51 protein-coding genes and 2 pseudogenes (1 of these 53 cut by a window edge) are annotated in these 56359 nt (G+C 69.5%); 28 read left to right on the top strand and 25 right to left on the bottom strand.

The features are described 5' to 3' along the window. From ACFT9I_RS16600 to ACFT9I_RS16580, 5 genes are all read left to right on the top strand, one after another. On the top strand, positions 1-31 hold the end of the coding sequence (locus tag ACFT9I_RS16600; RefSeq protein WP_382564816.1) for a hypothetical protein. Its footprint begins 572 nt before the window's first position; the window shows 31 of its 603 coding nt (coding positions 573-603); the start codon falls outside the window, past its left edge; the stop codon is at positions 29-31. Continuing rightward, positions 28-2268, top strand: coding sequence for an MFS transporter (locus ACFT9I_RS16595; protein ID WP_382564814.1), 2241 nt, complete (start codon positions 28-30; stop codon positions 2266-2268). The genes ACFT9I_RS16600 and ACFT9I_RS16595 overlap by 4 nt, the downstream gene beginning before the upstream one ends. A gap of 20 nt (positions 2269-2288) precedes the next feature. Beyond that, positions 2289-5207 (top strand): ATP-binding cassette domain-containing protein, encoded by a 2919-nt coding sequence (locus ACFT9I_RS16590; RefSeq protein WP_382564812.1) that lies wholly within the window; start codon positions 2289-2291, stop codon positions 5205-5207. Between the two features lie 85 nt (positions 5208-5292). Then, the gene (locus ACFT9I_RS16585; protein ID WP_382564810.1) at positions 5293-5670 is read left to right on the top strand and encodes a hypothetical protein; all 378 of its coding nucleotides are present in this window, start codon (positions 5293-5295) and stop codon (positions 5668-5670) included. A 744-nt stretch (positions 5671-6414) separates the two neighbouring features. After that, on the top strand, positions 6415-6951 hold the full coding sequence (locus ACFT9I_RS16580; protein ID WP_382564808.1) for a hypothetical protein: 537 nt from the start codon (positions 6415-6417) through the stop codon (positions 6949-6951). Between the two features lie 648 nt (positions 6952-7599). Here ACFT9I_RS16580 and ACFT9I_RS16575 read toward each other — a convergent pair. After that, a complete protein-coding gene (locus ACFT9I_RS16575) occupies positions 7600-8487 on the bottom strand; it encodes a septum formation family protein (RefSeq protein WP_382564807.1) in 888 nt (295 codons plus the stop codon). A gap of 811 nt (positions 8488-9298) precedes the next feature. Here ACFT9I_RS16575 and ACFT9I_RS16570 point away from each other — a divergent pair. Next, positions 9299-9478, top strand: coding sequence for a hypothetical protein (locus ACFT9I_RS16570; RefSeq protein ID WP_382564806.1), 180 nt, complete (start codon positions 9299-9301; stop codon positions 9476-9478). A gap of 189 nt (positions 9479-9667) precedes the next feature. After that, positions 9668-10054: a hypothetical protein gene (locus tag ACFT9I_RS16565; protein ID WP_382564957.1), complete on the top strand. Its 387-nt coding sequence runs from the start codon at positions 9668-9670 to the stop codon at positions 10052-10054. Here the strand turns inward: ACFT9I_RS16565 and ssuE are convergent. From ssuE to ACFT9I_RS16510, 11 genes are all read right to left on the bottom strand, one after another. Continuing rightward, positions 9996-10604, bottom strand: coding sequence for an NADPH-dependent FMN reductase (ssuE, locus tag ACFT9I_RS16560; RefSeq protein WP_382564804.1), 609 nt, complete (start codon positions 10602-10604; stop codon positions 9996-9998). The two genes, ACFT9I_RS16565 and ssuE, sit on opposite strands and share 59 nt — an antisense overlap. Before the next feature lie 117 nt (positions 10605-10721). Next, the gene (locus ACFT9I_RS16555; RefSeq protein ID WP_382564802.1) at positions 10722-11582 is read right to left on the bottom strand and encodes an alpha/beta hydrolase; all 861 of its coding nucleotides are present in this window, start codon (positions 11580-11582) and stop codon (positions 10722-10724) included. Between the two features lies 1 nt (position 11583). Further along, positions 11584-12627: an LLM class flavin-dependent oxidoreductase gene (locus ACFT9I_RS16550; protein ID WP_382564801.1), complete on the bottom strand. Its 1044-nt coding sequence runs from the start codon at positions 12625-12627 to the stop codon at positions 11584-11586. A gap of 89 nt (positions 12628-12716) precedes the next feature. Next, positions 12717-14057 carry an NtaA/DmoA family FMN-dependent monooxygenase gene (locus ACFT9I_RS16545; protein WP_382564799.1) on the bottom strand — a complete coding sequence of 447 codons (1341 nt, stop codon included), beginning with the start codon at positions 14055-14057 and terminating at the stop codon, positions 12717-12719. A gap of 38 nt (positions 14058-14095) precedes the next feature. Next, entirely contained in the window at positions 14096-14992 is an 897-nt protein-coding gene (locus ACFT9I_RS16540) for an ABC transporter ATP-binding protein (protein ID WP_382564797.1), read from the bottom strand. After that, a complete protein-coding gene (locus ACFT9I_RS16535; protein ID WP_382564796.1) occupies positions 14989-16005 on the bottom strand; it encodes an ABC transporter ATP-binding protein in 1017 nt (338 codons plus the stop codon). Before ACFT9I_RS16535 ends, ACFT9I_RS16540 begins: the two co-directional genes overlap by 4 nt. Then, complete coding sequence (locus ACFT9I_RS16530; protein ID WP_382564794.1) at positions 16002-16892, bottom strand: ABC transporter permease; 891 nt, start codon at positions 16890-16892, stop codon at positions 16002-16004. The genes ACFT9I_RS16535 and ACFT9I_RS16530 overlap by 4 nt, the downstream gene beginning before the upstream one ends. A gap of 3 nt (positions 16893-16895) precedes the next feature. Next, the gene (locus ACFT9I_RS16525; protein WP_382564792.1) at positions 16896-17924 is read right to left on the bottom strand and encodes an ABC transporter permease; all 1029 of its coding nucleotides are present in this window, start codon (positions 17922-17924) and stop codon (positions 16896-16898) included. 53 nt (positions 17925-17977) lie between these two features. Beyond that, a complete protein-coding gene (locus ACFT9I_RS16520) occupies positions 17978-19555 on the bottom strand; it encodes an ABC transporter substrate-binding protein (RefSeq protein ID WP_382564790.1) in 1578 nt (525 codons plus the stop codon). A gap of 572 nt (positions 19556-20127) precedes the next feature. Further along, positions 20128-21012: a DsbA family protein gene (locus ACFT9I_RS16515; protein ID WP_382564788.1), complete on the bottom strand. Its 885-nt coding sequence runs from the start codon at positions 21010-21012 to the stop codon at positions 20128-20130. A 77-nt stretch (positions 21013-21089) separates the two neighbouring features. Next, positions 21090-21524, bottom strand: coding sequence for an RrF2 family transcriptional regulator (locus ACFT9I_RS16510; protein ID WP_382564786.1), 435 nt, complete (start codon positions 21522-21524; stop codon positions 21090-21092). Positions 21525-21662: 138 nt separating this feature from the next. Between ACFT9I_RS16510 and ACFT9I_RS16505 the strand changes: the two genes are divergently transcribed. From ACFT9I_RS16505 to ACFT9I_RS16475, 7 genes are all read left to right on the top strand, one after another. After that, a complete protein-coding gene (locus ACFT9I_RS16505) occupies positions 21663-22166 on the top strand; it encodes a cupin domain-containing protein (protein WP_382564784.1) in 504 nt (167 codons plus the stop codon). 162 nt (positions 22167-22328) lie between these two features. Continuing rightward, the gene (locus tag ACFT9I_RS16500) at positions 22329-22988 is read left to right on the top strand and encodes an MSMEG_1061 family FMN-dependent PPOX-type flavoprotein (protein WP_382564782.1); all 660 of its coding nucleotides are present in this window, start codon (positions 22329-22331) and stop codon (positions 22986-22988) included. 260 nt (positions 22989-23248) lie between these two features. Then, complete coding sequence (locus ACFT9I_RS16495; RefSeq protein WP_382564780.1) at positions 23249-23572, top strand: putative quinol monooxygenase; 324 nt, start codon at positions 23249-23251, stop codon at positions 23570-23572. A gap of 615 nt (positions 23573-24187) precedes the next feature. Continuing rightward, a complete protein-coding gene (locus ACFT9I_RS16490) occupies positions 24188-24922 on the top strand; it encodes a thaumatin family protein (RefSeq protein WP_382564778.1) in 735 nt (244 codons plus the stop codon). A 53-nt stretch (positions 24923-24975) separates the two neighbouring features. Beyond that, positions 24976-25833, top strand: coding sequence for a glycoside hydrolase family protein (locus ACFT9I_RS16485; RefSeq protein WP_382564776.1), 858 nt, complete (start codon positions 24976-24978; stop codon positions 25831-25833). 238 nt (positions 25834-26071) lie between these two features. After that, the gene (locus tag ACFT9I_RS16480; RefSeq protein ID WP_382564774.1) at positions 26072-27328 is read left to right on the top strand and encodes an MFS transporter; all 1257 of its coding nucleotides are present in this window, start codon (positions 26072-26074) and stop codon (positions 27326-27328) included. A gap of 247 nt (positions 27329-27575) precedes the next feature. Beyond that, complete coding sequence (locus ACFT9I_RS16475; RefSeq protein WP_382564772.1) at positions 27576-29864, top strand: glycoside hydrolase family 3 N-terminal domain-containing protein; 2289 nt, start codon at positions 27576-27578, stop codon at positions 29862-29864. A 248-nt stretch (positions 29865-30112) separates the two neighbouring features. Here ACFT9I_RS16475 and ACFT9I_RS16470 read toward each other — a convergent pair whose 3' ends face one another. The 4 genes from ACFT9I_RS16470 to ACFT9I_RS16455 form a co-directional block, all read right to left on the bottom strand. Continuing rightward, entirely contained in the window at positions 30113-31117 is a 1005-nt protein-coding gene (locus ACFT9I_RS16470; RefSeq protein WP_382564770.1) for a glycoside hydrolase family 3 N-terminal domain-containing protein, read from the bottom strand. A 330-nt stretch (positions 31118-31447) separates the two neighbouring features. Beyond that, positions 31448-32488 (bottom strand): vWA domain-containing protein, encoded by a 1041-nt coding sequence (locus ACFT9I_RS16465; protein WP_382564768.1) that lies wholly within the window; start codon positions 32486-32488, stop codon positions 31448-31450. Between the two features lie 339 nt (positions 32489-32827). Beyond that, positions 32828-33469 (bottom strand): FMN-dependent NADH-azoreductase, encoded by a 642-nt coding sequence (locus ACFT9I_RS16460; protein WP_382564766.1) that lies wholly within the window; start codon positions 33467-33469, stop codon positions 32828-32830. 90 nt (positions 33470-33559) lie between these two features. Beyond that, positions 33560-34042, bottom strand: a complete 483-nt coding sequence (locus tag ACFT9I_RS16455; RefSeq protein ID WP_382564764.1) for a DsbA family protein — start codon at positions 34040-34042, stop codon at positions 33560-33562. Between the two features lie 105 nt (positions 34043-34147). Here ACFT9I_RS16455 and ACFT9I_RS16450 point away from each other — a divergent pair, with 105 nt between their 5' ends. The 3 genes from ACFT9I_RS16450 to ACFT9I_RS16440 all read left to right on the top strand — a co-directional run bounded on the left by ACFT9I_RS16450 (position 34148) and on the right by ACFT9I_RS16440 (position 35790). Continuing rightward, a complete protein-coding gene (locus ACFT9I_RS16450) occupies positions 34148-34558 on the top strand; it encodes a winged helix-turn-helix transcriptional regulator (protein ID WP_382564762.1) in 411 nt (136 codons plus the stop codon). Between the two features lie 211 nt (positions 34559-34769). Next, positions 34770-35120 (top strand): hypothetical protein, encoded by a 351-nt coding sequence (locus tag ACFT9I_RS16445; RefSeq protein ID WP_382564760.1) that lies wholly within the window; start codon positions 34770-34772, stop codon positions 35118-35120. A gap of 157 nt (positions 35121-35277) precedes the next feature. Further along, entirely contained in the window at positions 35278-35790 is a 513-nt protein-coding gene (locus ACFT9I_RS16440; protein ID WP_382564758.1) for a DinB family protein, read from the top strand. A gap of 104 nt (positions 35791-35894) precedes the next feature. Here ACFT9I_RS16440 and ACFT9I_RS16435 read toward each other — a convergent pair. Beyond that, positions 35895-36278: pseudogene (locus tag ACFT9I_RS16435) on the bottom strand (ATP-binding protein); the annotation flags it as partial. On the opposite strand from ACFT9I_RS16435, the pseudogene ACFT9I_RS16430 reads away from it, so the two are divergent. Next, a pseudogene (locus tag ACFT9I_RS16430) lies at positions 36279-36809 on the top strand (UvrD-helicase domain-containing protein); the annotation flags it as partial. A gap of 46 nt (positions 36810-36855) precedes the next feature. Here ACFT9I_RS16430 and ACFT9I_RS16425 read toward each other — a convergent pair. Next, complete coding sequence (locus tag ACFT9I_RS16425) at positions 36856-37497, bottom strand: TetR/AcrR family transcriptional regulator (protein WP_382564756.1); 642 nt, start codon at positions 37495-37497, stop codon at positions 36856-36858. A gap of 193 nt (positions 37498-37690) precedes the next feature. Here ACFT9I_RS16425 and ACFT9I_RS16420 point away from each other — a divergent pair, with 193 nt between their 5' ends. From ACFT9I_RS16420 to ACFT9I_RS16410, 3 genes are read left to right on the top strand one after another with little or no spacing between them, the layout of a single operon-like run. Then, complete coding sequence (locus ACFT9I_RS16420; protein ID WP_382564754.1) at positions 37691-38062, top strand: DoxX family protein; 372 nt, start codon at positions 37691-37693, stop codon at positions 38060-38062. Positions 38063-38122: 60 nt separating this feature from the next. Next, positions 38123-38716: an NADPH-dependent F420 reductase gene (locus ACFT9I_RS16415; RefSeq protein WP_382564752.1), complete on the top strand. Its 594-nt coding sequence runs from the start codon at positions 38123-38125 to the stop codon at positions 38714-38716. A gap of 5 nt (positions 38717-38721) precedes the next feature. Beyond that, entirely contained in the window at positions 38722-38934 is a 213-nt protein-coding gene (locus ACFT9I_RS16410; RefSeq protein WP_382564750.1) for a hypothetical protein, read from the top strand. Between the two features lie 330 nt (positions 38935-39264). On the opposite strand, the gene ACFT9I_RS16405 is transcribed toward ACFT9I_RS16410, so the two are convergent. Continuing rightward, on the bottom strand, positions 39265-40035 hold the full coding sequence (locus ACFT9I_RS16405) for a FadR/GntR family transcriptional regulator (protein WP_382564956.1): 771 nt from the start codon (positions 40033-40035) through the stop codon (positions 39265-39267). A gap of 194 nt (positions 40036-40229) precedes the next feature. Beyond that, on the bottom strand, positions 40230-41582 hold the full coding sequence (locus ACFT9I_RS16400) for a cytochrome P450 (RefSeq protein ID WP_382564748.1): 1353 nt from the start codon (positions 41580-41582) through the stop codon (positions 40230-40232). A gap of 37 nt (positions 41583-41619) precedes the next feature. Between ACFT9I_RS16400 and ACFT9I_RS16395 the strand changes: the two genes are divergently transcribed. Further along, entirely contained in the window at positions 41620-42627 is a 1008-nt protein-coding gene (locus tag ACFT9I_RS16395) for a PDR/VanB family oxidoreductase (protein WP_382564746.1), read from the top strand. Between the two features lie 637 nt (positions 42628-43264). On the opposite strand, the gene ACFT9I_RS16390 is transcribed toward ACFT9I_RS16395, so the two are convergent. The 5 genes from ACFT9I_RS16390 to ACFT9I_RS16370 form a co-directional block, all read right to left on the bottom strand. Beyond that, positions 43265-44128: a 3-hydroxybutyryl-CoA dehydrogenase gene (locus tag ACFT9I_RS16390; protein ID WP_382564744.1), complete on the bottom strand. Its 864-nt coding sequence runs from the start codon at positions 44126-44128 to the stop codon at positions 43265-43267. A 71-nt stretch (positions 44129-44199) separates the two neighbouring features. Beyond that, on the bottom strand, positions 44200-47475 hold the full coding sequence (gene icmF / locus ACFT9I_RS16385) for a fused isobutyryl-CoA mutase/GTPase IcmF (RefSeq protein WP_382564742.1): 3276 nt from the start codon (positions 47473-47475) through the stop codon (positions 44200-44202). A 33-nt stretch (positions 47476-47508) separates the two neighbouring features. Next, positions 47509-48684, bottom strand: a complete 1176-nt coding sequence (locus ACFT9I_RS16380) for an acetyl-CoA C-acyltransferase (RefSeq protein ID WP_382564740.1) — start codon at positions 48682-48684, stop codon at positions 47509-47511. Between the two features lie 162 nt (positions 48685-48846). After that, positions 48847-49800 carry an NAD(P)-dependent oxidoreductase gene (locus tag ACFT9I_RS16375; protein WP_382564738.1) on the bottom strand — a complete coding sequence of 318 codons (954 nt, stop codon included), beginning with the start codon at positions 49798-49800 and terminating at the stop codon, positions 48847-48849. A 61-nt stretch (positions 49801-49861) separates the two neighbouring features. Then, positions 49862-51328 carry an aldehyde dehydrogenase family protein gene (locus ACFT9I_RS16370; RefSeq protein WP_382564736.1) on the bottom strand — a complete coding sequence of 489 codons (1467 nt, stop codon included), beginning with the start codon at positions 51326-51328 and terminating at the stop codon, positions 49862-49864. 269 nt (positions 51329-51597) lie between these two features. On the opposite strand from ACFT9I_RS16370, the gene ACFT9I_RS16365 reads away from it, so the two are divergent. The 6 genes from ACFT9I_RS16365 to ACFT9I_RS16340 are packed head-to-tail and all read left to right on the top strand — an operon-like array spanning position 51598 to position 56324. After that, positions 51598-52548, top strand: coding sequence for an ABC transporter substrate-binding protein (locus ACFT9I_RS16365; RefSeq protein ID WP_382564734.1), 951 nt, complete (start codon positions 51598-51600; stop codon positions 52546-52548). Positions 52549-52608: 60 nt separating this feature from the next. Next, the gene (locus tag ACFT9I_RS16360) at positions 52609-53427 is read left to right on the top strand and encodes a 2-keto-4-pentenoate hydratase (RefSeq protein WP_382564732.1); all 819 of its coding nucleotides are present in this window, start codon (positions 52609-52611) and stop codon (positions 53425-53427) included. Beyond that, complete coding sequence (locus ACFT9I_RS16355; protein WP_382564730.1) at positions 53424-54386, top strand: acetaldehyde dehydrogenase (acetylating); 963 nt, start codon at positions 53424-53426, stop codon at positions 54384-54386. Before ACFT9I_RS16360 ends, ACFT9I_RS16355 begins: the two co-directional genes overlap by 4 nt. Further along, on the top strand, positions 54383-55411 hold the full coding sequence (dmpG, locus tag ACFT9I_RS16350; protein ID WP_382564728.1) for a 4-hydroxy-2-oxovalerate aldolase: 1029 nt from the start codon (positions 54383-54385) through the stop codon (positions 55409-55411). Before ACFT9I_RS16355 ends, dmpG begins: the two co-directional genes overlap by 4 nt. After that, positions 55408-55884 carry a VOC family protein gene (locus ACFT9I_RS16345; RefSeq protein ID WP_382564726.1) on the top strand — a complete coding sequence of 159 codons (477 nt, stop codon included), beginning with the start codon at positions 55408-55410 and terminating at the stop codon, positions 55882-55884. The genes dmpG and ACFT9I_RS16345 overlap by 4 nt, the downstream gene beginning before the upstream one ends. Then, on the top strand, positions 55881-56324 hold the full coding sequence (locus tag ACFT9I_RS16340; RefSeq protein WP_382564724.1) for a VOC family protein: 444 nt from the start codon (positions 55881-55883) through the stop codon (positions 56322-56324). The genes ACFT9I_RS16345 and ACFT9I_RS16340 overlap by 4 nt, the downstream gene beginning before the upstream one ends. Positions 56325-56359: the final 35 nt, after the last annotated feature.

Below are 56359 nucleotides of genomic sequence, written 5' to 3'. Positions count from 1 at the left end.
CTCCGTAAGCGCCTCGGGGAGCGGGAGTTGACGACCCGGGCGGACGACCGCGAACCGCTCACGGATACCCCCGCCACCTACCTGGAGGACGTCGAGCGGCGTACCGTAGCGCTGCGTCAGCGCGGCCGTGAGATCAGCGGCACCGGGGGAGTGGCCGACAAGAGGCCCTTCCTGCGGCTGCTCCGCGAGCAAGGTCTCTCGCTCTACCCCATGCTCGCTGTCTTCGCACTGAGCGTGAGTCAGGTCATGCACGCCCAGGCGTGGACCGTCATGACCCCCGACCTCGCCCGCGCCTTCGGCCTGTCGCCCCTGTTCTTCAACGTCATCGCCCTGCTCAGCCAGGTGCTCAGCTTCGTGGTGCCGCTGGCGGTGGCGCGCTTCGTCCAGCACAAGCCCCGCCGCGCGATGGTCATGCTGCTGGCGGCGCTCGTGTTCAGCCTCGCCACCCCGGTCACCGGGCTTGTGGTGGCCTCGTGGATGCTGGTGATCCTGCAGATCACCGACGACGCCACGACCATGGCGAGCGGTACGGTCAGCGGGGCGCTCATCATCGATCTCTATCCACCGCAGGTACGGGTACGGGTCGTCGCCGTCCTCACCTCGGCCGGAATCGTGGCCGGGATCGTGGCCCAGGGTGTCGTCACCTTGCTGACCGGCCCGCTCGAACTCAACTGGCGCGGCGTGTTCCTCGCCCTCGGCGTGGTGTCGATCATGTGCTGCGCGCTCTCCCTCGGACTCCGCGATCCGGGATACGGCCGGTACGACACGGAAGAACTCCGCAACGTCGTCCGCCGGGAGACGAGCGTCGGCGCACCGACGGACGCCGCCCCGTCCGACCGCGCCTCCGTGGAGCCCCCGAAGCTCACCATGCCGGAAGCGGTCCGGCGTATCTGGATGATCAAGTCGATGCGCGTCATGCTCGTCGGGGGAGTGGTGGGCTCGCTCAGTGGTCCGGTCGCCACCTACCTGGCCTTCTACTATGCCGACCGGTTCAACCTGAACGCCTCGCAGCGCTCCTCGATGTACCTGGTGTCCGGACTCGTGGCGGTGGCCTCCTACTTCGTCCTGGCGCCGGTCGCCGACCGGATCTACCAGAAGAGCCCGGCCCGGATGTTCTACCTCGCGGGCGCGGTCGGCATCATCGGAATCCCGCTCCAGGCCGCCCAGGTGTACGCCACGACCGTGCCGATGCTGCTCGCTCTCCAGATCGCGGGCGCCGCGACCGCGGGCCTGTTCGGCCCGGCCATGGCGGTCGGCACCATGTCGATCGTGCCCGCGCCGCTGCGCCCCCATGTCGGCGCCGTGACCGGGCTGTTCGCCCTGGGCGGCGCCGCCATGGCGACGGCGGTGCTCGGCACTGCGGCCGCGGGGCTCGGTATCGCGGGCGCGGTGGTGATCACCTCGCTGTTCTCCCTCGCCGCCACCGTGATCGGCATGATCGCCGGCCGGACGGTACGCCAGGACCTGGACTCGATGATCGACGAGGTGGTCGAGGAAGAGGTCATCACGCAGTTGCACGCCGCGGGCCGCGCGATACCCATGATCGCGCTGCGGGGCGTGGAGTTCTCGTACGGCCACACGCAGGTCCTCTTCGGCGCGGACTTCTCCGTGGAACACGGTGAGATGGTCGCGCTGCTGGGGGTGAACGGCGCGGGAAAGTCGACACTCCTGCGTGTGCTGTCCGGGCTGAGCATCCCCCAGCGCGGCTCGGTCCGCTTCGAGGGCCGCGACATCACCTACCTGGACGCGAACCGGCGAGTGGCCCTGGGGATCACCCAAGTGCCCGGTGGGCGAGCCGTGTTCGGTGACCTCACGGTGCTGGAGAACCTCCGTTGCTACGGCTACCAGGTCAGGAACCGAAGCGAGCTGGAGAGCCGGATGGACGAAGCGCTGGACGCGTTCCCCCGGCTCGCCGAGCGGCGCCATCTTCCGGCCGGGCTGCTCTCCGGCGGGGAGCAGCAGATGCTCGGTCTGGCCAAGTCGTTCATCATGCGGCCCAAACTGCTGGTCATCGACGAACTCAGCCTCGGCCTCGCACCTGCTGTAGTCGGGCAGTTGCTGGACATGGTCCGGCTGGTCAACGCGACCGGCACCTCGGTCGTACTCGTCGAACAGTCGGTCAACGTCGCGCTGTCGGTGACCGAGCACGCGTACTTCATGGAACAGGGGCAGATCATGTTCGACGGGCCCAGCGCCGAACTACTGGCACAGAAAGACCTGCTCCGGTCGGTGTTCCTGTCCGGTGCGGCCACCCGGGAGCGCGAATGAGCCCGCGAATGAGCCCCCGGATGAGCCCGGGGGTACGGCGGGTCCGCCCGCCCCAGTGGGTGACGGCCGTCGCCGGCGGGACGCTCGCTGTCGTAGCCGGTACACAGGTCGCTCACGCACTGGGGCTGGCCACTCCTTCGTACGTACTGGTGCTCGGCGCTCTGATCGGACTCTCCTACGGCCTGCTCGCGATGTGCCTGGTGCTGGTCTTCCGCACCAGCCGCGTCGTCAACTTCGCCCAGCCGGCGATCGGGACCCTCGCGGCGTCGGTCCTGCCGATCCTGACGGGAGTCGCCCTGCTGCCCTACTGGGTCGCGTTCGTCCTCACCCTGGGGCTCGGATTCGCTCTGGGGGCACTGGTCGACCTGACGGTCGTCCGCCGGTTCCAGGCGACGCCCCGGGTCGTGGTGACCCTCGCGACACTCGGCGTGGCCGTCGCCCTCCTGTCTCTCCGGGGGAGGCTCCAGTTCCTGGGAACCGGATCAGGCGTACCCGGACCGCCAGGGCTGTTCGAGTTCTCCATCGGCCCGTTGCTGGTCACCAGGAGCTATACGGGACTCATCCTGGCGACCCCCCTGCTGCTCATCTGCCTGACTCTGTTCATGACCCGCACCCGGTACGGGCTGGCGATCCGAGCCAGCGCGAGCAACCCCGATTCGGCGCTGCTCGCCGGGATCTCCCCGCGTGCCATGACCGCGACGGCCTGGGGCATAGCCGGACTGTGCGTGACCGTCCTGTCGGTGTTCTACCCCAGCGGGTCCCCCGAGAGCGGTGCGGAGGGGGCCTTCACGGAGTTCGGCATCATCCCGGCCCTGACCGCCGCCGCCATCGCCGGAATGACGAATCTCGCCCGCGCCGTCGTGGCAGGGGTGGTCCTCGGCATGCTCGAACAGGTCCTGATGTGGTCCGACAGTGTCGCGCCCTACACAAGCACCGTCCTGTTCGCCGTCACCCTGGTCGCCCTGCTCGTACAGCGCGGGATACGGGGGCGGGGTGAGGCGGCGGGCAGCTGGGCCGCCCTGTCCGTCGCACGGCCGCTGCCCGAGCAACTGGCCCGCCTGTGGACCGTCCGCTGCGTGCCCCTGCTCGCGACAGGCGCCGGGCTGGCGCTGCTGACCGCGACGGCGCTGCGCTCGGACAGCGACGGAATGCTCATGACGACCGTCGTCGTCTTCGCCGTCGTCGCGCTCTCCTCCGGCCTGGTGACGAGTCTGGGAGGTGACCTGTCCCTGGGGCAGTTCGCGCTCGCGGGGGTCGGCGGCGCCGCCTCCTTCCTGACCGTCACACGCACCGGCAACGCTCTTCTCGGTCTGGTGGCCGCCGTCCTGGTCGCCGGAGCGGTCTCCGCCGCACTCGCCTATCCGGGGCTGCGGATGGGTGGTCTGACCCTGACGGTGGCGTCGGCCGGGTTCGCGGTCGTACTGCCCGCCCTCCTCGAACTGCCCGCCCTCTTCGGCGAGGAGGGCAAACCGGTCGGCCAGCCGGTCCTGGGCGGGTACGCGCTGACGCCGGGCGTCAGATACTTCTGGTGGACGTTGGGCACGGGTGTACTGTGCCTGATCATCGCGTGGAACGTATGGCGCGGCGGGTTCGGCCGGATGGCCGTCGCGACCCGTGACAACCGGCAGGCCGCCCGATCCTTCGGCATCCGGCCGATGCGCGTACGCCTGCGACTCTTCTTCGTCGCCGGGAGCCTCGCCGGCGCCGCCGGTGCCCTGCTCGTCCACTCCGGAACGACGGCGACGGCGGACTCCTTCTCCTCCGGGAACAACGCCCTGGTCGTGCTGGCGGTCGTGCTCGGCGGCGCCTCCGCCCTGGCCGGCGGCCCGCTGGGGACCCTGTGGGTGGTGGCCATCCCGATCTACTTCGCCACAGGCGCGGGCACCGCGGCTTCGAACATCTACGCCGCCACCTACACCGGCGTCCTGGCGATCACACTGGCGGTACCGGCCGGCGCGGCACAGCTTCTCCTGCCGCTGCGCGATCTGATCGCGTTGGGTCTCGGCCGACTGCACGGTGTACGGATGACCCGTGCCGCCCTGCGGAGCGAGCCGGAACCGGCGACGGGGAAACCCGCTCCCCTCAGAGCTGCGGACAGGAGCCCGGAGGAGATCCCGGCGCTCAGGGAGTCGGCCAATCCGCCGGTACGCCCCGACACCGTCGTCCTGGAAGCCCGTCATCTGGCACTGAGCTTCGGCAATGTGCACGCCGTTCGCGACGTGAGTTTCACGCTCCGAGAGGGCGAGACTGTGGGACTCATCGGACCCAACGGGGCGGGAAAGACCACGACGTTCGAGATTCTCAGCGGATTCGCCCGGCCTCGGAGCGGACAAGTGCTCTGCTACGGGAACGACATCACCCGCCTGCCACCGGAGGAACGGACTGATCTCGGACTCGTCCGCTCCTTCCAGGACTCGGTGCTGTTCCCGACGATGTGCGTCCTCGATGTGATCATGCTGGCGCTGGAGCGGCAGCGTCCTACGCGCACCACGCTGAGTGTTCTCGGCCTGGACCCCACGGCCCGTCAACGCCGGTCGGTGGCACACGACCTGATGGGCTACTTCGGCCTGGGCCAGTACCGTGCCAAGCCGATCAGGGAACTGTCGACAGGGACCCGGCGGATTGTCGAACTCGTATGTCTGATCGCCCTCCAGCCGCGGGTCCTGCTCCTCGACGAGCCGTCATCGGGCATCGCCCAGCGGGAGACGGAGGCGCTCGGGGCGCTGCTCGCCCGGGTCCGGGCGGACTTCCATCTCTCCCTGGTCCTGATCGAGCACGACATCCCGTTGGTCATGTCGTTGTCCGACCGGGTGGTGGCGATGGCCGAGGGGGAGGTCCTCACCATCGGCACGCCGTCCGAGGTGCGAGCGCACGAGCGGGTCATCGACTCCTACCTGGGCGGCAGTATCGAGGCCATCCAGCGGTCCGACGTTGCCTGATGTCAGCAAGTCTGATTGTTGCTATGTCCAGTTGGCAGATCTAGCATGTCAATTCGATATCAGGGTTACGAAGGAAGGCGCAGTGATGTCTCAGCCGCTTGGTCCGACCTCAACTTGTCTCACCGGTACGGCGAGAGCCAACTGGGTCGACGCGGCCGCCGAGGCCTGCCCGCGAGAAGACGGCACGTACGCGGTGGTCCTGGCACTGACCGTGCAGGCACCCTGGCACCTGTACGCCCCTGGCTCCACGGTCGGCCTGCCGGTCTCCGTCTCGGCCGAATCGCCGGCGGAACTGGTCCACCTGACGATCCCTCAGACGCCCAACGGCGAACTCACCGGCACGGTGGAGATCACAGGGACGCTCTCGAACGCGGCAGCCGGATCAAGGCTGCGCATCCGGACCCAGGTCTGTGACGGCCCGCGGTGTGAACGCCCGCACACCACCGAATTGCTGCTCGCCTGAACCGCTGAGTCGATGATCACGTGAGCGGCAGAGAGGGGGAGACACTTCGCTGGCCGAAACTCGCCGAGACGCTGTGCCGCGTCCCGGCCGAGGTAACAGGCGATTCGTACGGTGGAGCCGGAGGCGTGTCGCTCGTCGAGGCGCAGAACCTCGCCGACGTGCGGGTCTCACGATGCGGAAGCGAAGGCTGTGACGACCTCGCCCGGGGAGCCCGACCTGCGACCCGGCCCGGGGTGCCTCAGGATGGTCAGCGTGAGACCTCGGGGGGGGGGCTTCCGTAGCCGCCGTCGGCGCGTCTCATGATTGACACCGGCAACTACTACGCCCGACCGAGACGGTGTGATCGACGACCTGGAGTCCGGGTGGGCCCGACGCCGACCGGTGAACCTCGCGCTTTGCTGGAAGTTCCTGAGAACCGGATGTGTTCAGCGAAATCACAGGTCAACCAAAGGGTCCTCATATGAATGACCACCAGGCTCTGCCTCGTTGCCGAGCGAGAGGAACGCCATCATGAACGACTACGACCCGACAACTCACTCACCGGCCGGGCAGGCGCCTCGGCCAGGCGGTCGGCGGTTGCTGTCGACGAAGAAGAGCAAATGGATCGTGGCCGCCGGGCTGGTCTGCGCGGTGGCCGGAGTCACCGGTGTCGGCCCGTCCGCAGCAGGCTCCCCACCGTCCCCGTCGGCCGCGGTCACGTCCTCACCGACTGCGACGCCCACCAAGCCTCCAGGCGGTGGGCCCGTGGCTGAGCCGTCCGCCGGGGGTGCCACCGGCATCGTCGACACCACGTCCACATCGGGCTTCACCATCTCGACAGCGACGGGTGTGAAGGTGACCGTCGCCGAGGCGTCCTCCACGACCTACAAGAAGGGGACCCATCGCGCCTCGGAGAGCGCCGTGAAGAAGGGCGTGAGCGTCCTCGTGCTGGGGACGGTCGACAGCGCGAACGTCGCGGCTACGCAGGTCGTCGTGCAGCCCGGGGGCGACGGCGGGGCCGCGGCCGCCAAGGCGGCCGGGGTGGTCCCCTTCGAGCAGGGGACACCGTCGCCGGCCAAGAGCGTCGGTGAGATCCCGGACTACACCGAGGGAGAGGGGACCATTCTCGCCGGGACGACGGCGTACAAGGCGACGAAGGCCGCGCAGGCCATCGTCCCCGGAGGTGTCGCCAACCGTGTGGTGAAGCTGAGCGGCGGCGAGTACGAGGTCCACAACGTCGGCGTCAACTGGCCCCACCACATCTTCGTCAGCAAGGACTTCAAGGTCCTCGGCTACGAGTAGCCGCCCCGGCGAGACAGCCCTGCTCATGGTCCAGGCCGCTGTGCGCGATGGCTGCGCGAAGCGTGGCCTCGGCGCCCTCGCACACCTGCTACAAGCGCCGTGCGCTCTGCGTAGTATCACGTCAGCTCAGATGACGCGTGGGTCAGCGTGGCTCGGCGCCCATGAGTCCTTCCAGTTCGGAGTCGACACCGGGGGCGTTCCGCCGGCGCGGGGTGCCCCGGGCGCGGGGGCAGCGAGCCGTCCCGCTGGACCAAGCGCACGCGTTCGCCGCTACACGTATCGACCGGTGGAAGCACTGACCCGAGGTGCCGCGCCGGGAGGGGGAACTGGTCGGCGGCTACTGGCGTGTGCGCCCTGAGGATATCGCCGGGCCGCAGCGCGTTCCACGACCACCGTGCGGAGACCCCTCGGTGGTGACCATTCCGGATGGGGGAAGGGAACGCCGACATCGTCCCGCTGGGGCAGCGCATGAACGCCTGAAGTGGGCCGTACCGTCGGGGCGAGAATCCTGGAGCGCCACTTCTCTCTGCGCCTCGCGTCGCAGGCGGGGACGGTCGGTGGACACGGTCGGTGGACACCGTGCCCGCCGAACCGGCCCGGAAGCGGGGCCGGGCCCTGACGGCACGGCCCCGCTGATCCGACGGAGCGTCAGCCCGCCCAGACCTCGGCCTCGTCGGCCGGGACGGTGGTGGCCAGGCCCAGTTCCTTGCGGGCGGCGACGGACTTGTTCGGGTCGATGTCGGTGAACGCCGGGTCGTAGGCGATGTAGAACGCGTCGGCGTCGGCGGCGTTCGCGGCCTTGTTCCAGTTCTCCGCCGCCTTCGTCAGCGTCGCGTGGAGCTTGCCGACTTCGGTGCCCTCGATGTCGTCCAGGCCGTCGACGTGTGCGTCGAGGGCGGCCGCGACGGCCTTGGCCTGCGCCTTGTAGCCGGTGAGGTCGTCCTCGACGGTCTCCTTCACGGGCTGGTTCGCCCACAGGGCCTCGTAGAGCGCGTTCGAACCCTTGAGGTAGGTGCTCTGCTCGGGCTTGAGGGACTTCGCGGTGTCCAGCGAGCCGCTGAACGTGCTCTTCTCCGCGGTGTAGGTGCAGCTCACCGCGCGGTCACCCGTCGCCCAGCTCTCCTTGGTCGGGGTGTAGTAGAAGAGGGCGACGCCCTTCGGGAGCGCCCAGGTGTCCGTGGCGTACTTCTGCGCCTCGACCGGGCAGCGGTCGTCCGCGATCGTCGAGACCCCGTTGTCGCCCGGGTACTCCTCGCCCTTGTCGATCGCGAACTCGCCGACGACCTGGCCCTCGTGCGCCTCGTCGCAGGGCACGATCTCGACGGTGTACGCCATCCCCTCGGCCTTGCCGGTCGGGTTGTAGCAGTCGCCGATGTCCAGCGAGAACACCGAGCGCTGGCGAGCCACCGTCTTCGCGCCGTCCTTGGCGCTGTCGACGGCGTCGGAGACCTCCGAGCATCCCACCGCGCCGATCGCGAGTAGGGCGGCAACGGCTGATATGCCGCGAAGAGAACGATGCGGGGCACGGGTTGTCATGACGTGTACATCCTCTTATGTGATCTTTATGAGGTCAGGCGAATCGTATGCCATTCCTGCGGCCCGGTTGCGCGAAGGCCCTCACCCATCACGGCGTCTCTGACTCGCGACGGGCCGCGAGGGTTGTATCCGGACTGCTCGCAGGTAGGAGTCGGGATGGCCCGGTGGCACTTCTGTGGAGCCGGGGGCAGTTGAGCGTGGAGGGACGTGCGCAAGGCCGGGCGTACCGCGAAGGGCAGATCCTCCAGCAGGACCACTTTCAGCTGCGATACGAGCTCACCTGTCCGCAGCGGGAAGTCGAGCGATACGACGGTTCGCCAGGCCGACGAGCCGGTGCTGCACGAGATGGGTTCTCTCAAGTCCCCGCGTCTGCAACTGCCTTGGCCGTCGATCTGTCCTGCAGGTGTGGAGCTTCGGATCGGCGCTTGCGGCAGGTGTTGCGGGAGACCATGAGTACGAGCACGAGCAGACAGCGCAGATCATTCAGCGTCCGCACCAGGAACTGGACGTCCTGCGCCGCGACGTGAATCAACTGCGCGACGCCAACTCCGAGTTCAAGACGCCCCCGTCCAGATCCGCCGACAGCAAACCCCCGAGGTGGCGGAAGACGCCTCCCTGTGCGCTCGGGCCGGTGGTATCGGCAGCTGTCAGCGGCTGCTGTGTACCGGGGACAACCGCTCTCGTATCGAGGGAAGGACGCCGAGCGCGTTGGTGGCCACGGCGGCCCGCTCGTCGGCGTTCATGAATTCGGAAGCGGCGAGCGACGCCGGCGCGGAGTCGATGATCTCCGGGGCCGCTGCCAGGTAGTCCGTTGTCGTACGAGCGGCTGCCGGTCACCCGCACCGACAGCCAGATGCTGGTGCTGCACGCGGCCGTGCTCGGCAGCGACTCCGCCCGTGCGATGGCCCGGCTCGCCGAACTGACGCCGTGGCCCGACGCGTTACCTCCGGGACGTCGTTCGGCCGGGCGTTACCTGAGCTGCGGGACATGAGCGGCAACGCCCTTGGCGGGTATCGCCGGGCTCGGCGCGCGCTCGTAGGGCCCGAATCGGCCGGCCTCGCCGTCGGCCGCCCGCGACGGGTCCCGGGCTGCGTCGCGAAGAGGTCGCCGCGACTGCTACGTGCGCCTGGACGAGACGGCGACCGGACACCTCCACACGCTGTCCAGGCCCGCCGGGCGGATGCCCGAGCCGCAGACGTTGCGGCTGCTGGCCGACTCGTGGACGGACGTCGCCGCCCTCGTTCGGAGCCGTTACATGGACGTGCTCGCGGCCAATGCGCCGGCCAAGGCTCTCACTCCGGTCTTCCTGCCGGTCCTTCGCCGAGAGTGCCGAAGACCCCCGACTGGCCGAGCCGATCGCCGATGTGAGCGCGGGCAGCGAGGAGTTCCGGCGTCGGTGAGCAAGGTACGAGGTAACTCCCGCGCCCGGCGGCCCTGTTCAGTGCGTCCACCTCCCCGAAGGGCACGCCGAGACCCGTCGCGGACCCCGCTCACGCGGTCGACGCGGACTACGGCCCCACCGCGCCGGCGGGCATCCGCACCTGGTTGTCCGGCTCCTGAGCTCTGACGGCCCCTACGCGAGAGGTCGAGCCCCCCAACAGGGCGGAGAACCGGTCGGTGACCTGGGCCAGGGCCTCGGCGGCACCCGGCGCGACGGTCAGCGTGCCGTCGTCGGCGACGGTGATCTCCTTGTCGAGCGTGAACCAGCCGGGGGCGATGTGGCCGGCCCCCATGGAGCTGAGCACCGGGCGCAGCGCGTAGTCGATGGCGAGGACATGGGCCGTCGTGCCGCCAGTGGCCAGCGGCAGCACCGTCTTGTCGGTCAGCGCGTACTGCGGCAGCAGGTCGAGCAGAGACTTCAACAGCCCCGAATAGGCCGCCTTGTAGACGGGGGTGCCTATCACCACCCCGTCCGCCCGCGCGAACAGCGCCGTGGCCTCGACGATGGCCGGGTGGCGGAAGTCGGCGCCGAGCAGGGCCTCGGCGGGCAGGGTGCGCACTTCCAGTGAGATCACGTCGTGGCCCTGCTGCCGGAGCCGGTCGTCCAGGTGGCGCAGGAGCCGTGCGGTGCGGGAGGTGGCGGAGGGGCTACCGGAGACGGACAGGATGGCGGCCATGTGAGGACCCTTCCAGGTTGGGGGTTCAGAGGTGCCGGGAGACCGGTCGGTCCGGTCACGCCGGCGGAGCACGCCGGTGGGCTGCTCACCGCCGACGCGGCTGTCGGACGACGGCTCTCACCACGCGCTGGATTCCACCGCGACCACCGGTACCAGCTCGTTGCGCAGCGTCTCCAGGAAGGTGACGATCTCGGCCGCCACCGAGCGGTGCTGCACGTCGTTCAGGACGTCGTGGTGGGCGCCGCGGACCACCGAAAGGCGGGCACGGGGCAGTGACTTCGTCGCGCGCACCAGCGCGTCGCGGTCCGCGAGCGGATCGGTGTCGCCGACGAGGAGCAGCGCCGGGACGTCGGCCTCGCTGTCGAACGCCGCCCTGAGCAGTGCGTCCGGCACCGCGTCGCCGAGCGAGCCCCGCCGCACCTGTGTGTCGTCGGTGAGCGTGCCTCGATGGGCCGGGCAGGAGGTGCGTACGTCGAGTTCCTCGTCCCAGGTGCCGGTGGTGGCGACGGCACCGCCCGGGAGCCCCGCGAGAACGACGGCGTCCGGCCGAAAGACGGCCGGGGCCTCCCGGCCGAGGAGCGCGGCCACGGCGACGGCGCCGGTGTCGGCCCCCACCAGCACGACGGGCCGTACGACGCCGTCGTCGGCCGCCGTGTCCGCCACGGCCTCGGCGAGCCGACGGCCGAAGCGGTCCAGCGAGCCGGCCAGGTCGCCGGTGTCGATGCCGGCGGTATCCGTATCCGTATCCGTATCCGTATCCGTATCCGTGTCTGTGTCGGCCGTGCCTGTCTGCGGGGCAGTCGCGGCGCGGGTGTCGATGAACGGGGCGTCGACGACGCGGACGCGGTAGGCGTCGGCGGCGAGCCGCCTCCCGAGGCGGGTGTAGGTCGTGCGGGTCTCTCCACGGCCGGGCACCACGATGATCGTGCCGCGCGTGCGCAGGCCATCGGGGCCGTAATGGTCGGTGTACTCGGTCATTTCACACTCCTGCGGGTTCGGGGACCGGGCCGGCGGCGGTCGCGGGCTGCCAGCCGAGGGCGGGTGCCACCTCGGTCGCGATGAGTTCGAGGGCCCGGAGCGCGGCGTCCTGGTCGAGGATCGCGGGGTTGAACTGGGTGATCAGGTCGGTCGCGACGGGCAGGACCCGCTCCCGCCGGAGCGCCTCAACGATCTCCTCGGGTGCGCCGTAGAAGGAGTGGAAGCGACGCAACGCCTCCTCCACGGACAGGCCCTTCGGGAAGGCGCCACCCTCCGACATGCGGAGCGCCGCCCCGTGGACGTCGTCGCTGATCTGCCGGAGCGCCGTGCGCCTGTCCTTCGCCGGGAAGACGAACCGGGACAGCCCGATCCGCGGGCGCCGCGGCCGGTCCCAGGCGGCGAGGAACGCGTCCGCCCAGGGGCGCTGCACCTCGTCGGTGGGGGAGTCGAATCCGTACGCCGCACGGTTGAGCAGCAGGTTCGAGCCGCCGGCCGCGGCGTAGGCCGCCCCGCCCTCGCTGAAGACGCCCTGCCAGATCCGGTCCGTGAAGCCGGTGGACGCCGGCTGGATACGGAAGCCTGGCGTACGCACCTCCTCATTGGCCAGCGCTTGGCGCAGCACGTCGAGATTCTGGCTGGTCAACTCGCGTTTACGGGCGACGTCCTGGCCGAACGCGGCGTACTCCACGGCGTTGTAGCCGCTGCCCACACCGATCTCGACGCGCCCGCCGCTGAGGGCGTCCACGGTGGCGACGTCCTCGGCGAGGCGGACCGGGTCCTCCAGCGGAAGGACCGTGATGGCGGTGCCGAGCCGGATCCGGGTGGTCCGCGCCGCCGCGTGGGCGAGGAACGTCCACGGCGAGGACAGGCCGCCCCCACCGGCGGCGACGTGGTGCTGGGCGACCCATCCGACATCGAAGCCGAGTTCGTCGGCGGCGACGAAGAGGTCCTGCGCGTTGCGGTAGATCCGGGCCTGGTCGGTCCCGCGGCCCTGGACGTGGGTGAGGAAGCCGAGTCTGAAGCGTGCTGTCCCGGTGGTGGTCATGGTGAGTGCCTTTCGGTACCTTCGATGCCTTTCGGCGCCTCTCGATGCCTTCGCGGACCGGGCGGTGCCGGGGGAGTGGCGGCTCGCGCTCAGTCGTTCACGAGATGGGGCTCGCGGGTGTGGCGGTTGGCGGGGACCGGCAGACCGAGGTTGCCGCGCAGGGTGTCGGCCGCGTACTCGGTGCGGAACAGACCGCGCTTCTGGAGGATCGGGACGACGCCGTCGACGAAGAGGCTGATGTCGTCGTCGGTGCGGAAGGCGAGGTTGATGCCGTCGAAGGTCCCGGCGTTGAACCACTCCTCGATGGTGGCGGCGACGGTCTCGGGCGCGCCGACGAACGGAGACCGGCGGAACTCCCCCAGCGATTCAGCGACTTGACGGAGAGTCAGATCATTGGTCCGGGCCCGCTCGATGATCTTGGCGGCGCCCGTCCGGCCGCCCTTCTCGGCGAGGTGCGCCACGTCCGGGAACGGCGCGTCCAGGTCGTGCCGGCTGAAGTCGTACGCGCCGAAGGAGCGGCCCAGGAGTGCGAGATTACGGTCGAAGTCGTTGTCCTCCTCGAAGATCTCCCGCTCGCGGCGCCTCGCGTCCTCGTCGGTACCGGCGACGACCGGGCCGCCGTGGATGAAGATCTTGATGTGGTCGGGGTCGCGCCCGTACGCCGCAGTGCGCTGTTTGATGTCGGCGTAGTACGCGCGCGCCTGCTCCAGCGCGCCGCCCGGCGCGTAGATGCCCTCGGCGACCCGCGCGGCGAGATCGCGGCCCTCCTCGGAGACCCCGGCCTGGAAGATCACCGGCTGGCCCTGCGGCGAGCGTGAGAGGTTGAGCGGTCCCGCGACGTCGAAGTGCTCGCCGGCATGGTCGAGCGCGTGCAGCTTGGCCGGGTCGAGGAAGACGCCGCGTGCCACGTCGGCCGGGAAGGCGTCGTCCTCGTAGGAGTCCCACAGACCGCGGGCGACCTGCACGAACTCCAGGGCGCGGCCGTAACGGGTGGTGTAGTCGAGGTGCTCGTCGAGCCCGAAGTTCCTGGAGGTACCGGTGTCGAAACTGGTCACGACGTTCCAGCCGGCGCGTCCGCCGCTGATGTGGTCGAGCGAGGCGAACCGGCGGGCGAGATTGAACGGTGAGTTGTACGTCGAACTCGCCGTGCCCACCAGTCCGATGTGCCGGGTGTGGGTGGCGACCGCCGACAACAGGGTGAGCGGTTCGAGGCGGTTGAGGTAGTGGGCCGGGTAGGTGGCGTTGATGAACTGGCTGTCGACCACGAACAGGGCGTCGAAGAGCGCGTGTTCGGCGGCCTGGGCCTGCCGGATGTAGTAATTGATGTCGATGCTGGCGTTCTTGGCGACGCGCGGGTCCTTCCACAGGCCGTGCTGGCCGGGACCGCCGACGCCGTAGGGATGCAGTGCGAGATGGATCGTGCGGGACATGGCTGTTCCTGTCTGTCGTGGACGTGTCTGTCGTGGGCTCAGACGTTCAGCAGCGCGCGCAGTGCTTGGCGCTCGGCCCGGTCGGCCGGGGCGGTGCGCAGGGTGGGCGCGGAGCGGACGAGCAGGCGCGTGTACGGGTGTCGCGGCTGGTTGATGACGTCGCGGGCGGCGCCGACCTCGACGAGTTCGCCCTGGTGGAGGACGGCGACGCGGTCGGCGATCCCGGCGACGGATCCGAGGTCGTGGGAGATGAAGACGAGCGAGACCCCGGCGGCGCGCAGTTCCTTGAGGATCCCCAGGATCTGGACGCGGTTGGCGGAGTCCAGGGCGCTGACGGGCTCGTCGAGGATGACCAGCCGGGGTTCGGTGACCAGCGAGCGGGCCACCGCGACGCGCTGGCGCTGCCCTCCGGACAGTTCCCCGGGCAGCCGGCCGAGAAGTTCCTCCGCGAGGCTGACCCGGGCGAGGAACGCTCGGGCGCGCTCGGCCGCTTCCTTGCCCGGGACGCCCTGGACGAGCAGTGGCTCGGTCAGTGAGTCCTCGACGGTGAGGTCCGGGTCGAGGCTGCGCAGCGGGTCCTGGAAGACGTACTGGATCAGCCCGCGCCGGCGCAGGTCGCGCCACTGCCGCTTTCCGTACGAGCTCACGTCCTCGCCGCCGATGACGATCGAGCCCGCCGAGGGGCGTACGAGGCCGAGTACGGCCCGCGCGAAGGTGGATTTGCCCGATCCCGTCTCGCCGATGACGCCGACGGTTTCGCCGGGCGCGACGCTCAGGGAGACCCCGCCCAGGGCGAGCCGGCGCCGGCGGCGTGAACCGTAGTGGACCTCCAGGCCGGTGACGTCCAGGACCGGTTCCCGGGTCTCGGCGGCGCGCGCGGCGTCCGTGGACCCGGTCGAGCCGTTGAGGGCCTCGTCCGCCAACTCGACTGTCATGACGCCTCCTTGGACGCTTCGGGACGTTCTGGTTTCGGAGCGAGGAACTTCTCCAGGCCGTACTCCTCGTGCCCGGCGATCAGCAGCCGGGTGTACTCGTGCCGCGGATCGTCCAGCACCGACCGCGTCGGACCGCGCTCCACGACCTCGCCCTCCCTCATCACGAGGACCTCGTCGCACAGTTGGGCGACGACGGCCAGGTCGTGGGAGACGACGACGAGGGCCAGACCGGCCCGTTCGCGCAGGTCGGCGAGGAGGTCGAGGATCTCGGCCTGGACGGTGACGTCGAGTGCCGTGGTGGCCTCGTCGGCGATCAGGAGCTGGGGGTCGGCGGCGATCGCCGTGGCGATCAGTACGCGCTGGAGCATGCCGCCGGACAGCTCGTAGGTGTACTGGTTGTAGACCAGCTCCGGGTCACGCAGTTGGACCGCCCGCAGCAACTCCAGTGCGCGCTCGCGTGCTTCGCGCCGCTTCAGCCCCTTCTTGACGCGGATCACCTCGGCGATCTGCGCGCCCATGCGGATCGAGGGGTTGAGGTAGGACGCCGGATCCTGGAAGACGGCGCTGATCGTGCCGCCCCGCAGGGCCGTCCACCGACGTGGCGTCAGCGTCGTGATGTCGGTGCCGTTGATCGCGATCGATCCGCCGGTGACCTCGAAGTGCGGGGGCAGGATGCCCAGCGCGGCGCGGCAGGTGAGGGTCTTGCCGCTGCCCGACTCGCCGACGATGCCGACGGCCTTGCCCGCCGTGAGTTCGAAGCTCACCCCGTGGACGATCTCGCGGCGGGCCGCCTGGTCGCCGATGCGTACGTCGCGCAGGGCGAGCACCGGAGGGACCGTGGGATCGGCGGCCGGATCGGCGGCCGGACCGGCGTTCGGACCGGCGGCCGGATCGGCCGTGTCGGGCGCGGTGTCCTCCCGGGTGTCCTGGGAGGACTGCCGGTCCCGCTGGTCCCGCTGGTCCTGCTGCTCCTGCCGGTCCTGCTGGGTGATGTTCTGGGACAGCGTCGTCATGACGTACCTCCGGCTGGGGCGTGGCCGGCCTTGTCGAGGCGGTTGGCACGGACCTTGCGGTTGTTGACCAGTGCGCGGCCCGCCTCGCCGGACACGTCACGAATGGCGTCGGCGAGCAGATTGGCGGCCCAGACGGTGGCCATGATCAGCAGTGCGGGAGGCAGTGGTGCCCACGGCCGGTGGCTGAGGTAGCCCAGGTCGGAGGCGAGCAGGCCGCCCCAGGTCGGCGCGGGTGGCTGGACACCGATGCCGAGGAACGTGAGACTCGCGACGATCACGAAGCCGACGCCGACGGTCTGGGCGAGCGCGACCGCTATCGGCGGCAGCACCTTGGCCCAGACATGACGGCGTACGACCCAGCCGAGGGAGGCCCCGGAGATGAACGCGGCCTCCACGTACTGGGAGCGGGCCACGGAGAGGGTGGCGGCGCGGGCCACCCGGTAGAACAGCGGGGACACCAGCACGCCTGTGACGAGCATGGCCTGGGTGATCCCGTTGCCGAGCAGCGCGATCACGGCGACGGCGAACAACAGGAACGGCAGGGCGACCAGCGTGTCGGCCAGCCGCAGGGTGAGCCACTCGAAGACGCGGCCCAGATAGACGGACAGGATGCCGGGAATCGCACCCACCACCAGTGCCACCAGGGCGACTTCGAGCGAACCGAGCACACTGACGCGGGATCCGTCGAGCAGCCGGCTGAACACGTCACGACCGAGATAGTCCGTGCCCAGCCAATGGGCACCCGAGGCGGCGGCGAGCGTGTTGTCGCTGGTGGCCAGCGGGTCCTGCGGAGCGAGAAGCGGCCCGAGGACGGCGAGCAGGGCGATCACGGTGAGGATGACCACGGCGATCCGGCCGGAGGTGAGTGAGAGGACGCGGCACACCATGGTTCACACTCCCCGCTGGGACGCGGGCGTCACACGCGCCAGCATCAGGTTGACGATCAGGTTGAAGCCGACGACAAGGACGATCGACACCACGAGGACTCCCTGTACGGCGGGTACGTCACCGGCCTGGGCCGAGTCGTTGGCGAATCTGCCGAAGCCCTGCAGACCGAAGATCCACTCCGTCACGACGGAGGCGCCGACCAGGGACGGGAACTTCAGGCCCAGGGTGGCGAGCGTCGGCCCCAGGCCGTTGCGCAGCACATGGCCGAAGAAGATCCGGCGAGGGCTCAACCCCCGTACCACCGCGCCCGTCACATAGTTCTCGGAGTAGGCGCCGATCAGACTCGTACGCAACTGGCGGGCGACGTCCGCGATGACGTCGAAGCTCAGCGCGACGGCGGGCAGGGTGATGTGGGCGAGCCACGGGCCGACCCCCTGCTCGGCCGGGACGTAGCCGGCGGCCGGGAAGAGATGGAGCCCGACCGCGAGGACCGCGACCAGCACGATGCCGACCACGAACGCGGGCATCACCGAGATGACGGTGACGAAGCCGGTGACCGCCCGGTCGATCCAGGTGGTGCGCCGCAGGGCCGCCAGCGTACCGAGGAGGAAACCGACGACCACGCCGATGACCAGTGCGAATGTCGCGACCGACAGGCTCACACCCAGGCCGAGGCCGATGAGTGTGGAGATGTCGGCGCCGTTCGTCCAACTGGTGCCGAGCTGACCGTGCAGAACGCCGCCGAGCCAGTCCCCGTACTGGACCAGGAAGGGCCGGTCGAGGCCCCATTGGGCCTCCACCCGGGCGATCGCCTCGGGAGTCGCCTCCTCGCCCAGCTGGATACGCGCCGGGCTGAGCCCGCTCAGCGAGCGCAGCGCGAACGTCACGAAAGTCGCGACCAGGAAGACCGGCACGAAGATCGCGACCGACCGGGCGACGACGCCGATGACGCGGCGCAGCGCGTGCCGCGTCCTGGCCGCGGCGACCCCGTGAGGCCGGTCGGGCGCGGGCTGTACAGCCGTCGTCGTCATGGGACTGCCCCCTCTCTCTTCTCTGTGGTGGGCGGATCCGCCGTGAGCGCGGGTCAGTTGGCGCCGGTGACGGTCACGCCGGTCCAGTCGATATGGGCCGGATTCCCCGGCAGGTCCGAGATCGACTTGCTCTTCGCGATGAGGTTCGGCGAGGAGTACGTGAAGACCAGCGCCTCGCTCTTGAGGCCGGCCCGGGTCGCCGCCTGGAGGACCTTCGGGTACTCCGGCGCTTCCAGCGGGGTCTGGCGCACCTTGGCGACGGCCGCCTCGAAACCGGCCGGCTCGTAGGGAGAGCTGAGGTTCAGCGGGCCGTCGGGCCCGAAGTGGGCGGTGAGGGTCTGCGCCGCGGAGTCACGTCCCGTGGTGCCGTAGAGCGAGAACGTCAGGTCCTTGGCGAAGAACGGGGTGGCCCAGTTCTTGTCGATCTTGATCGTGACGGTGATGCCGACCTTGGCCAGCTGCGACTGGACGATCTCGGCCTGTGGGTCCTCCGAGGGGATGACCAGGTCGAGTTTGATGTCACCGGCCCCGTGGCCCGCGTCGGCGAGGAGCTTCTTCGACTTCGCCGGGTCGTACGGGTACGCGTCCCGGGACCCAGGGTCGTAGGCGACGTAACCCTCCGGGAACGGCTGGTTGGTCACCGTGCCGTAGCCGAACGTCATCTTGTCGACGAACTCCTGACGGTTGATCGCATGGCGGACGGCGTCGACCACCCTGCTGTCGTCGAACGGCGCCTTGTTGACGTTGAGGCTGATGTTCGAGGCGTTGAAGCCGGGTTGGACGAAGACGTCCAGGCCGGCCTTCTTGGCGGCGTCGGCCTGGCTGGGCTTGATGTCCGCGAAGTTGTAGACGCCGGTCTGGAGGCCGGAGACGACCGTGGAGGCGTCGGGCGCGGACGTCAGCTCGACGTTGTCGATGTGGATGTTCTTCGCGTCCCAGTAGTCCGGATTCTTCTTGAGCACCGCCTTGGTGCCCGGTATCAGCTGCGTGACGATGAACGGCCCGGCGCCGACCGGGGCCCGGTCCAGTTCCTTCGGGGACTTCGCCGCCTTGGGGCTGGCGATCTGGAGGACCCGCTGACCGAGCAACTGCGGTATCTGGTAGTCGACCTGACTGAGATTCACGACGGCGTCCAGTCCGCCCGCCGCCACCTCCACCGACTCGATCGAGGTCAGGTCGCCGAAGAGGGCCGAGTCCTGCTGCTCCTTGGCCCGTTCGACGGCGGCCTTCACCGCGGTGGCGTCAAGAGGCTCGCCGTCGCTGAACTTCAGGTCGGGACGGAGATGGAAGGTGATCCGGTCGCCCTTGTCGTTGTACTCCCAGCTCTCGGCGAGATCCGGGACCGCATTGCCCTTCTCGTCGGTGCGCGTCAACGAGGCGTAGACCAGGGCGAGTTCGCGGAACTGGGCGCCGCTGCCACCGACCACCGGGTCCCAGTGGGTCGGGAAGTAGGAAGAGGTCCATCTGAGTGTGGAGTCGCCGCCCGAGGAAGCGGCGTCACCGCCGCACGCGGCGAGGGACGGGACGAGCACGGTGACAAGCGCGGTGCCGAGGGCGGCGAAGCGCAGACGGCCGGCCCGTCGGCGGGATCGGAGGTCCAGTGGGCGGCGGAGCGTGAGTCGTCCGGACATCTCATTCTTTCTTTGATGATCCCTGCCCATGACGGGGGCGCCGGGATCGGCGGACGAGGGCCGGGCCGTATCCGCGCGAACGTCGGCTCGTGCGGGGGTGGGCATGCCGACGGAGGCGTCGTTGCGCACGTCGGGGACGCCGCGCCCGGGGCGGGGCAGCGACGATTCGCGGGGCGGGCCGGAGTACGGGAAGAGAGGAGGGGAGTGCGCGAAGATCCGCCGGACAGGTCCTGGGCGCGGATGCGGCGGCTGAGATGGATGCGGCGGCGGAGGCGGCGCGGGGCAACTGACCGGGGACCGATCGCGACCGGCGGCGACTGACGCTACCGGCGCGGCTCAACGGAGCGGCGGACGGGCGATGTTGCCGGGGCGTTCAGGCGCCGGTGGACCGTGGGCGGCCGGCGGCCGGCGGTCAGCGACAGAGAGCGCTGGACGTGCGCCGCAGATCCACGTAGCGGCAGACCACACCGGGATGCGTCGTCTTCATGACGCACATCCTGGCGTCAGATCTCGGCGCCTGTCAATGGACACCAATTGGTGTCTCATTGGGCGGGACGGCCTCTGACCGCAGATCAGGGGCTCGCGGGACCGGAAGAGGTGACGTCCGGACGCACCGCGGCCTCCTCGGGATGCAGCCACACGGGGCCGTTCCCGGTGTCCACCCGGACGGCGCCCGGCGGTGGCCAGGCTCCCTCCGTCAGCACCCGTCGCTCGGGGTCGGTCAGGCTCCGGTGACGCTCCAACGCCCGCGCCGGGGAAGGCGGTTCGGCGAGCTTCAGCAGCCCCGGGCGGAGCTCCTCGACGGCCGCCGCGTACGCCTCGAAAGGCCGCCAGCCGGGCACCGCGCGATACGTCGCGCCCGCGCGGAACAACAGCGTGGGCAGTGCGTAGCGGTGACCACCGTCGAGGGTTTCCTTGGCCGCGCCGGGATGCGGCGACTCGCCCCGTACGGAACGGACTTCGGGCACCGGACGGCGCGCCTCGGCGCGGTCGGCGCGGACCCGCTCCAGCACGTCGTCGGACGCGGCGTCGGCCGCCAGGCGCCGCGGGTCCAGACCGGGTACGCCGCGCGCCGCGGACAGTGCCAGCGCGGTGGTGTCCGCCGGTTCACCGTGTACGAAGACGCTCTCCCGCAGACGCCGCAGTACCCGCTCGGCCACGTCGGGACCCTGGAACTCCGCGGCCTTGGCCACGAGCGAGGAGGGCCAGGAGCCGGCCGCGACACGCTTCAGCAGAACCGGGCGGGGGGCGAGGGTGTGCGCGCTGATCTCTGCCACGTAGCGCGTGTACCAGGCCGTCTCCGCCGCCGGGTCGGGCACCGGATCGTCGTCGTGGTCGAAGAGGATCGCGTACGCGCGCCGCCAGTGGACCGCGCCGGTCAACGACGCCCGCAACGTGCGGAACGTGGGCTCGGATCCCCAGGCCCAGGGGCAGAGCGGGTCGGTGTACTCCACCACCTCCAACGCGGGCGGTGGTTGAGGTGCTTCATGTGAACGGGGTGCACGAGGTGCGTGGCGTACGTGGCGTGCGTGCGTCACGCGGCGCCGACCCTGGAGTCCTGCCCGACCACGCCCGCGGGCAGCAACGAGGCCAGGGTCAGCCCACCCAGCACCGACGTCGCCTGCGCCTCGACCTGCCGCCACACCCCGGGCAGTGCTCCCGCCGGCCCGGGATAGTCGAGCCCGGCCAGCGACTCGCCGCGCAGCGTGATCACCTCGCCGTCGACGGCGCGCACGACGTCCAGCAGGGTGATGTCCTCGGCGGACCTGCCGAGCCAGTAACCGCCCTCGCAGCCGCGCTGGCTGCGGACGAGGCCCGCTCTTCGCAACTCACCGACCACGGACTTCAGGAAACGGAACGGAATCTCCTGCGAGGAGGCGATGGCCTCGCAGGTGAGCGGACGGGCGGGCTCACACGCGAGCTCCATCAGGGCTCGGGTGGCGTAGTCCGCCTTCGCGGAGATATGCATGACCACATCATGCCGGACCGCCCGGCCGAGACGAGAGCGTTCGCCGGTTCGCGCCTTCCATTGCGGCAACATTGCCGCAGGTGAACGCTAATGGACACGTCTTGACATCCTTTCCGGAGCGGCCCTAACGTCCCCGCCATGACCGAGCCGTTGACGTCCCCCGGTGAGGGGTTCCACCCGCACCTTCCCGATACCCCGGACCATCCGGCGGCGCCGTTGCGTACGCGTCTGCACCACATTCGCGCGGACTCGCTCGACGGCGACACGGCGCAGACCGGCGGCATGCGCAGATTCTCGGCCATCAGCGGAAAGACCGTCGGCTCCGAGAAGCTGTGGATGGGCCAGACGCACGTGGCCCCCGCGACCTCCTCCTCCGACCACCACCACGGCGAGTCCGAGACCGCCATCCATGTGGTCGGCGGACACCCGGAGTTCGTCTTCCTGGACGACTCGGGCGACGAGCCGGTGGAGGTACGGCTGCGCACCTCACCGGGTGACTACATCTTCGTCCCGCCGTTCGTGCCGCACCGGGAGGAGAACCCCGACCCGACCGAGGAAGCCGTGGTCGTCATCGCCCGCAGCACCCAGGAGGCGATCGTGGTGAACCTTCCCCGGCTGTACGCGCTACCGAAGGATCAGTGACCCACCGGTCCTCGGACGGCGTGGGCTCGCTCGGCGGGCGTACGTCTCGAAGGAACCGGCATCGTCGTCAAGAGCGTCTGGCGATGCCCTCGGCGCGCACGCCGGCGTCCCCGCGCTCACCGGCCAAGATCTGTCGAAAGTCGGCCCATTAGGGTCGAGGGCATGACGTCACCCCTCGCCGGCAGTGCCTTCGACCTGCTCCGCCTCGACGCCGTGCCCGACCAGGAGGCGCTGCGCCGGGCCTACGAACTCCCCAGCGAGGCGGCCGTGCGCAAGCAGATGACCGAACTCACCGAACAGACCGAGCGGTTGATCGGCTGCTCATCGCTGGTCCTGGTCGCCAGCGCGGACGCCGAGGGCAACTGCGACGTCTCGCCGCGCGGCGGCCCCGCCGGGTTCGTCGCCGTCCTGGATTCACGGACGGTGGCGATACCGGACGCGACCGGCAACAAGCGCCTGGACACGCTACAGAACGTCATCGCCACCGGACGGGCCGGGCTGCTGTTCGTCATCCCGGGGCGCACCACGACGCTCAGGGTGAACGGCCGGGCGTGCGTCTCCACCCGCCCGGAGCTGCTGTCGCAGCTGACCGCGGTGGGCAAGCCGCCGGCCAGTGCGCTGGTGCTGGGGATCGAGGAGGTCTACCCGCACTGCCCCAAGTCGCTCCTGCGCAGCGGGGCCTGGAAGCCGGAGCAGTGGCTGCCGGCGGACGCCCAGCCGGCCTCGGCCGAGGTGACGCTGGCCCAGCTGCGGATGCCGGAGCTGACGATCGCCGACATCGAGCAGGCGGAGGCGGACGCGCTGAAGTACCGGTACGAGTGACAGGCCGACCACCAATCGCTGCCCACCGGCCCGCCGAACCCCCGGACCAGCACGCCCCAAGATCAATTGCGGGGCAGCCCATTGCGCCCGGCCGGTGATCGCGCGGCGCGGTGCCGCGCATGATCGAGCCGACGTCGCTGCCCGCTCCGAGAAGGCTCAGGTAGTCGCGTCGCTCGGCCGCGTCCAGGTGGGCGAGAAACCGTCGGTAGGGCTCGACGATGCGACCACAACGACGCTGTTCTGAGTCAGGAGGAGCAAGCATGACCACCACGTCGAACCACTACGTCACCGTGCTGTGGGAGGCCCGGGCCAAATCCGGGAAGGAAGCCGCGATGAAGGCGTTCATGACAGCCGCCGTCACCGCATCACGCTACGACGCGGGCAACATCGACTACGAGGCTCACCAGGTCGAGGGACAACCTGGCGCGTTCGTCATCTTCGAGCGCTGGGAGAGCCGCGAGGCACTCGAAGGCCACCTGCAGGCACCCCGCATGCGGGACCTGGTGCCCCAACTGCTGGAACTGACGGACGGCAGCATCGAGAACGGGATCCGCTTCCTGCAGCCGTTCCGCCCGGCACGGTAGGCCGACCCGGAGCACGGCGGTCGTGATCGTCGTCCTCCGACGCTGAGCGGTTTCGGGCAGCAAGACGGCGGCGCGGGCACGGACGTCCTTCGTGATCACTGAGCGTTGAGACTCCATGATCACGTGGACCCGTGCCTGCCGCCTACAACAAGCCGCGACGCCTACGACAAGCCGCGCCGCCAACGGGTTGTGCCCGTCGGCGGATTGGACCCGCGGATGGGTACCCGCACCCCTGCGGCGGCGCGGGCGCCTCATCCAACGCCAGTCGGGCGCCCACTGGTGAACCGACGACGGATCTTCGGCGCGGGACACCAGTCACCCCGCGACCCGCGCGCGCCCGTACGTCCGCCGTCCTCGCTCTCCGACCTGTTGTCGCGCGCAGCGGACCGCAGCGGACCACAGCGGACCACGGCGGACCGCCGGGTGCCGACGGCTGGGACGGTGACACATCGTCACTCCGTGTCGTACGCTGACGATCCCCCGTCGTATGGCATGCACATGATCATCACTCTCAGCGTCATCCCCCCACGAGAGGCGATCCACATGGGCGTCCGTCCATCACCCGGTATCCGGTCCGTGTCCGGCGCTCGTTCGGCGTCAGTTGTCCGCTCCGCGTTGTCCGCTCTCCTCCTGGCCCTCGCCTGCGTGCTGGCCGGAGCCGCCGGCCCCGGGGCGCAGGCGGCGGCCGCCGCGGAGCGCACCGTCACCTTCGTCAACCAGTCCGGTCAGCGCGTGTGGATCGGCAGCACGGTCAACGCCGACGGATCGGCGGTACTCACCGGTCTGCCCGTGCTCAACAACGGGCAGTCGGCCACCATCACCGTTCCGGAAAACTCCGCGCCGGGACACTGGCGCGGCAAATTCTTCGCACGCCAGGGCTGCAGCGGCGAGTCGGGCAGCACATTCCGCTGCAAGGTCGCCGACTGCGGGCCGTACGCCGACCGCTGCAGCACCGGCGAACAGCCCGCGAGCCTGGCGGAGTTCAACTTCGACCCCTCGGACGGGCTGGCGCCCTGGTACAACGTCAGTTACGTCAACGCGGTGTCGCTGCCGGTGACCATCACCCCGGCCGGTGTCGCGCCCCCGCCGAACGGCGGCGAATGCGAAGAGATGGGCTGCTCGAACGACCTGCTCTCGTACTGCCCGCCAGAGAACCTGACTTCCGACCCCGCCACGGGCGCACCGATGCTCTGCGTCAATCCCAACCGTGACGCGCAGACCAGCTACAGCAGCGCCGTCAACGCCCACTGCCCCAAAGCCTATGCGTGGTCGAAGCAGGACACGATTCCGGGCAACCAGGTGATGCGCCAGTGCCGGGCATGCAGCGGCTTCACCGTCACCTTCCACTGACACCGAGGGCCGGCCGTATCCCGAGTCCCACACACACTGTTGGAGCAAGCTCCGTGAGCGGATCCTCTTCCTTCTCTCCCGCCCCGTCCCCCTTCCGTCGGCCGCTGATGATCCTCGCGCCGCTGCTGGCTCTGCTGTGCGCGTCCTTCTTCGGCCCCGCGGCGAGTGCCGAGGTCGCCGCGTCGTCGCGCAAGGGCGTGAGCGTGAACTCCGTCGCGGGCGCCTCACAGGCGCTCGCCGACCTCGGTGCGTCCTGGTACTACAGCTGGTCATCGAATCCGGGCAGCGTCGCCAAGCCGACGGGCACCGAGTTCGTACCGATGATCTGGGGAGCCGGTTCGGTCACCGACGCCGAACTGGCCGAGGCCAAGGCGCAGGGCACCCAGCTCCTGGGCTTCAACGAGCCCGACATGACAGCACAGGCCGACATGACGGTCGAACAGGCGCTGGACCTGTGGCCACGCCTGCAGTCGACCGGCCTGCGGCTCGGCGCACCCTCCGTCGCCTACGGCGGCGACACCCCGGGCGGCTGGCTGGACCGGTTCATGTCCGGGGCCGCGGCGCGCGGCTACCGCGTCGACTTCATCCCGTTGCACTGGTACGGCGGCGACTTCAGCTCAGCCGCGGCCGAGCAGCTGCGCGGCTATCTCCAAGCTGTCCACGACCGCTACCAGAAGCCGATCTGGCTGACCGAGTACGCCCTGATCGATTTCTCCGGCTCCACACCCCGCTACCCCAGCGAGCAGGAACAGACCGCCTTCGTGCGCTCGTCGACGGCGATGCTGGAGAGCCAGCCGTACGTAGAGCGCTACTCCTGGTTCACCCTGTCCACCGAGACCAGCCGGACCGGGCTCTACAACGGCACGACTCCCAACGCCTCCGGCCTCGCCTACCGCGAGGCGGGCCGATGACCCCAGAACTTCACCTGGCCGTCCAGCCGTCCGAGGTGGCCGCGCTCCAACCGTAAGCGCCTACGCGCTCCCGTCCAGGCGCCACAGCTCACCGGCAGACGCGCCGGCGTGCGGGTTTGCCGGTATCAAAGCGAACAGGAAGTCTGATCTAAAGGCCGGTCTACTAACGCTATTGATGTGCTGAGTGTTCGAAGATACGTTGAATGGCCTCGTATGCTTGATCTCCCGGGGGCCTGTCTTGTCACGAGCACTCGCCGCCGACGGCGGCGCGGCCACGCCGTCCGCGATACGGACGGTGGGGGACTCACCGCTCTACCGCGGGGCGACCCTCGCGCTTTTCCTGTCCGGGCTCGGCACCTCGGCCGCCGCCCCGCAGATCACACTCTTCCTGGTGGACGAGCTGCACGTCTCGCTGACCACGGCCGGCCTGTACTACCTCACGAGCCTCACCGCCCCGGTCGCCGGATATCTCATCGGCGCACGCTCGGACCGTACGGGCAGACGGCTCGGGTTCTTCCGGCTCTGCGCACTGACGGGATTCCTCGGCTGGTCCGCCATGGCCCTGTCGGACCAGGTGTGGATGCCGTTCGTGATCGGTACGGTGATCCTCGCCTTCTCCGGCGCCGCCGGGTCGCAGCTGTTCGCCGCCGTCCACGACGACCTGCAGGCCACCGAAAGCCCCGTCGGTGACGGGGTCGTCTCGATCGTGCGCATGGCGCTGACGGCAGGATGGATCGTGGGCCCGGTCGCGGGCTCTCTGCTGGCCACCGCCGCCGGACCGCGCGCGATGTTCGTGGCCACCGGACTGTGCACTCTCGCGCAGATCGTTCCCATGGGTTTCGCCGGCACCCGCCTGGCACGACCTGACGTCACGAACACAGCCGCACCACAGCCGCAGGCGCCGGCCGAGTACGCCGGACGGCGCCCGGGAATCCGGGCCATGCTGCCCCTGCTCGCCTTCACCGGGCTCTACGTGCTGGTCTACGCGGGAGAGCCGATCAAGTACGGCTACCTGACGATCTACATGCACAACGACATGGATCTGCCGACGGCGGTCAGCGGCGCGGTGATCGGCATCCAGCCCTTTGTGGAACTGATCCTGATGCCGGTGGCCGTGGTCGTCGCTCGCCGAATCGGCATGATGCGCCTGATGGTCTTCGCCGCCGCCTTCGGAGTAGGGGCGAACCTCTGCTTCGCCCTGACCGGCAACGCCGCCGGCATGTTCGCCGGACAGATCCTCATGGGCGGGGTGTGGGGTGTCTTCGCCGCCCTGGGAATCATCGTCGCCCAACGGCTGCTGCCCGAAGCCGTCGCGACCGCGTCGGCCGTTTTCATGAGCTCCACCGCCCTCGCCAGCGCTCTCGGCGGGCTGACGGGCAGCCTCGGCGTGGGCCTGCTCGGACTGCCGTACGTGTTCCTCGCACCGGCCCTGTACGGCCTGGTGGCGACCATCGGTATCGCCGTCATGAGCCGCTCCCGGCACGCCGTGGGCTAAGACTTGGCGTATGCCCTTCACCGCCTCACTGCCTGCCGCCCGCCGCCCGCCCGGAAGTTCACACCCGGCGCCGCCTCCGGGCCGGCCAACGGTCTGTCACCCAGGGCCTTCCAGCAGGCTTCCCCACTGGGACTCGCTCGTTCGCGGACCGGCCGCCCACGGCCGCCGCCCGACGCGTGGGTGAACGGCCGGCCCGACACCGCTCCGTCTCCCGCGCATCTCACCGAAAGCCGTGAAAGGAAAATCCGTGCTGTCCTCTCTGCCCTATCTCGACCCCGCACTGACCATCACCGAACGGGTCGACGACCTTGTCGGCCGTATGACACTGCCCGAGAAGATCGGCCAGATGCTGCAGTTGAACGCCAAGGAGGGCGTACAACATGTTGCGGAAATGCACGCGGGGTCCATCCTCCACGCCTCGCCCGAACGCGTCCTCGACGCGGCCGAACTCACCGAGCACTCCCGGCTGCGCATCCCGCTGCTGGTGGCCGAGGACTGCATCCACGGCCACTCCTTCTGGGAGGGCGCGACGATCTACCCCACTCAGCTGGGCATGGCGGCGACCTGGGACCCGGCCCTGCTCGAGCGGGTAGCCAGAGCGACAGCGGTGGAAGTGGCGGCGACCGGTGTGCACTGGACGTTCTCACCCGTGCTGTGCATCGCACGCGACCTGCGATGGGGCCGCGTCAGTGAGACCTTCGGCGAGGACCCCTTCCTCATCGGCGAGTTGGCCTCCGCCATGGTCCGCGGTTACCAGGGCGACGGGCTCTCCGACCCGACGGCGATCCTCGCCTGCGCCAAGCACTTCGCGGGATACTCCGAGACCCAGGGCGGCAGGGACGCCAGCGAGGCCGACATCTCGCGGCGCAAGCTGCGCTCCTGGTTCCTGCCTCCCTTCGAACGTGTGGCCCGCGAAGGGTGCCGTACGTTCATGCTCGGTTACCAGTCCATGGACGGTGTCCCGATCACGGTCAACAACTGGCTGCTCAACGACGTACTGCGTGGCGAGTGGGGTTACACAGGCACGCTCGTGACCGACTGGGACAACGTCGGCCGCATGGTGTGGGAGCAGCGGATCCACAGCGACTACGCACATGCCGCGGCGGCGGCGGTCCGCGCGGGCAACGACATGGTGATGACGACGCCGAAGTTCTTCGGCGGCGCGCAGGAGGCGGTCGAGCGGGGCATGCTCGACGAGGCGGAGATCGACGAGGCGGTCCGCCGCGTCCTGACTCTCAAGTTCGAACTCGGACTGTTCGAGGAGCCGCGGCGTCCCGACCGTGCCCGCCAGGCCCAGGTGATCGGCAGCGCGGAGCATGCCGCGCTGAACCTGGAGACGGCCCGTCGCTCGCTCGTCCTGCTCACCAACGACGGCACCCTGCCCCTGGCGGGGGGATTCGAGGCGGGTGCCGAAGGCCGGGCCGTCGCCGGCGCGGAGACCGCGCCGCGTACGGTCGCCGTCATCGGTCCCAACGCCGACGACGCCCAGACCCAACTCGGCGACTGGGCGGGCTCCTCGGGCCAGGCCGACTGGCTTCCCGACGGGCAGCCGCGCGCGATGATCACGACGGTGCTCGAAGGGTTTCGCGCACATGTCCCCGAGGGCTGGGACGTGTCGTACGCCCGCGGCGCGGACATCCTCACCGTCGACAGCGACCCGGAAGGCGCGTTCTTCCCCGACGGGCAGCCCCGTCCCGAGGTCGTCGTCCCCGCGGAGCCGTCGAAGACGCTGATCGCCGAAGCCATGGCGCACGCGGAGGCCGCGGACTACGTCGTCGCCGTCGTGGGCGACCGCATCGAACTGGTGGGGGAGGGCAGGTCGACGGCAACCCTGGAACTGGTCGGGGGGCAGGTCGCCCTCCTCGACGCGCTCGCCGCGACCGGCAAGCCACTGGTGGTCGTGACCATCAGCTCCAAGCCATTGATCCTGCCGCCGTCGGCGCACGGGGCCGCGGCGATCGTGCACGCCTTCAACCCCGGCATGCTCGGCGGACGGGCGGTCGCCGAGCTGGTCCTCGGCCTCGTCGAGCCGACCGGCCGTCTGCCGATCTCCTTCGCCCGCCACGCCGGGCAACAGCCCACGTACTACAACCAGGTGCGTGGTCAGCACGGCAGCCGCTACGCGGATCTGACGCAGAGCCCGGCCTTCGTCTTCGGCGAGGGCCTGAGTTACTCGACCGTCGAGTACGCGGACCTGGAGATCCCTGCCGCGGAACTCGGAACAGGCGACACGCTCCACGCACGGCTCACGGTCTCCAACACGGGTACGCGCCCTGTCCTGGAAACCGTGCAGGTCTATGTCAGCGACACCGTCACCTCGGTGACGTGGGCGGAGAAAGAGCTGAAGACCTATCAGCAGGTGTCGCTCGCACCAGGTGAGTCACGTGAGGTCCTGATCGAGCTGCCGGTCGCCGCGTGCACGCTCGTGGACGCGCAGGGCGAGCGTGTTGTCGAGGCCGGTGCCTTCGAACTTCTGGTCGGTCCGTCCTCCCGTGAGGAGTCGCTGCTGCGGGCGGGATTCACGATCAAGGACTGACCGCGGGCGCACACGGCTGCCCTTGGCCGCCGACGCCGGCCGCTCGGATTCCTTCCACGGGCAGGGACAGGGATCCGAGCGGTAGGTGTCCATGGTGCCGCGCGAGGTGCGGGGTGCGGGGTACGGGGTGCGGGACCCGGGGTCAGTGGTCCGTAGTGCCTGCGGAGTGGCCCCGGGACGAGCGTCTTCGTCGGCCTCGTCCCCGCGACGGCCGCCTCGCGGGACGGCGCCTGGCAGGGGCCCGGAGGTCAGGACCGGGCGGCCGCGACGTTCCTGGCCTTCCGTGCCGCTTGGGAGACGATGCTCGCGAACGAGGAGTCGCGTCGGCAGCGGTCGGCGACCTGTGCGGCCAGGTCGAGAAGCTCCGGGCCGCCGGGGACCAGGAGCAGCTCAACTCCTGCCTGAAGACTCGCGAAGGTGGTCTCGCACAGCGTGCGGCCGTGCAGGATGCCGGGCGCGTCGAGTTCGTCGCTGACGACAAGCCCCTCGAAGCCCAGGTGCCGTCGGAGTAGATCCATCACCGCGGGGGACGTCGAGGCAGGCTGCGAAGCGTCCACGGCGCTGACCACCGCGGGACCGGTCATCACAGCTCCCACTCCCGCGTCCACCACACCCCGGAAGGGGACTAGGTCGTTCAGGTGCGACGACTCGGCGGCCATCGATGTGTCCTCCAGGGCGGGATCCAGCGTCAGGCTGGGGAAGCCGGGAAAGTGCTTCGCCACGCAGAGGACCCCCGCCCCTTGCATCCCTTGCACGACAGCGGCGGCCACGCGTGCGACCTCGTCGTGTCCTCCGGGCAGAGTGCGTCCCTCCAGCCAGGGGTTGGGGCCCCGGAGGACGTCGAGGACGGGGGAGAGGAAGGTGTTGACGCCGAGCGCGAGGGCCGCGGAGGCCACCGTGGCGGCGGACTCGCGGATCTCTTCGTCCGACAGGCCGCGGTAGTCGGCGGGTGCGGGGAAGGAGGGGACGAGCCTGTGCAGGCGTCGGGTGCCCCACGGCTCCTGATCCACCGCGACGAGGACGGGCGCGTTCGCCGCGTTGCGCACCTGGGAGATGAACCCGGAGACGTCCCCCGCACTCTCCGACGACTGCCGTTGCTGCGTCATCTCGCGTGCCACGTACTCTTCCCGGCTCTCCCCGCACAGGACTGCGACGGTCCCGGCCTGAAGAAGGGTGAGCATCCACGGCCGCAGGGACAGGTCGGGGATTGCGGGAAAGAGAATCGCATGCGCGTCGCGCACCGTGTCACTCACAACGGGTCTCCTGGAGATCTGGATCGGAACCAGGTGGCGTCCCCCTCGTGCCGGTGCGCCTCCGACGCCGCCCCGGCTGCGACACCTTCATGGCACGGGCACGGTGCGGTGAGACACCGTCACCGTGCGGGGAACGCCCGTTACCACCCGGACGGCAACGCGGCACGGCGCCGAATGGCCGAAGCAGCGTGCGCGGCCCGCGAACCTCGGTGGCGCGTTGAGGATCGAGGGGCGTTGCCCGTACTCCCTGGGATACCTCTGAGCAGATCTGGAGACGTTCGACCACCCACCCTCACCGCCCTCCGGGCGGTGAGGGTGTTGTGAGGTGCCTCAGATCATGAGCAGTAGCCGGGTGTGGGCGACGAGCTTGCGGTTGACGCTGGTGCTCTGGACGAAGATGGTGAAGTCGTCGTTGTGGTCCGGCTTGACGCGTACCTCGGCGGCGGGCAGGCCGAGCAGGGTTCGGGCCGCCGGTCCGGTGTAGACGCGATCTGTCTTCTTCTCGAGCACCGCTATCTGCTTTCCTGCCTGGACCTTCTCCGACTTGCTGAGCTGGTAGAACGCGCAGCCGGTGCGGTAGGTGTGTCCGCACTCGTTGACCCAGTCCCGGATTCCCGCTTCGCGAGCGACCGGAATCAGCTGGTACTCGGATGGTTTCACCGGGGTGAGGCCAGCCGCTTTTATGGTGTCCTTGTTGACAGCGTCGGCACCGGTGGAGAACACCGCCCGCGACCCGCGGATGCCCTTCGCGCGGCCCACCATGAAGTTCTCGGTTGCCTGCTGGATGACCTGCCCGGCCTCCTCCAGACCCTGCGTGCTCGTGGCGTCCCAGATGGCGATGTTGTCCTTGGGGAAGCCGCACTGCATGGCCTCACGCTTGCCCATCTGATCCGGCACCAGCACGGCCAGCGTCCAGTTGTCCGCCTGCGTCCGGGTCAACTCGGCCACCGCCTTGATCAGTTCCTGCGGATCCGTGGTGGGGGCGTCCGGGGAGCGGTGGCTTGCGTTCTCCTGTCCGTCGGTCAGAACGAACGTCAGGAAGCTGTGGTCGCCGTAGAGTTGAGCTGTCTGCGCCAGCTCGCTCTGCGACTTCAGCGTGGCCGCGAGCAGAGCCGTCATGCCGCCGGCCCGGTAGAGCTGCTTGAGGGACGGCATCCGCAGCACGTCCTTGTCGTAGACGACGCACTCCACCTTGTTCGCGAAGACGTACACCGTGACACGGGTTTCCTGGTCCAGTTCCTTGGACCGGCGGGCCAGGTAGGCGATCTGCTGGTCGGCGACTTCGACGACCTTGCCGCTCAGGTGTGACATGGACGAACTGGCATCCAGCACAAGAGCAACGTGGTTGATGTAGTTCTGAGTTCCGGACATGAAAAGCTCCCCCTCTTTCCGGCTTGATGTACTGATTCTCTCACCCACCACTGACAATCGATCTTGGTCCGCAGGAGGGTGTGGACAGCAGACACCGGGGGTGCACGTGCCGAGGGGGGATTGGGCGGGCGGTTGCAGTTCGGTTGGCGACAGCGCCCGGTAGGCGTCGCCGGCCTGGTGAAGACGCAGCTGGGCGTCACGGAGATCGTCGGGGAAGTCGGCGTGCTCGACCAGCCAAGCGGACGGATTCGAGCACGCATCAGGATCCTTCCTTCTGTACGGCTCGGACGGACCGGTCGGGTAGGGGGACCGGCCCGTCCGGGCCGCTTGCGGTGCAGCTCAGGCGGCACGGCTGGCGATGGCCTCCGCCAGCCGGCCGGCCTGTTCGTGGGACGCGGCCAGGGACGTCCGGTGAAGCGGGACGAGCTCGGCCATTGCTGGGACGTCGGGCGCCATGGTCAGCTCGGGGGTCACCGTGGTCACGTCGAGTCCGAGCATGTGGGACCAGCCAAGGATGGTCTCCAGCGTGGGGATCAGGTAGTCCTTGCCCTCGTTAGGGCTGCCGGGGCCGTAGCCGCCGCCGCGGGCGGAGATCACGACGGCCGGGCGGCCGGCGGTAGGGGCGCCGTCGGCGAAGCCGAAGGTGCGGCCGGCGACCATGATCTGGTCCAGCCATGCCTTGAACACCGAGGGCATGGAGAGGTTGTACAGCGGCACCGTGAACAGGTAGGCCCCGGCGCCGAGGAACTCCTCGATGAGCTCGTCCTGAAGCCCTGCGGCCTCGGCCTGTTCCGGGGTGTGCCGGGCGGGGTCGGTGACCCGGGCGGAGACGCCCGCGGCGGTGATGTGGGGCACGGGCGAGGAGGCGAGGTCGCGGTGGACGACCGGGCCGCGCCACGCGGCGCGGAAGGACTGGGCGACCTTGCGGGAGACGGAGGCTTCGCCGAGCGAGGAGGCGTCTATGTGCAGCAGGTACGACATGGGGATGATGACCTTTCAGGAATGATGCCGAGGTCGAAGCCGGAAGGCCGCGTGCCGGAGAGATCGGTGAAGGGGAAGGCGCCGTCGGCGTCAGGCGCATTCGGGGACGGCGCAGCCGTCCGGGCCGCGGACCGGGGCGTCGCCGGCGACGGGGGTTACCGGGCGGGTGTCGGCCCAGGGCGTACGCGGCAGGTCGAGCAGGGTGTAGCTGACCTGCGCGCCGGGGACGGCGTAGCGGCTGTCGATGACGATGAACGGGGCGCCGCGCTCGCCCAGACGCTCGGCCCGGCGGGCGTTGTTCTGCACCCGCTCCCAGGCTGCGCGGTTCTTGCCGTGGGCGGAGGCATGGGCGAGGAACTCGTGTGCCAGATCGGTGTTGCCGACCTGGTTGTCCAGCACCGGCTTGCGGGTGGAGAAGATTCGGCCCTCGGGGAAGCTGCCGCTGATCGGGAACGAGTGGTGCACCACCTTCACCTGGTCACCGTGCTCGAACCGCTCGACGGCCCGCTCCACGCGGTGGTGGCCCAGGCCGCACCGCGGGCGGATCACCTCGGACCAAGTGTCCAACTTCATCACGCACCTCCATTTCCGACGACTTGTGCGTAACGCCATGATGGACCAGTATGGAGGCCGATACAAAAGGCACAAATCTGTGCGTGCCGGAGAGGAATGTGCGTCATGGGGACGACCAGCGAGGACGACATCGTGGCGGCTGCGGCGATCGGGCCGTGCGCGGCGATTCCCGTCGAGCAGATGGCGTTCGTCCGGCTGATCCTGGACCGCGTCGGCGACAAGTGGAGCGTGCTGGTGATCGCCGTCCTGGAGTCCGGACCGCTGCGCTACACCGACCTGCAACGCCAGGTCCCCGGCATCTCCCAGCGCATGCTCAGTCTCACCCTGCGCCATCTCCAGCAGGACGGCCTGATCATTCGCACCGCCTACGCTGAGGTGCCGCCACGCGTCGAGTACACCCTGGCCCCGCTCGGCCGCAGCCTGCACAAGATCGTCACGTCCTTGATCGGCTGGGCCGCCGACCACCACGACGAAATCCGCGCCAGCCGCGACCGCGCCGCAACCCTCGGATCCTGACGGGCATGGCACCCGGAGGCGGGGCGCGTTTCATAGGTGGTCGCTCATGAAACACCCGGCCGCGCAGTCGTCCACCTGCGGCGATCATGTTTCATGAGTTGTTGCAAACGAGCTGGACATCTGAAACACCCTCATACGGGTGGTGTGAGTGCATCCAGTCGACCTTCTGGGAGGGGTCGTGGACCGGTCGCCATACGGGTGCGGCCGGCCCGTGTTCCAGAAGATCGGCGAACGGGGCGGCGAGGGCCGGGACGGCGTGCAGGAAGACGGTCACCGCGGGGTCGCGGGTGTGGGCATGCAGGGCGCGGATGCGGTTCTCGATGCCGGTGGGGCCGGCGCCGTCCAGGACGAACAGCAGCCTGGGGAAGAGCGGATACCGCTGCCGCCACGCTTCTTCCGTGGCCTGGGTGGCGGTGTGCCAGCGGCGTCCGGGAGTGGGGCCGGGTATGTAGCGGTGGAGGCGGGCGTAGGCGGTGAGTTTGGCGGCCAGGCGCTCGCGGGGCCCATGGTGGCCCGGTCGACTTCGAAGAAGGCCCGCCGCATCGTGTTGCTGGACCGGTAGTAGAGCAGGGCGTCGGGGATGACGGCTTCGTCGTTACCGATGGGGTGGTGGAGCTACTCGTCACCTCACTCGCTCCGGCGTTCAACGACGTGAGGGGTTCCCAACGAGCGCCTTGCGGGACGGGACTGCCTGCGACCTCAGCCAGTAGGGTCTGGGCATGGTCAAGCACGTGCCGTTCACCGGCGGCGAGAAGGAAAGCCTGCACATTGCCCTAGATCGGCACCGTGACGCGGTGCTGTGGAAGCTCGCGGACCTCGACGACGACCAACTGTGCCGGCCGGTAGGCCCGTCGGGCACGAGCCTCCTCGGGCTGCTCAAGCATCTCGCCGGCGCTGAACTCGGCTGGTTCTGCCTGACGTTCGGCCGCGAGTGCGAACCCCTTCCCTTCGAAGTCGAAGGCGACGAGGCGTCCGACTGGCACGTGGCCGCTGACGAGCCGACCAAGGACATCCTGGACTTCTACGCCCGCGCCCGGACCGCCGCCGACGAAGCGATCCGGGGCCTCGACATCGACGCCACCGGCACCGCCTTCGCGTTCTTCGACGGCGCCACCGTTTCACTACGCTGGGCACTGATTCATATGCTCGAGGAAGTCGCTCGCCACGCGGGTCACGCGGACATCCTGCGCGAGTCCATCGACGGATTCACCGGAGATCACAACTGGGGCTGACGCATCGAGCAGGTGTGTGATCACCTTCGAGCAGGGGGTCGGTTTGAATGAGTACCAGCCGCCCCGTCAGGGCGGCTGGCCGTCGACGCAGGTAGCGGCGGAAGTCAACCGACCTTCGCGGATCCCTCGGCTCGTGCCCGGGTGCTGGCTGGGCAGTAGGAGTCGGTGCCGGTCTCGATGATGCTGCCGTTGAAAGTGAGGCGGTCGACGATGGCCGCGCGGAGCCGCGGGTCCGTGAACGTCTTCGTCCAGCCACCGAAGGACTCGTTCGAGGCGACGGCGACGCTGTTCTTCTCCTCGCGTTCGGTCAGGACCTGGAAGAGCAGTTCGGCGCCGCGGCGGTCGAGTTCCATGTAGCCGACCTCGTCGATGCAGAGAAGGTCGACGCGGCCGTAGCGGGCGATGGTCTTGTTCAGCTGCTTCTCGTCGGCGGCCTCGACCAACTCGTTCACCAGCTTCGTGGCGAGCGTGTAGGGGACGCGGTAACTTGGGCCGACCTCCAGCGCCCCAACACCGGTGTCATGCGCTTCGACCACGACCACTACCTCAAAATCTGGGCACTGACCGGCCCGAGAATCGACACCGACTTCCTCCTCCTCGACGAAGCCCAGGACACCAACCCCGTCCTCGAACAGGTCTTCACCGCCCAACGCGACCACGCCCAGCTGGTAATGGTCGGCGACTCCGCCCAGGCCATCTACGGCTGGCGCGGCGCCCGCGACGTCATGACCGGCTTCGACGGCCACACCCTGTCCCTGTCCCGGTCCTTCCGCTTCGGTCCCCGCCTCGCCACCGAAGCCAACCGGTGGCTCACCATCGCCAGCGACCCGATCCGCCTGACCGGCACCCCCGCCCTAGCCACCGAAATCGGCACGGTCGAGCGCCTGGACGCTGTGCTGTGCCGGACCAATGTCGGAGCCATGGTCGAAGTGATGGCCCGTCTCAAGAACGGTCAACGTGTCGCGCTTGCCAGGGGAGGAGGGAGCCTACGGGCCCTGGCTGCGGCCTCCCGCGACCTCACCCCACCTGCAGCCGGAGGGCCGGGAAAGGGGCGGAGCGACGGGTTCAGGCCCGGCGGCAGACTCTCTCGATCAGGGTCTGCCAGCTGTCCCTGAGCGGGCGGGCATGCCGCTCGAAGGCGGCGTCCGCCTCGACGCTCGGCTCGGGTCCGGTCCCCGGCAGCGCCAGGAAGATCATGAAAGGGCCTTCGAGGGCGCTGGTGAGCTGGACGGTCAAGCTGTCCAGGTCGGCGACGCCGGTGCCCGCCTGGCCGAGCAGCATGCGGATATGGGCCTGAGTGAAGGTGCTGCCACCCTCGGCGGGGACAGGCCGGTGGCGGTCCAGAGCGGAGCGGACAATTGTGATGTGGCCGGTGAGGAAGGCGATCCGGGCCCGACCGTAGGCGACCAGTCGCTCCAGAGGGCTTGCGCCGGGGCCGAGCGGAGGCGGGCCGGCCAAGACCTCGCGCTGGAAGGCGTGCTCGTCGTCGTCGAGCAGGGCGTGGAAGATGCCGGCGCGGGTGCCGAAGCGGCGGTAGACCGTGCCTTTGCCTAGACCGGCGCGTTCGGCGAGGCCGTCCATGGTGACTTTGTCCGCCCCCAGCTCGGCAACCATCTCGCGCGTCGCAGCCAAGAGCTGCTCTCGGTTACGGGCGGCGTCGGCGCGCTCAGCGCGCGGCCGTCCAAGAGACAGGGGCGTTCGATCCATGCGGCAAATCTATCCCTGCTTCACGATCTGTCCCGGGCGACGGGTAGGTAACCGGGGTGAAGTCCGCTTATGCTGTGTGAGGCTTCGCCGCCGGCTCCTTGCCCCGAGCTCTGCACCCTCCAACGCAGCGCTCGGCGTGCGGCGGCCCGCGCAGGGCCACGTCCCCTCCCACCGAACGAAATCGGACTCCGACATGCATGTCTTCCTCTGGATCCTGCAGGCTCTGCTCGCCGCCGGGATGCTTGCCGCCGGCGGCGGCAAGCTCGCCCAGCCCTACGAGAAGACCGCCGAGTCGATGGCCTGGGCGAAGAGCTTCAGCGCGGGCCAGGTCAAGACCATCGCCGCACTGGAGGTGCTGGCTGCACTCGGCCTGATCCTCCCAGCCGCGACCGGTATCGCCACCGTGCTCACGCCGCTTGCGGCCGTCGGCGTCGCACTGATCATGATCGGCGCGGTGGTCACCCACGGCCGCCGCAGCGAATGGCCGAACGTCGGAGTCAACATCGTCCTGCTCGCAATTGCCATCGTGATCGCCTGGGGCCGCTTCGGCCCGTACGCCTGGTAAGCCGCCCGAAGGCATCCATCCACCCCCCACCCAGTTCCTCCTCCGAAACGGAGCCCCGCTGTGTCCGCCGTCCCGGGCGCCGAGCCCGTCACCGCCGAACGGGCCGTCGTCGAGGCGGACCTCGTCATCCTCGCCCTGCCCCTCGGCAAATACCGCAGCGTCCCAGTGGAGGCACTGCGCGGCAAGCTCGTCGTCGGCGCGATGAACTACTGGTGGGAGGTGGACGGAATCCGCGACGACCTCACCGACCCGGGCACCTCCTCCAGCGAGCTAGTCCAAGCCCACCTGACCGGCTCCCAGGTCGTGAAAGCCTTCAACCACATGGGCTACCACGACCTGGAGGACGGCGCCCGCCCCGATCTCACCACGGGGCGCCCGTCCGCCGCGCCATCGCCGTCGCGGGAGACGCCCCCCAGGCCGTGGCCACCGTCACCGCGTTGGTGGATGCCCTCGGCTTCGATCCGGTTCGAGGCCGGAGCGCTTCCCGTCAGAATGAATTGTGATGGCTTGAGTGCAGGCGTGGCCGGCCCGACCTCCGTAGCGGATGTGGAGTGCGCGCCATCCGCAGGCGCGCTGGTCACCCTGGCGCTGAGGCGTCAGGGGCACTCGCTACCGTCCGTGGCACGGCACCAAGTGATCATCTGCCTGACCTGATCCAGATGAGACCGGAGATCGAGCTGCTGCTGCGGCTCAGCAGGACCACGGACCCGTTCCTTTGCGGGATGCGGATCATCGCCATGGTGCCGGAGGACGGCACCGGACACCTCATGAACTGCGTGATGTTCCACGACAGCCACAAGACCGATGAAATCACCAGGAGAACGAAGAGGGTGCCCGCCGTGACCGCACCCTCGGCGCTGACGGCACCCTGAAGAACACACCGACCGCTTGAAACAGGACCGAAGCCGGGTCAGAGCCTCATGCCGGGGCGACGGCGCCGGGCGGGCAGGCTCGCGATCCACGCCGGCCCATCCCTTCGTGTGCGGCATACCGCTCCAGAACGATCCTCCACGTCCAGCAGGTGGGCAGATGCTTCATCAAAGCGGTGATGCAGGTTGAACGTTGAGCCACTGGCGATGCGGCAAACCCGCCGTACTCTCCCTGATGGTGCCGCAATCCCCGCGAGGGTTCCCCGGATTCCAGCTCCAGTTCGCAACGAACCCGCTCGCTTCGACGGGAGGAGAGGAGAGGACGACGCTCGGTCAGCGGCCCCACTGCACGTGATGTTTCGACAGGTCGCGATTGGCGGCCTTCCAGAAGCCCCCCGCTTCCTTGGAGTGGTCCGCCATCGCGGCTTCGGACGCGGCCTCGTCACCGGCCGCGAGAGCTTCGTAGATCCTCTTGTGCGCGGCCAGGACCGCGGCGCGCTGGGCGCGGCTGTAGGACTCGGTGCCAGAGGGGCCGAAGGCGGTGCCGCCGGCCACCGATTCGACCGCGAGCATCAGCAGCCTGAGCACGTTGCTTCCCGACGCCTCCGCGATGACTTCGTGGAAGACCAGGTTCTCGCGCTGGAAGACCACCGACTCGTCAAGGTATTCCTCCATGCGGAGAATCGTCTGCTGGAGGCGGGCCAGGGCGGGGGCCCGGATCCGGGTCGCGGCCATCGCCGCCAGCCGCGGCTCCAGCGCGTGCCGGGCCTCGAAGACATCGCTGAAAGACGCCCCTTCGAACTGCAGCAGCATCGTCAGCGCCTGGCCCAGGTCAGACGGGCGCGGGTGGCGCACGATCGGGCCGCCGGCCCGTCCGGCGCGGATGGTCAGAACGCCGTGGCTCTCCAGAATCCGCAGCGCCTCACGCAGAGTGCTGCGGCCGATGGCCAGTTCCTCGGCCATCACCTTCTCGGTGGGCAGCCGAGTGCCTTCCGGCAACTTCTCGGCGACGATCCGATGGAGGAGTTCACGTGCGACCACTTCGGACTGTTTCGCGGCGCGAGGTGACGACCTGCGCGCGGTTGTGTCCTGAGCCGCATTCATTAAGACCCCCGCCGACATAAACAGTGAATACTTTTAGGATATCAGGGCGGTCGGCGGCCCCCTGAAATCATCCGGATGCCCTTTGGACGTCCCAGGTGGTGGCTTAAATCGATCGTAAGCAGGGTTTTCCGCCATTCGTCCCGCGGCACGCTGAACGGGATATTTTGCGCGCCGGGTACGTGTCCGCTCCCGGTTCAGCCGGCGATGGTGACGTCGAACGCCGAGAACCGGTCGCCGGCGTGTTGCGACTGCTTGGAGTGGCGCGCGGGATCGCCCACCGCCACCCGCTCCGTGAGCAGGCACTTGAGCAGTCGCGCCAGGTAGCCCAGCGCCGGCGGGTCGCCGCGCTCCCAGTACACCAGAGGGCGGCCCAGACAGGCGTGCGGGCCCCCGCCGAAGGCCAGCCCGAAGGGTTTCACCCGGGGGGCGCTGACGGCACGAAGAGGGTCGAATTGCGAAGCGGTCTCTCCGAAGATCTCGGGATCGCGGTTGGCGGGCCCCACATGGAGGGCGACCCGTTCACCGGCTTTCAGGTGGCGTCCGGTGCTCAGTTCGACATCCTCCAGGACCGCGCGCAACAGGTACGGGTTCCCGGTCCGGTGCAGCCGCAGGGTTTCGCGGACCACGTCGTTGAGGAACGCGTCGTCGTCCAGACGGTGGGCCTCCGAGGGATTCACCGCAAGCCAGCCGGACAGTTCGTTGACGCAGTTGGCGATCTGGGACACGGGGTTGTTGACCGAGGCGGCGAACAGCACGACGCACTCGCGGAAGATGGCGTCCTCGTCGAAGCCGCCGTCCGGCGACGACAGCAACTGGGTGATCAGGTCGCCGGGAAGCCGCTCCGCGTCCTCGCCGCCTTGCTTGATGGCGGCAGCGCGGCGGCTCAGGCTGGCGTCGAAGAACTCGGCCTTGAGGCCCTGGCGCGCCGCCCGGGATTCGCGGGTGATGGCCGCGAGGTCGCGCAGGGTGAACTCCGCGGTGAGCCCGCCGATGATCGGCGTCATGAAACTTTCCAGCCGCTCCAGCCGCTCGGCACTGTCCACGCCGTCGATGCCGATCAGCGCGGCGGCCATCCGGCCATAGACCTGCCGGGCGAACGGGATGAGGTCGAAGTGGACCGTCTCGCCGCCCGCCGCCCGCTCGCGCAGTGGCGCGATCAAACCTTCGAAAAGTTCTGTCAGGAGCGACCCACGGGGTCCCCAGGGCTGGGAGATGTCCACGATTTTCGCCAGCAGCCGTCGGCGCTGCCGGTGGTCTCCGCCTTCGAGACCGACCACGGTCCCGCGGGCGAACTCCTCGGAGTCGCCCTTGGTGTCGGCGAGGCTGAACTGCTGCGGCCGGGCGAGGATCTCTTCGACCTCCCGGTAGGAGGTGATCTCCAGGTTCCCCGCGCCCGCCGACCCGTCATAGGGGCACCCGCTCGCCGCGGCCGCGTGCGACAGGCCCTCACCGTTGGTTCCACTCACCGTCGATCTCCTTGCCGTAGCCCGAATCCGTCCGGACCGTTGCCGGATCCTTATCGACCACCTACATTTATATAGTAGCATAATAAGCATGATTGGTTGTCACGACGAGGAGACTTCCATGCCCCAGCACGTGGCCGACACGGTCTCCACTACGGTTGCGGTCGACTCATCCGAGGGCTTCGCGGTGCGGGTGCTCCGTAGGGTGGCGCTCGCCGACGATGTCGCGGGCCTGACCCTGGCCGGCGAGGACGGTCGGCCACTGCCTCCGTGGGAGCCGGGAGCCCACATCGAGGTGGTCCTGCCCTCCGGGCTCCGTCGGCACTACTCCCTGTACGGCAACGCCGACGACCCCACGTATGACATAGCCGTCCTGCGGGAGGAGAACGGGCGCGGTGGCTCCCGTGAACTCTACGAAGAGGTCACCGAAGGGGCGACGTTGCGCATCGTCGGCCCGCGGAACCGTTTTCCGTTCGATCCGACGGAACGCTACGTGTTCGTGGCCGGAGGGATCGGCATCACGCCGATCCTGCCGATGATCCGTGAGGCGTCCCGGCGGGGCATTCCGTGGACCCTCGTCTACGGAGGGCGGACCCGGAGGTCGATGGCCCTGCTCGACGCGCTCGACGCCATGGACGGCGGATCGGTGCAGCTCGTACCGCAGGATGAGCAGGGCATGATCGACATCGAGGCCGTCGTCGCGGAGGTCGACGACAACACGCTGCTCTACGCCTGTGGGCCGGAGGGTCTGCTCGCGGCTCTTGAGGGGGCCGTCCTGCCCGGCCGGCGTGAGCGGTTGCGCGTCGAGCGGTTCGTGGCCGCCACTGCCGACGACGAGGCCCGAGCCGGCGGCCCCGCCGACAGCGAGTTCGAACTCGTACTGGCCCGAACCGACATGACCGTCACCGTTCCGGCCGATCGGACGATGATGGACATCGTCCTGGAGCACACCCCGTTCGCACCCTTCTCCTGCGGAGAGGGCTATTGCGGGTCGTGCGAGACCCCGGTGCTCGACGGCGTCCCCGACCACCGGGACGTCGTGCTCACCGACGAGGAGCGGGCAGCGAACGACACCATGATGATCTGCGTCGGCCGTTCGCTCTCCAAGCGGCTGGTCATCGACCTGTAGCCCATGCCGTGGGGCGAGCCGGCCGCCCCGTCTCGCCATGAAGGGTGGTACACCACCCCGATCGCCCACCAGGCCCGCGACGCGGACGGGTTCGGCGAGCGGCGTGTCGTGGGGGTCGGCGGCGACGGAATACGCGATCCCCGTGGGGTCGCTCTGGCTTCGACGGGCCAACTCCCGACGGCTGCGGCCAGGTCCGGGTCCGGGACTGTGGGCTGTCTCGCGCAGACCCGGCCGTACGTTCGCGGGCCCTTCGCGCCGTCGCCGCGAGACACTCGTGTCCACGCCGCAGGTGGTGGGTGGCCGATCAAGGCGTCGATCCACCAGAAACCGGTCCTCGCGAGAGCGCGTCGCGACTTTGCCACCCCGACGACATAACCGACACCGTGTTCCTCGCGCGCGCCGGAACCTGGAGTCTGTCCGAACGCCTCGTCGGCCGCGCCCCCCACCGGCTCCCGGCTTCAAGGACGCGGGCGCTCTCCGACCTGGTGGCGAAGGCCCGCCCGGCGGGGATCCGCGCCGCATCGCACCGCGCGCGGTTCCCCGTCCACGACTTCGGCCGGTAGGGCTCGCTCGGCCAGCGCCCGCTCACGGCGGGCGGCGTAGGCGGCGAACACCCCGATTCGGCAGTTGTCGATCTTCAGCGAGCGTATGTGTAGAATCCGCGCCCGCTCTTGCGGCCGAGCAGTCCGGCGGCGACCATGCGGCGCAGCAACGGCGGTGGGGCGTAGAGCGGTTCCTTGAACTCGTCGTACATGGCCTCGGCGACGGCCTGGGCGGTGTCGAGGCCGATCAGGTCGAGCAGGCGCAGTGGGCCCATGGGGTGGGCGCAGCCCAGCACCATGCCGTTGTCGATGTCGTCGGCGGAGGCGAAGCCGGATTCGAGCATGCGTACCGCGGAGATCAGGTAGGGCACGAGCAGCGCGTTGACGACGAAGCCGGAGCGGTCGCGTGCGGTGATGACGGTCTTTCCGAGCGCGTCGCGCGCGAACTCCTGGGCGCGTGCGACCGCTTCGGGTGAGGAGAGTTGGGTGGGCACGATCTCGACGAGGGGTTGTACGGGGACGGGGTTGAAGAAGTGCATGCCGACGACGTTCTCGGGTCGGCTCGTGGCGACCGCGAGGTCCATCACCGCGAACGAGGACGTGTTGGAGGCGATGACGGCGCGGTCGTGGACGAGGACCTTGTCGAGTGCGGCGAGGGTGTCGAGTTTGGTCTGTCGGTGTTCGGCGACGGCCTCGATGACGATGTCGCGGTCGGCGAAGTCGGCGAGGTCGGTGGTGAAGGTGATGCGGGCGAGCGTGGCGTCGCGGTCCGCGAGCGTGAGTTTGCCGGCCTTGACGCCGCGGGCGAGCGAGGTCTCGATGCGTGCGCGGCCGTTGTCGGCGGCGGCCGGGGTGACTTCGCCGACGAGGACGGGCAGGCCGGAGCGGGCGGCGACTTCGGCGATTCCGGAGCCCATGAGGCCGCAGCCGACGATGCCGACCTTGGTGGGTTCGGGCATGGTGGTAGTCCTTTCGGCCCCGGGGTGTGGGGCTCGGTGATCGCCCGAGGAGGCGGAGGCGGGGGTCGGGATCAGACGTTGCGGCGGTATTGGCCGCCGACTTCGAAGAAGGCGTCGGTGATCTGTTCGAGGCTGCATACGCGGGCGGCGTCCATGAGGACGGCGAACACGTTCTCACCGCGTGTGGCGGCGCGCTTGAGTTCGGCGAGCGCGGCCGTGGCGGCGTTGGCGTTGCGGGTGGTGAAGTCGTGGACGCGGGCGAGTTGGGATTCCTTCTCGGCCTCGGTGGCGCGGGCGAGTTCGACGACGGTCGCGGGGGCGTCGGCGGCGTGCGGGTTGCGGAAGGTGTTGACGCCGATGATGGGCAACGTGCCGTCGTGCTTGCGCTGTTCGTACAGCATCGACTCGTCCTGGATCCTGCCTCGCTGGTAGCCGGTCTCCATGGCGCCCAGGACGCCGCCGCGTTCGTTGATGCGGTCGAACTCGACGAGTACGGCCTCCTCGACCATGTCCGTGAGTTCATCGATGACGAACGAGCCCTGGAGCGGGTTCTCGTTCATCGCCAGGCCCCACTCGCGGTTGATGACAAGTTGGATGGCGAGGGCGCGGCGTACGGATTCCTCGGTCGGGGTGGTGACTGCCTCGTCGAACGCGTTGGTGTGCAGGCTGTTGCAGTTGTCGTAGATCGCGATGAGCGCCTGCAGCGTGGTGCGGATGTCGTTGAAGTCCATCTCCTGGGCGTGCAGCGAGCGGCCCGAGGTCTGGACGTGGTACTTGAGCTTCTGCGAGCGCTCGTTGGCGCCGTACCGCTCCCGCATCGCGACGGCCCAGATGCGCCGGGCGACCCGGCCCAGGACGCTGTATTCGGGGTCCATGCCGTTGGAGAAGAAGAACGACAGGTTCGGAGCGAAGTCGTCGATGGCCATGCTCCGCGCGAGGTAGGCCTCGACGTAGGTGAAGCCGTTGCTGAGGGTGAAGGCGAGCTGGGAGATGGGGTTCGCGCCGGCTTCGGCGATGTGGTAGCCGGAGATGGAGACCGAGTAGAAGTTGCGCACCTGGTGTCGCACGAACCATTCCTGGATGTCGGCCATCACGCGCAGCGAGAACTCGGTGGAGAAGATGCAGGTGTTCTGGCCCTGGTCCTCCTTGAGGATGTCGGCCTGTACGGTGCCGCGCACGTTCGCGAGCGCGTGGGCGCGGATGGTGTCGGCCTCGTCGGGGGTGGGTTCGCGGTTCTCGCTCGCGCGGAACGCGTCCATGCGCTGGTCGATCACCGTGTTGAGGAAGAACGCGAGGATCGTGGGCGCGGGTCCGTTGATCGTCATCGACACGGACGTGGACGGCGCGACCAGGTCGAAGCCGTCGTACAGGGCCTTCATGTCGTCGAGGGTGGCGACAGAGACGCCGGAGGTGCCGACCTTGCCGTAGATGTCGGGGCGTTCTCCGGGGTCGCGGCCGTACAGGGTGACGGAGTCGAACGCCGTGGACAGACGGGTGGCGTCGCCCTCGGCGGACAGGAGCTTGAACCTGCGGTTGGTGCGGAAGGGGTCGCCCTCGCCGGCGAACATGCGTGCCGGGTCCTCGCCGTCGCGCTTGAACGGGAACACGCCGGCGGTGAACGGGAAGTAGCCGGGAAGGTTCTCGGCCCGCAGGAAGCGCAGGAGTTCGCCGTCGTCGACGTAGCGGGGCAGCGCGACGCGCGGGATGCGGTTGCCGGACAGGGATTCGCGGGTGAGCGCGGTGCGGATCTCGCGGTCTCGCACCTTGACGACCTGTTCGTCGCCGTCGTACGAGGCCGCGACCCGGGGCCAGTCGGCGAGCAACGCCGCCGAGTCCGGGGAGAGTTCGGCCTCGGCGCGGGCCAGGAGGGCGTTCAGGTCGGTGGGGCTGTCCGTGCCCTCTCCCGCGTCGGCCTCCGCGCGCAGTTCGTCCCGGACGGCCGCGAAACGCTGGCGGCGGCGCGCGACGGCGACCTGACGTCCGGTCAGGGCGTGGTAGCCGCGTACGGATTCGGCGATCTCGGCGAGGTAGCGCACGCGCGCGGGCGGCAGGATCTGCGCGGCGCCGGTGGAGTGGCGGACGTCGACCGGGTCGAGTGTGCCGTCGTCGAGATGGAGTCCGGCGCCCGTGAGTTCGCGGGCGAGTCGTCCGTAGAGGGCGGTCACGCCGTCGTCGTTGAAGGTGGCGGCGGATGTGCCGTACACCGGCATGTCCTCCGGCCGGGACGTGAACGCCTCGCGGTTGCGCACGAGTTGGCGCGACACATCGCGCAACGCGTCCTCGGCGCCGCGCCGTTCGAATTTGTTGATGGCGACGACGTCGGCGAAGTCGAGCATGTCGATCTTCTCCAGTTGGGAGGCCGCCCCGAACTCGGGCGTCATCACGTACAGGGAGACGTCGGCGTGCGCGGTGATGCCGGCGTCACCCTGGCCGGCGCCGGGGGTCTCCAGGATCACCAGGTCGAATCCGGCGGCCTTGGTGATCGTGAGGATGTCCTCGACGTGCTCGGGGAGTTCGCGCGCGCCTCGGGTGGCCAGGGAGCGGAAGAAGACGCGGTCGCCGTCGAGGCTGTTCATCCGGATGCGGTCGCCGAGCAGCGCGCCGCCGCCGCGCCTGCGGGTGGGGTCGACGGCGAGCACGGCGACACGCCGCCGGTCGCCCTGGTCGACGCGGAGCCTGCGCACCAGTTCGTCGGTGAGTGAGGACTTGCCCGAGCCGCCGGTGCCGGTGATCCCGAGGACGGGGACGCCGCGGGCCGCCGCGGCCTCGCGCAGGCGTTCCCGGTCGGTGTCGGTCAGGGCGCCGGACTGGGCGACGGTGATGGCGCGGGCGAGGGCGGTGCGTTCGCCTGTCAGGATGGCGTCGACGTCGAGGGCCCGCGCGGTGAGGTCGGTGTCGCAGTCGCGGATGAGCCGGTTGATCATGCCGGCGAGGCCGAGTCGTTGGCCGTCCTCGGGTGAGAAGATCAGGACGCCGGCGGCGGCCAGGCGCTCGATCTCCTCCGGCACGATCACTCCGCCGCCGCCGCCGAAGACGCGCACGTGTTCGGCGCCGGCCTCCTTGAGCGAGGCCGTGAGGTATTCGAAGTACTCGACGTGGCCGCCCTGGTAGGAGCTGACCGCGATGCCTTGGACGTCCTCCTCGATCGCGGCGTCGACGACCTCGCGCACCGAGCGGTTGTGGCCGAGGTGGATCACCTCGGCGCCCTGCGACTGGAGGATCCTGCGCATGATGTTGATCGCGGCGTCGTGGCCGTCGAACAGGGCCGACGCGGTGACGAAGCGAACCGGGTTGACGGGTATGTGCAGTTCGGGCTTGGGCGGGGTGGGTGGGGCCGTGGCGGTCATGTCGTCTCCGTGGCAGGGGCTTCGTCGGTTGGCTCAGTGCGCGGGGACCCGAAGGATCAGGGCGTCGCCCTGTCCCCCGCCGCCGCACAGGGCGGCTGCTCCGGTGCCGCCTCCGCGTCGGCGCAGTTCGTGGGCGAGGGTGATGGCGAGTCGAGCTCCGGACATGCCGACGGGGTGCCCGAGGGCGATCGCGCCGCCGTTGACGTTGATCCGCTCGGCGGGCAGGTCGAGTTCACGTGTCGAGGCCAGTGCGACGCCGGCGAACGCCTCGTTGATCTCGATCAGGTCGAGGGCGTCGAGCGTGAGGCGGCCGTCGCGGCGCAGCGCGTCGCGGATGGCGTTGGCGGGTTGCGCGACGAGGGAGGGGTCCGGGCCCGCGACGGTGCCGTGGGCGCCGATCTCGGCCAGTACGGGCCAGTCTTCGGCGGCGGCGCGTTCGGCGGTGGTGATCACGACCGCGGCCGCCCCGTCGGACAGTTGCGAGGAACTCGCGGCCGTGATCGTGCCGTCGTCGCTGAACGCCGGGGCGAGTTGGGCCAGGCGTTCGACGCTGGTGTCGGGGCGGATGCCCTCGTCGTGGGCGAGGTCGGCGCGGCCGGTGCGCACGGGGACGATCTCCTCGCCGAGCCGGCCGTCCGAGCGTGCGGCGGCGGCCAGGCGGTGTGAGCGTGCCGCGTAGGCGTCCTGCTCCGCGCGGGTGATGCCGTAGACGCGCTGGTAGCGCTCGGTCGCCTCGCCCATCGGGATGCCGTCGAAGGCGCACGTGAGCGCGTCGCGGTCGAGGGCGTCGGAGACGACGACGGGGCCGTACTTCCAGCCCAGGCGCGAACCTTCGATCAGCTGCGGGGCCCGCGTCATGGACTCCATGCCGCCGGCGACGACGACCTCGTGCTGCCCGGCACGGATCAGCGCGTCGGCGAGCGCGATCGCGTGCAGGCCGGACAGGCACAGCTTGTTCACGGTGCTCGCGGGCACCGTCATCGGGATGCCCGCGCGTGCGGCCGCCTGCCGGGCCGGGTTGGGGCCCACACCGGCCTGGACCACGGTGCCCATCAGTACGGCGTCGACCGCGTTCGCGGGCACGCCGCCCGCGTCGAGGGCGCCGGCGATGGCGATACCGCCCAGAGTGGGCGCGGAGCATGTGCGCAGGCCGCCGAGGAGTTTTCCGATCGGCGTGCGGCGGCCGGCGACGATGACGGTTGCGGACATGGTGACAACCTTCTGATGGGCCTGAGGACATCCGGTATTCGGACGTCCTAGTAGTTGGGCGGAGGGGTGCGCGGAGGAGAACCGGCGGGGTGGGGAGGGGAGGGGGCTTCGGGTGGTGCCTTTCGGCGCTGCTCGGGCCCGGCGGCGGTACCGGCCGGCCGGTTATCCGCAGTCGCCGTGCCGTCCGAGACCCCGGTAGGGCGCGGCGAGTTCCAGTCCGCAGACGTCGCACCGCGGGATCGGCACCGGCTCACCGAGGCTGTCCAGCCACTCGTCACGTGCCGCCAGTTTGGCCACGATGGTGGAGGCGGCCACCGACGCCAGGGGAAGGACGAGCCCGCGCTGCCCCGCGGCCGTCGCCGCCGCCGACAGGTCCTTGAGCATGACGGTCCCGACGGGCGCCGTGCCCGGGGGCTGATTCCGGCGGATCCGGTCGTGGAAGCCCCACGTGCGGATCGCCTTGGAGTCGGCTGAACTCTTCACCAGCACCGAGGTGACCGCGTCCTCCTCCAGGCCGTACGCCTGCGCCAGTTCCATGGCTTCGAGGTGCAGCGCGTAGGTGCTCATGGTGGTGAAATTGACGATCAGCTTCATCGCTGAGCCCGCGCCGACCGCGCCGACGTGGAAGATCTCCTTGCCGATGCTGTCCAGTACGGGACGGATCGTCGACACCGCGCTGTCCGAGCCGCCCACCATGACCGTCAGCTCGCCGGTGCGGGCCTTGGCCACGCCGCCGGCCACGGTGGCGTCCACCACCTCGACGTGATGCCCGGCCAGCCGGTCGGCGAGCTGCCGCATGAACAGCGGTGTGACGGTGCTGTGCACGACGAAGGTCTTGCCGTCCGCGTCCAGACCGGTCAGGTGGTCCGCGACTTCGCTGACCTGGGCCTCGTTCAGGACCACGACACAGATGATGTCGGCGTCACGGCACACGGCGTCGGCGGACCCGGCGGCGAGGGCGCCCGCCGCCACGAGGTCGGCGACCGCCTCGGGGCGGATGTCGTGGACCAGGGTCGGCAGGCCGCCGGCGATGACGGCTTGGGCGATGGCCGCCCCCATGTTGCCCAGTCCCACGACGCCGACTGTCGGCTGCTGCCCGGGGATGTGCGCTGTCATTGGTGACTCCTTGTCGGTCGGTGCCCGTTGTGCCGGGCGAGGGGCGAGGAACAGGACGAACTCAGCTCGGGCTGGTGGGCTCGGCCCACCAGATGTCGTCGTCGCTGAGGAAGTTGACCGCCTTGACCTCAAGGAACTCCTCGATGCCCAGGGCGCCGAACTCCCGTCCTCGGCCCGAAGCCTTGTAGCCGCCGAAGGGGGCGGCCAGATTGAGGCGGCCACCGTTGACACCGACCATTCCCGCGGCCAGCCGGCGGGCGACGGCGGTGGTCACCGCCGGGTCGGGAGGACCCCACACCGCAGAGGCGAGGCCGTACGGCGTCCCGTTGGCGATGGCGACCGCCTCGTCCACGTCGTCGTAGGGAAGGAGGCAGAGAACGGGTCCGAAGATCTCCTCCTGGGCGACCCGAAGATGACTGCGCACATCGCTGAAGACGACGGGGGACACGTAGAAGCCCGAGTCGGGCAGCCGCCGCTCACCGGGGAGGGCGACCGGCCGGGCGCCCTCGTCGATGCCCGACCGGATGAGTGCCTCGACCCGGCCACGCTGCGCCGCCGACACCAGCGGTCCCAGATCGGTGCCGGCGTCGAGCGGGTCGCCGATCGTGAGCGCCCCGACGGCCGCCGCGACACGTTCCTCCACCTGGGCCAGGAGGTGCCGGGGCACGATCAGGCGGGTGAGAGCCGCGCAGGTCTGGCCGGAGTTGCCGAAGCAGCGTGCGACCGTCCCGGCGGTGGCGCGGTCGAGATCCGCCCCGTCCAGGATCACCGAGGGCGACTTTCCGCCCAGTTCGAGGGTGACGCGCTTGACCCCATCAGCCGCGGCGCGTGTGATCGCGGCGCCGACGGCGGTGGAACCGGTGAAGGTGACCACATCGACCTCCGGGTGCACGACGAGCGGCTCACCGACCTCGTCGCCGTAGCCGAGGACCATGTTCAGCACCCCGCTCGGCAGGCCCGCGTCCCGGAAGACCTCGATCAGCGCGTAGACACTGAGTGGCGCCAGCTCCGAGGGTTTCAGCACCACCGTACAGCCGGCCAGTAGAGCGGCCCCGATCTTGGCCGCGGTCTGGTGCAGGGGATAGTTCCACGGCGTGATCGCCACCACGACGCCGGCCGGTTCCCGGACCACCAACGTGTGCCGGATTTTTTGCTGCCAGGGGACATCGTGGGCAACGTCGCAGAAGGCGCGCAGCACCCGTACGGGATATCCGACCTGAACGGCGCGCGCCAGCGTGAGGGGAGTGCCGACATCCTCGGAGATCGTGCGGGCGACGCTGTCGGTGCGCTCTTCCAGCAGTTCGGCCGCCCGTCGAAGCAGTTCGACGCGCTCCTTGAGCGGCGTGGCGGCCCAGGCCGGGAAGGCCGCCCTGGCCGCGCGTACGGCCTGCTCGCCGTCCGCCGCGTTTCCGCGGGGGACCCTGGCGATCACCTTCTCGGTGGCCGGGTTGACCACCTCGATGTACGACTCGGAGCCGGGCCGGACCCATTCCCCGCCGATGAACTGGAACTCGTAGCGACTGTCCATGCGCCCTCCACGTTTGTTCGTCCGATGCAGTACCCGGTGCGGGCGGCGGGGATCCGTCGCGGCGGGGCCGAATCCACCGTTCGGCGCGAGGTACCCACCGAGGTGACGGCGACGGCGGGATCCTTCCGTGGCACCATGAGGGGCCTCGGGCTCCCTAGTGCAATCTATGATTATGGTATCTACTATTTAAGGCTGCAACAAGGAGTCGGCCCCGCCTTCCCCGGTGGGCACGGACGACGAAGGACGGTGCGATGGGCAGGACACTTCGCTTGGCATTCGGAGGTCGCTACGACCGGGTCGAGGACATCGAGCAGTGCGGCGTACGCCACGGGCTGGATCTGCGGTTGTCTGTGCTGAACGGTCCCAAGGAGGCATTCGCGGCCATCACCGACCCGGCGGCCGGGTTCGACGCCGGCGAGATGTCGATCTCGTTCTACATGACACAGCGTTCGAAACTCGGGCCGGACTCGCCCCTGACGGCTCTGCCGGTCTGGATCTCCCGCGCCTTCCGGCACGGCAACGTGTACGTCCGCGCCGACTCCGGCGTCAAGGACTTCGCGGACCTGCGCGGCGCGCGGATCGGGTTGGCGGAGTACGGCATGACGATGGCGGTCTGGCTGCGCGGTGTCTTCGCCGACGAGCACGGTCTGCGGCCCGAGGACATCGAGTGGTACACCGGCCGTGACCCGGCCGCGCTGGAGGACGACACCGTCCGGTACCCGCAGGGCGTCCGTATCCGTGCCGCCGACCGGTCCTCGAGCCTGGCCGAGCAGCTGGCGCGGGGGCGCCTGGACGCGGTCATCGGCGCGACCAACAGCCCCATGCTGCCGGGCACGCGCCGCCTGCTGCCGGACTTTGCCGCCAGCGAGCGGGAGTACTACGGCCGGACCGGGATCTTCCCGATCATGCATCTGCTCGTGGTGCGGACACAGTTGCTCGCCGACGATCCAGGTCTCGCGAGACGTATCGCCGCCGCGTTCGAGGACGCCAAGGCGGAGGCGATGCGGCGGCTGTGGTCGGCGAGCGTCCCCAAGGTCACGCTGCCGTGGCTGCTGGCCGCCGTGGAGGAGCACGTCGCGCTGATGGGCGAGGACTACTGGCCCTATGGTGTCGCCGCCAATCTGCCCACGCTGGAGGCGTTGCGCCGCTACATGCGCGAGCAGGGACTGATCTGGGACGACCTTCCCCTCGGCGACTACTTCGACGGCGGAGTCGAGTGAACGGTCTTGCGTACATGCTAACTAGTAATATAGTTAGCATACTTATTGAAGGGTGGCGCCGTGTCCGCTGACGATCAAGTACGAGCCGCCGCCGATCGGCTGCTACGTGCCGCACAGACCGGAATCGCCTGTCAACCGGTGCGGGAACTCATCGGCGCCGCCGACATCGCCGCCGCCTACCAAGTGCAGCAGCGACTCGTCGCGGCGCGGATCGAGGCGGGCGCGGTCGTCGTCGGACGCAAGATCGGGCTCACCTCGAAGGCCGTGCAGAGCCAGCTCGGGGTCGGCCGGCCGGACTTCGGTGTCCTCTTCGACGACATGGAGTTCGCCGAGGGGCAGACCATCCCGATGTCCCGGCTCCTCCAGCCCAAGGCGGAGGCGGAGGTCGCCTTCGTGCTCGCCGAGGATCTCGCCGAAGGCCCGCTCGACCCACCCCAGGTCCGCGCGGCCGTCGCCTACGCGGTGGCCGCCCTGGAGATCGTCGACTCCAGGGTGGCGGACTGGGACATCCAGTTCGGCGACACCGTCGCCGACAACGCGAGCAGCGGCCTCTACGTACTCGGAAGCGTACGAAGGACGCTGGACGAGTTCGACCCGGTACTGGTCGAGATGGTGATGACGATCAACGGTGAACCGGTTTCCTCCGGCACCGGAGCGGCCTGCCTCGGCGACCCGCTCAACGCTCTCGCCTGGCTCGCCAGTACCGCCCGCGAGTTCGGACAGCCGCTGCGGGCCGGGCAACTCGTCCTTTCCGGAGCGCTCGGGCCGATGGCGACGGTCGATCCCGGAGCCACCGTCAGCGCCGACATCACCGGTCTCGGCACGGTCACGGCCAGCTTCGGCACCGCGCCCCACCACGATCAGGAGGAGCAGTCATGAGCGGACCCGGTCGCAAGACCAAAGTCGCGGTCATCGGGTCGGGCAACATCGGAACAGATCTCATGATCAAAGTTCTCCGGTTGTCGAAAGACCTGGAGATGGCCGCGATGGTGGGCATCGACCCGGCCTCGGACGGGCTGGCCAGGGCGGCCCGTCTGGGGGTGCCGACCACCGCGGAGGGCGTCGAAGGCCTCCTCGCCCTGCCCGGATTCCACGACATCGAGATCGTCTTCGACGCCACCTCGGCCAAGGCCCACATGGCCAACGCGCGGGTACTGGAACCGCACCGCAAGCGGCTGATCGACCTGACCCCGGCCGCGATCGGCCCCTTCGTCGTCCCTGCGGTGAATCTCGACGAGCACCTCGGGGCAGCCAATATCAACATGGTGACCTGCGGCGGCCAGGCGACCATCCCCATCGTCGCCGCTGTCTCACGGATCGCCCCGGTCGCCTACGCGGAAATCGTGGCCTCGATCTCCTCACGGTCCGCGGGGCCCGGCACCCGCGCCAACATCGACGAGTTCACCGAGACCACCTCCCACGCGATCCGCACCGTCGGCGGAGCCGAACGCGGCAAGGCGGTGATCATCCTCAATCCGGCCGAACCGCCGCTGATCATGCGGGACACGGTCTTCTGTCTCACCTCCGCGCCCGATCCGGCGCTGCACGACGAAATCCGCGCCTCGATCGCCAAGATGGTCGGCGACGTGGCCGCCTATGTGCCCGGCTACCGGCTCAAGCAGCACATCCAGATCGACCCGATCCCCGAGGACCAGCCGGTGCACACCCTGCTCGCCCCGGACTCCCCGCTCGTCCCCACCCACCAGGTGTCGGTCTTCCTCGAGGTCGAGGGCGCGGCGCACTACCTGCCGGCCTACGCCGGGAACCTCGACATCATGACGTCCGCCGCCCTGCGGGTGGCCGAACGCATCGCCCAGCAGGACGGAACCCCCCGATGACCGAGCGCCGACTGTACATTCAGGACGTTACTCTGCGTGACGGGATGCACGCCGTACGCCACCGGATCAGCACCCAGGACGTCGGGCGAATCGTCGCGGCCCTCGACGCCGCGGGCGTCGACGCCATCGAGGTGGCCCACGGTGACGGGCTGGCCGGCGGGTCGGTGAACTACGGACCCGGATCCCACACCGACTGGCAGTGGATCGAGGCCGCCGCGGCCAACATCACTTCCGCGCGGCTCACCACGCTGCTGCTTCCCGGCGTCGGCACGGTCGAGGACCTCCAGCGGGCGTACGGCCTGGGAGTACGGTCGGTGAGGGTGGCCACCCACTGCACCGAGGCCGACGTCTCCGCCCAGCACATCTCCACCGCGCGCGAGATCGGCATGGACGTGTCCGGGTTCCTGATGATGAGCCACATGGCCCCGGCCAAGGAACTCGCCGAGCAGGCCAAGCTGATGGAGTCCTACGGCGCTCACTGCGTCTACGTCACCGATTCCGGTGGACGGCTGACCATGGCCGACGTCGGAGAACGCGTACGCGCGTACCGCGACCTTCTGGACGCGGAGACCGAGATCGGCATCCACGCCCACGAGAACCTCTCCCTCTCCGTCGCCAACTCCGTGGTCGCTGTCGAGAACGGGGTCCGCCGCGTCGACGCCTCCCTCGCCGGGCACGGCGCCGGAGCGGGAAACTGTCCCATCGAGGCCTTCATCGCGGTGGCCGACATCTACGGCTGGAACCACGGCAGCGATGTTTTCGCGCTCCAGGACGCCGCCGACGACATCGTCCGCCCCCTCCAGGACCGCCCGGTCCGGGTGGACCGGGAGACGCTCACCCTCGGCTACGCCGGCGTCTACTCGAGTTTCCTGCGTCACGCCGAGGCCGCCTCGGCGCGTTTCGGTATCGACGTACGCACCCTGCTGCTCGAAGCGGGCAGGCGCAGGCTCGTCGGCGGCCAGGAGGACATGCTCATCGACATCGCACTCGACCTCGTCAAGGACCAAGTCAAGGACCAAACATGAGCGGCGGCGGCGGAAGCCCGCGCACACCCTGGCATGTGTGCTTCGTGGTCACTGACGTGGAGGCGGCGGCCCGCGAGTTCACCGACGGCCTCGGCGTCAGCTGGGGCGAGGTCACCGAGTACGACGAGATCATCCAGGACGCCGACGGGGCGAGTCTGCGCCTGGCGACCCGAGGGGTGTTCTCGCGTGAGACACCGCTGGCCATCGAGCTGATGGAGCCCGTCGCGGGAACCCCCTTCGTCCAACGCGGCGACTCGCCGTTCCACCACATCGCCTACTGGACCGAGGACGTCGACGCCGAGACACAGCGGCTCGACCAGCTGTCCCTGCCCTGCCTGGCCCTCGCCGGCAGCGCCGCCGGGCAGCCGAGGGCCTTCCACGAAGGCCCCTACGGCGTGCTGCTCGAAGCGTGCGGCGTCTCGGCGCCGCCACCGGGCATGGAGCAGTTCCTACCGAAGGGGATCAGGCTGTGATCTGGCACGTTGCGTTCGCCGTCGACGATCTCGACCGGGCGATGCGGGAGTTCGGTACGGCGCTGCTGCTGGACTGGCGACCGGTCAAGCACTACGTCGGTGTCACCAAGGACGAGTTCGGCACGGTGCACGAGATCGACACGCGGCTCACCTTCGCCACCGCGGGAAGCTGCGCCTTCGAGCTGTTCGAAGCGACGCCCGGCACTCCCAACGCCCCACGCGAGGGGACGGCGTTCCACCACCTCGGCTACTGGGCCGAGAACCTCGTGGACGAGTCGGAGCGGCTGCGGCAGTGCGGCTGGGTCTGCAAGGGCGGCCCCGAGAAGCCAGATGCCGAGTCACGGGCGATGTTCAGCGCCGGACCCCTGGGGGTGTTCATCGAGGCGTGCAACGTGACACTTCCCCGGGCGGGCCTGGAGAAGTACTACCCCACGCGCTGACCCGGCCCACGTGGATGTCCGCACAGCGCAGGGAC

The sequence above is a fragment of the Streptomyces sp. NPDC057137 genome, assembly GCF_042670825.1.
In the GTDB taxonomy this organism is placed as follows: domain Bacteria; phylum Actinomycetota; class Actinomycetes; order Streptomycetales; family Streptomycetaceae; genus Streptomyces.
The sequence above is the reverse complement of the archived record's forward strand: the minus strand, read 5'-3'. Positions and strand labels throughout refer to the sequence as shown.

What these genes read in the sequence shown, in the direction of transcription:
- ACFT9I_RS16425 (WP_382564756.1), bottom strand. Translation starts at nt 37,497, where the DNA reads ATGGATCGAACGCCCCTGTCTCTTGGACGGCCGCGCGCTGAGCGCGCC.
- ACFT9I_RS16495 (WP_382564780.1), top strand. Translation starts at nt 23,249, where the DNA reads ATGACCACCACGTCGAACCACTACGTCACCGTGCTGTGGGAGGCCCGG.
- ssuE (WP_382564804.1), bottom strand. Translation starts at nt 10,604, where the DNA reads ATGGCCGCCATCCTGTCCGTCTCCGGTAGCCCCTCCGCCACCTCCCGC.
- ACFT9I_RS16420 (WP_382564754.1), top strand. Translation starts at nt 37,691, where the DNA reads ATGCATGTCTTCCTCTGGATCCTGCAGGCTCTGCTCGCCGCCGGGATG.
- ACFT9I_RS16375 (WP_382564738.1), bottom strand. Translation starts at nt 49,800, where the DNA reads ATGACAGCGCACATCCCCGGGCAGCAGCCGACAGTCGGCGTCGTGGGA.
- ACFT9I_RS16410 (WP_382564750.1), top strand. Translation starts at nt 38,722, where the DNA reads ATGAGACCGGAGATCGAGCTGCTGCTGCGGCTCAGCAGGACCACGGAC.
- ACFT9I_RS16530 (WP_382564794.1), bottom strand. Translation starts at nt 16,892, where the DNA reads ATGGTGTGCCGCGTCCTCTCACTCACCTCCGGCCGGATCGCCGTGGTC.
- ACFT9I_RS16585 (WP_382564810.1), top strand. Translation starts at nt 5,293, where the DNA reads ATGTCTCAGCCGCTTGGTCCGACCTCAACTTGTCTCACCGGTACGGCG.
- ACFT9I_RS16575 (WP_382564807.1), bottom strand. Translation starts at nt 8,487, where the DNA reads ATGACAACCCGTGCCCCGCATCGTTCTCTTCGCGGCATATCAGCCGTT.
- ACFT9I_RS16460 (WP_382564766.1), bottom strand. Translation starts at nt 33,469, where the DNA reads ATGTCGTACCTGCTGCACATAGACGCCTCCTCGCTCGGCGAAGCCTCC.
- dmpG (WP_382564728.1), top strand. Translation starts at nt 54,383, where the DNA reads ATGACCGAGCGCCGACTGTACATTCAGGACGTTACTCTGCGTGACGGG.
- icmF (WP_382564742.1), bottom strand. Translation starts at nt 47,475, where the DNA reads ATGACCGCCACGGCCCCACCCACCCCGCCCAAGCCCGAACTGCACATA.
- ACFT9I_RS16370 (WP_382564736.1), bottom strand. Translation starts at nt 51,328, where the DNA reads ATGGACAGTCGCTACGAGTTCCAGTTCATCGGCGGGGAATGGGTCCGG.
- ACFT9I_RS16550 (WP_382564801.1), bottom strand. Translation starts at nt 12,627, where the DNA reads ATGACCACCACCGGGACAGCACGCTTCAGACTCGGCTTCCTCACCCAC.
- ACFT9I_RS16405 (WP_382564956.1), bottom strand. Translation starts at nt 40,035, where the DNA reads ATGAATGCGGCTCAGGACACAACCGCGCGCAGGTCGTCACCTCGCGCC.
- ACFT9I_RS16510 (WP_382564786.1), bottom strand. Translation starts at nt 21,524, where the DNA reads ATGCATATCTCCGCGAAGGCGGACTACGCCACCCGAGCCCTGATGGAG.
- ACFT9I_RS16525 (WP_382564792.1), bottom strand. Translation starts at nt 17,924, where the DNA reads ATGACGACGACGGCTGTACAGCCCGCGCCCGACCGGCCTCACGGGGTC.
- ACFT9I_RS16345 (WP_382564726.1), top strand. Translation starts at nt 55,408, where the DNA reads ATGAGCGGCGGCGGCGGAAGCCCGCGCACACCCTGGCATGTGTGCTTC.
- ACFT9I_RS16540 (WP_382564797.1), bottom strand. Translation starts at nt 14,992, where the DNA reads ATGACAGTCGAGTTGGCGGACGAGGCCCTCAACGGCTCGACCGGGTCC.
- ACFT9I_RS16500 (WP_382564782.1), top strand. Translation starts at nt 22,329, where the DNA reads ATGACGTCACCCCTCGCCGGCAGTGCCTTCGACCTGCTCCGCCTCGAC.
- ACFT9I_RS16395 (WP_382564746.1), top strand. Translation starts at nt 41,620, where the DNA reads ATGCCCCAGCACGTGGCCGACACGGTCTCCACTACGGTTGCGGTCGAC.
- ACFT9I_RS16455 (WP_382564764.1), bottom strand. Translation starts at nt 34,042, where the DNA reads ATGAAGTTGGACACTTGGTCCGAGGTGATCCGCCCGCGGTGCGGCCTG.
- ACFT9I_RS16440 (WP_382564758.1), top strand. Translation starts at nt 35,278, where the DNA reads ATGGTCAAGCACGTGCCGTTCACCGGCGGCGAGAAGGAAAGCCTGCAC.
- ACFT9I_RS16555 (WP_382564802.1), bottom strand. Translation starts at nt 11,582, where the DNA reads ATGACCGAGTACACCGACCATTACGGCCCCGATGGCCTGCGCACGCGC.
- ACFT9I_RS16590 (WP_382564812.1), top strand. Translation starts at nt 2,289, where the DNA reads ATGAGCCCGGGGGTACGGCGGGTCCGCCCGCCCCAGTGGGTGACGGCC.
- ACFT9I_RS16465 (WP_382564768.1), bottom strand. Translation starts at nt 32,488, where the DNA reads ATGTCCGGAACTCAGAACTACATCAACCACGTTGCTCTTGTGCTGGAT.
- ACFT9I_RS16565 (WP_382564957.1), top strand. Translation starts at nt 9,668, where the DNA reads ATGCCCGAGCCGCAGACGTTGCGGCTGCTGGCCGACTCGTGGACGGAC.
- ACFT9I_RS16520 (WP_382564790.1), bottom strand. Translation starts at nt 19,555, where the DNA reads ATGTCCGGACGACTCACGCTCCGCCGCCCACTGGACCTCCGATCCCGC.
- ACFT9I_RS16380 (WP_382564740.1), bottom strand. Translation starts at nt 48,684, where the DNA reads ATGTCCGCAACCGTCATCGTCGCCGGCCGCCGCACGCCGATCGGAAAA.
- ACFT9I_RS16505 (WP_382564784.1), top strand. Translation starts at nt 21,663, where the DNA reads ATGACCGAGCCGTTGACGTCCCCCGGTGAGGGGTTCCACCCGCACCTT.
- ACFT9I_RS16450 (WP_382564762.1), top strand. Translation starts at nt 34,148, where the DNA reads ATGGGGACGACCAGCGAGGACGACATCGTGGCGGCTGCGGCGATCGGG.
- ACFT9I_RS16390 (WP_382564744.1), bottom strand. Translation starts at nt 44,128, where the DNA reads ATGCCCGAACCCACCAAGGTCGGCATCGTCGGCTGCGGCCTCATGGGC.
- ACFT9I_RS16535 (WP_382564796.1), bottom strand. Translation starts at nt 16,005, where the DNA reads ATGACGACGCTGTCCCAGAACATCACCCAGCAGGACCGGCAGGAGCAG.
- ACFT9I_RS16545 (WP_382564799.1), bottom strand. Translation starts at nt 14,057, where the DNA reads ATGTCCCGCACGATCCATCTCGCACTGCATCCCTACGGCGTCGGCGGT.
- ACFT9I_RS16355 (WP_382564730.1), top strand. Translation starts at nt 53,424, where the DNA reads ATGAGCGGACCCGGTCGCAAGACCAAAGTCGCGGTCATCGGGTCGGGC.
- ACFT9I_RS16400 (WP_382564748.1), bottom strand. Translation starts at nt 41,582, where the DNA reads ATGCTACTATATAAATGTAGGTGGTCGATAAGGATCCGGCAACGGTCC.